Genomic DNA, 57671 nt, shown 5'->3' on the forward strand with positions numbered 1-57671 from the left:
AAGGCTGTTATAAAGAAGGCGCAAAATCAAAAACGTATTCAGTCACGATCCACTCAACAGAACATAGTAAACAAAAAACTTTTCAAGAAAGCGAGCTGTTCAAAGAAAAAGCAAAAGAGCGCTATAAAATTGAAGCGAAAAATAGTGAACTCAAACATAGACACGGGTATGATGTGGCATCTTCCTCGGGTCTTATTGGCATGCGAATGCAAGGGGCGATGGCCATATTCGCAGTTAATTTAAAACGAATTATGACATTATTAAAAGGGAAACAGTAACAAAAGTATAGAGAGAAAGGTCGCCTTTTTTGTTTTACATATGTTTTATGAGATGAAAAACGGAAGTTTTTCAGTGGCCTCCCCCCCGACAGAGAGGTGCTTTTTATATGCAGAAATTCTCTGAATCAGAAAAATTAGCTGCTGTTCAGCGTTATGTAGATGGAAACGAATCATGCAAAGCGATCGCCAATGCACTTGGTATGGATAAAAGTGATTTACTCCTTTTTATTAAACGATATGAATATCATGGAGTAAAAGCTTTTATAAAAAACTATACAACGTATTCTATGCAATATAAACTAGACGTACTTAATTATATGAGCGAACATAGGACGTCGATCCGAGAAACAACTGCGATTTTCAATCTTTCTACAACGAAGATGATTCGAACTTGGAAAAAACAGTTTGAATCTGGTGGAATCGAGGCCCTAGAACCAAAGGAAAAGGGGCACCCATCTATGAATAAAGAAACAAATAAACAAACGAAAAAATTATTACCAGCTGAAGGATCTATTGAGGCACTACAAGTCGAATTAGAGCGTTTACGTATGGAGAATGCGTACTTAAAAAAGTTGAATGCCTTAGTTCAAAACAAGGAAAAATCACCAAACAAGACAAAGCACAAGTAGTCTATGAACTAAGGACTGAATTCCCGGTGAAAGCACTCCTACAACTCGCGGATATTCCACGTAGCACGTACTATTACTGGGTGAAAAACGCCGGGCAACCAGACAAAGATGCGGACTTGAAAACTTTAATTCAATCGATTTATGATGAGCATGAAGGACGTTATGGATACCGCCGTATTCGAGATGAGCTCGGAAATCGAGGCCAACGAGTAAACCATAAAAAAGTGCAACGTATATATGAAGGAATTGGGTTTGAAATGCCTAGTGCGTATGAAGAAATATCGTTCGTACAAAGGTACAGTCGGCAAGATTGCACCAAACATCTTAGATCGAAATTTCAAGGCGGAAAAACCAAATAAAAAATGGGTAACAGATATTACAGAGTTTAAATTATTTGGTGAAAAGCTATACCTATCACCAATTTTAGATTTGTATAATGGTGAAATTATTACGTATACAATCGGTTCACGACCAACCTATTCACTTGTATCAGAGATGTTAGAACAATCGTTTGAGCGACTTTCAGAAGATGACGAGCTTCTTCTCCATTCAGATCAAGGTTGGCACTATCAAATGAAAAAATATAGAGATGCGCTAAAAGAGCGTGGTATTACGCAAAGTATGTCACGTAAAGGCAACTGTTATGACAACGCTGTCATTGAAAATTTCTTTGGTATTATGAAATCTGAATTTCTGTATTTGAAGGAATTTGAAAGTGTAGATCAATTTAAGAGAGAACTAGTGAAATATATAGATTACTACAATCACAAACGAATTAAGGCAAAATTAAAAGGCCTGAGCTAAGTAACAATACCGAGTTCAGACCTTAACCGCCGCATAACCAAATAACCCATCAAACTTTATGGGGTCACTTCATTTAAGTGGTGGGTAGTTGACATTGTATTGAGCACATAAAAAATTTCTTACTATATTTTACACGCTTTATATACTGGTCCATTTACATTTGACAAAATTAATATCATGAAGGAAAACTTTTTTACTAATCTAACTCCCATTGTGTAAACAAATTATTATAATAAGGTACTAAAGAACATATACATTAATTTTATACTTAACCTTGTTTAAACAGTTAGTAGCACTACAAGTGATTTAAATAAGAAACTAATGGCTGATAAGATAGATAATATGAGGAACAAGTATTTCAAAAACTTCATAAGATATGCACCTGGTTTAAAATCCTTCAGTACGTATATCATATTTTTGAAAACGAAGTAACTGAAAACAAGCGCGTTAAAATTAAATCCATAACCTAAGTAAATTAAAGTTTTAGTAGGTAAACCTATAAATCCACTTGCTCCCATCATAATAAATGAGAAAAGAAATGCTAATCCATATGGAATATAAGTTACCTTTGAATCTCTTAATCTCTTTTTCTGTATTAATAGTCTTATAAACATAACAATGAACCATAATTGTAAACCTAATTCTACTAATCTAATTACATATTCTCTCCAAAATGGTAACACGCTACTCCCCCCTTTCACTACTCTTTGTTTAAATTAATTTTCTTATTTTTCGTTTTTCTGCTATTTTTCACATTTTTAATAAACCATCTTACCCAAAGTACAATAAGTATGATATAACCAATTATAGCTGATGGATTTAATATGTACGTGTTTATGAATTCTGCTGTTCCGTCAAATCCTTCATTGGTAAATTCACCCCAGGTTACAAATTTCATCATTATCCACATACTTGTATTCATTATAAAACCACCAAGTAATAGAATATTATAATCGTCTCTTCCGTTATTCATATCAATGCACTACCCCTTTTATGAATGGCTATATAAGTCCATCATAAGCATCTCCGAGTGATACAAAATCACTCTGCAACCAATACCAATACTTCCCCTTATTATGTATAAATCTTTCAAGTAGATCTGCAAACGATGTTGCAATGGTTTGTGATTCCCCTACAATTCCATGACGATCAAAGAAGCTGTCATAACATTTCCCTAATCTATTTTGATGCAAATCAATTGTTACGTATTCTTCTTGTCTATCATTACATATAATATACCAATTTGAAGTTATATCATCTTCACACAGCTCACCTATTATTACCGGATTTGCTAAAATAAATTTTTGTGGAGAGACTATATAAACTGAATACTCCTCATTCTCAAACAAAACCATTCCTCCGCAAAGACTGTAAAATTCCTTTACATCTTCAGGTAGGATATGCTTCGTCTCGTCAATTATTGGTAATCCTGCAGGCTCAAGCACACGGCAATCAGATAAAGATTCTATTTGTGCAATGAGTTGACTGATTTTTTTCATTTCTATCACTCCTAAAGTGATATTGATTATATTCTTATTAGCGAATTTGAGTACATTTTTACAGCTACCTTCATCTCATTTATTTCTACTCAAATTCCTTTTGTACAATTTCAATTCACTTCATTGATTGCCAAATGATTTAACATAAAATCAATCTTTTCCGTATATAAATCCGGCATCTCACTCTTTATATTACATAAAATATCTTTCACTATTTGTTTCGTATACTCATCAACCTGTTGTAAAGCTTTAATATATGGAAAAATTAACTCTTCTGAATTTAAAAGCGTTCGATGAATTCTATCTGCCCAAAATTCTGCCTGAGGTGCCATATTTGGTATTCCACTCACTAACTGTATAAGTCCATCTTCTAATCCATTCCGGCTTGCAATATAAAAAATAGTTTCAATTACATAATCGTCTGCAGAAGGTTCTGCTACATCATCCTCAAATATTTTACAAAGCTCTGGGATCACCTCATTTCCTGCATGAAATGATAATTCATTTAACATTTCTTCAAATTTTTCAATATCATCACCTTTATTTTCCATAAAGCGCATCTTATATAAAATAGCAAGTTGTTCTTTATAATTCACAATGTACCTCCTGATTTTATCCCGCATTAACGGGCAGTAATACTCCCACCTCAAAATTCAGCGAAAGCAAAGAAGTTAGGCGGGAGATAAACTGCCCGTAAAAGCCCGATTGGTTCAACTAATAATCAGTGGGGGATGAAGAAAACCCCCACTGATTAAAGTTTCACTTTATCCGCAGCGTTATTTTCAACTATTTAATCTTGTTCTACTGAATCCTCAATTCATTTTCTATACTTTATTGATACTCACTAGTCACTAGGATACGGAACATGATTTAAACAATTATTGTGTAAAAAAAACAGCAGAGTTTTTAAAATCTCTGCTGTTTTCTATTATTTAACTTCTAACTTGAACAAATTTTTGATTGAATACACCATCGATTCCCTACAATTTTTCATCTTTTTTCCACAATATCCATATTATCATATTTAGAGTTAATTTATTGATAATAATATGAATATTTCTATCTTTTACTTTATAGTCTTTAATAAGAACCCTGTTACTCTCCCGATATGGTTAGTGGATTTTTTAAGCAAGAGTTTCTTGTATATAATCTATTCTTATTTAATCGGTTTTTCTGTTTTTAAAACAAATGAACTTAATGCAGGAACCTTAATCTTATTATCATGGAAAACATAAAGCACTTTATTTCCTGCATGTTCACCATCTACTAGTACTTTCCAAGGACCTTTTGATGGAAGAGTAATTTCCACCGCTTCTCTATTCGCATTGTGAGCTACAACAAAACATTCCGTTTTATCACCATTTGCTTTGCCATCTATTGTATAAGCTACAACATTTTTTGGCGCATCAATGAATGCTAGATGTTTTTTTATTTGTTCAGCAGATGTCATGCGAAAAGCTGGATGGTTGTTACGCAACTCTATTAAGCCTTTCATATAATCCACTTCTTTACCGAATGCCACACGGCGCCCCCAATCCATCTGGTTAATAGAATCAGGAGATTTGTAGCTATTATGATCACCATATTTTGTACGCATGAACTCTTGGCCTGCATGCAAGAAGGGAATCCCTTGCGATGTTAATATGATGGAAGAAGACAGCTTGTGCATTTGTTTACGTACTTCTTCACTGTCGCCAGGATTAGTCAACGCAAGCTTATCCCATAATGTATTGTTGTCGTGTGCTTCAACATATGTCAGAACCTGCTCAGGACCCTGATAAGTAGACACTTTTTTATCATAGTCCATACCAGCCGTAATTCCTTTTTTAATGCGTTCTTCCATGTTTTGTTTTCCGTTCACAAAACCATTATCCTTATCCTCAAATACACTGCCTTTCAACCCATCACGAATATCGTCATTAAAATGAGCGATTCCTTTCATTTTCTCCGCATTTTTTTGAGTTGCCTTCAACTCAGACGCAAGAGGGGTATTTAAATCCCACCCTTCTCCATGAATAATAATAGAAGGATCAATTTTATTAACGGCTTTACGTATCGCATTCATTGTTTCGACGTCATGAATACCCATCAAATCAAAGCGGAATCCATCTAAATTATACTCTTTTGCCCAATACGTGATGGAATCTACCATGAATTTCCTCATCATCTTTCGTTCAGAAGCCGTATCATTCCCTACGCCAGTTCCATTTGCAAGTGAACCATCCTCGTTGTAACGATAATAATAACCTGGAACTAACTTATGGAAATTGGATTCAGCCGCATTGTACATATGATTATATACCACGTCCATCACAACACGAAGATCATTATCATGAAGTGTTTGAATCATCTGCTTTAATTCAGTAATTCTAACAGTCGGCTCATAAGGATTAGTAGAATACGAGCCTTCTGGTACATTGTAATTTTTCGGATCATATCCCCAGTTATATTGTGGTTCATTTAACTTTTCTTCATTTACTGAAGCATAATCAAATATCGGTAAAAACTGAACGTGAGTGACACCAAGATCCTTAATATGATCAAGACCTGTTTTTACACCTTCAGGTCCTCTCGTTCCTTTTTCTGTTACACCAAGATATTTTCCTTTTTGTTTAATACCACTTTCAGGTTGAATGGAAAGATCACGTACTTGTAACTCATAAATAATCGCATCTTCCGGATTTTTAAATTTCGGCTTTTTGTTACCTTTCCAATTTTTAGGATTTACTTCTTTTAAATCAATGACTGCACCTTTATCACCGTTAACAGAAGCAGCACGCACATATGGATCAACGGCCTCAGTCCATTTATCACCAATCTTCACCTTATATGTATAAAAAAGGCCTTTTTGATCACCTTTAAGCTTTGCCGTCCAAGTTCCTTTTTCACCTTGTCCCATGTTTATTTCAGTACCTTTTTCATCACTCCATTTTTTGTAAGCGACCAACTTTGCCTCACTCGCAGTAGGAGCCCACAAACGGAACTTTGTTTCCCATGGCGTATATACATTACCTAAATCATTACCATCATAATAAAATAAATGATCAAATTCCTCGCTACGAATTACTTTACCAATTTCAGTATTAGCTTCAATGGAATTTCCCATTTTGATTTTGTATGTTTTTTTTAAATCAAGATTCTTTTCTGTAATGATTTTGACCTTATTGGTCATATCTCCATTATTTGTATCATAAAGACTAACTTTCTCTATGTTAACGCCCTCAATTTCAATTTTTTGCTCCTTACTATTGAATGGAACATTGGTAGTTATAGTAATTTCATTGAAACTATCAATAGTGGCCTTCTGAATAGAAAGTTCAGAAGAAGGTTTAGAATTGTATACTTTATCATCGCCAGAAAGAACCCATACTTCAGCACGGCCATCCTTAATACTTTCAATCCAACGATCACCACCATCTTTTTCCCATTCATTCGTACGAACTATAAATCCTACACGATTATGGTTACCATCAATCTTTACCTTAGCATACTTACCAAACTCATCTTCCCCAGTAAATTCATAGGACCTGCCACTCGCACTTTCAGCCCACATCCAAAGATTCCAATCTTTTGTATTTCCAGACTTCTCCTTATAATGAATGATAATTTCAGTTGTTTTCGTATTTGAATCTGCTTTCGCAATCTGAAAAGAAAAACTAGATAATAGCATCACAATTACAGTAAGCAATAACATCGTCTTGTTTATTAATTTTTTTGTAATTTGCACTCCATTCATCCTTTCTTAAAATATTACGAACAATTGATTATGTTCATTTCAAAACTATGTGTTACTAACTAAGTAACACTGCTTAAGTTAATCTAAAAATCTCTTTTATAACACCCCCATATTGAATGTATTCGTATTTATTTCAATGATCTTTTAATAAGAAAATCAAACATGAAAAGAAATAACGAAAATTTACGAAAACGTTTGCATTAAACCTCAAAAAAAAGATTTACTTATTCCTTGCTATATCTCTAAATATCAAAAGATCATAGAAAACCTTTTTAGGAAACCGTTTGTTATCGCTTTCAATTTTATAGTACTTTCTATAAAGGGGTCAATATATTATTAATTAACTGTTTTTATTCTGTGTACATATTTCAAATTTTGTTAACATTTAAAGTTGCAGATCATTGAAGAGAGAAATCATGGATATATTCTGACTTTGAAACTTCATTGTAGCTTCAACGACTAATACAATTACTACTCTTATTGCTAAGTTAGACTTTTTTCGGAGTGATTGCTCACTCCGATTTTTCTTTTCGTTATGATCCAGTTTCGATACGATTTCAAGTATGATTTTTGAAAATTTACTACATCATAGTTCAATCCAATAACGCTGAACAATTTCGCCGGTATTAGGGGAAATTACTTCATTTTCTAAGATACCTCCAACTCTTTGAATGGTTTTGGCAGAGCCGATATTTGCCTTGTCACAAGTTATCAACACTTTCTCTAATCCTAATTTTTCCGCTTCCAATAAGGAAAGCCGAAGTTGTTCAGCAGCGTAACCCTTTCGACGTTCGTCGGGGTGCACACTATAACCGATATGTCCGCTCTCCACCAGTAATTCTGGTGTTAATCGATGGCGGATGTTGATGAAACCGACTAAATCCCCCTTTTCAATGCTCAAAAACTGAGTGGATGGAACTCGATTTGGTGGTAAATCTTCTCCTTTTTCTTGAATTTTGACTTTTTCAAGCCATTCGTCAATGGTATCAAAATGTTGTAAGGAACAACTACCATACGGTTGTTCTCTTGATATTAGGAATGCCTCTCGATAAGCCATGATTTGTTCGCTATGCTGGTGTGCTGGTTTCACTAATTTCATTGTCATCACCTTTCTCCTATATCATTTTTTACATTACAGTGTCCTACTCATTTCTCCCCACTAAGTAGCTTTCTTTCATTAGTGAATGTTAAAAGATTTTTTTATTTGTACGATCTATCAATCATGCAATTTATTTAAAAACGCAGTGAAAGTACTCGCTACATAAAACACATTTTCTCTTGCTACTTCCTCTGCCTCTTCTACTGTAATTCCTTCACTTCTCATCAACTCTTCTTTTTCCCATGCACCTTCATACTCCCAGAAAACAACTATTGGATTCTCTTCGTGATTTTTATAATCAAAACAAATTAAGTTTCCTGCAGGGTCAAAAGCAAATGGAATTAATCCAATTGGTAAGATATCATTGAAGTCATTATATACATCTACAATATACTCACCACTATTTTCATCAAAAGATAATAACGTTCCAAATACTCTTTCTATTCCTTGGACGTCAAAAAGTTCTGGTTCTACATTTGCTCCATTATTTTTCGATACACATTCAACATACTCATGAGGAAAATCAACACCTAATTCTTTTCCAACTTTCTTTACATATTCTTCACTTACAGCTTCGTCAGCAAATTGCCATTCTATTTTATTCATTTCCTTTTATACCCTAATAAGGTAAAACATTACTATTATGTATCTCTAAAATAACTAATTTCATTACATTATTTTCATTTTCAAATTCTTTATTAATTCAACAAGTGAATTAGCAAGCGGTTCATTTTCTTCTGTTTCAAAATTCTCTATGAATACCTGCCTCGTTTCATTATCAACCGTAATAGCCCTATTTTCAGGAGGGATGAATCCCACTCGAAACCGTTCAGCAGTACTCTTCTAATCTTTTATCCTAAATCTATTTTTCGGGTAAGACATATTCTAAGTATTCCTCATCCCATACAAGCATGTGATCATCTACATTCACGTGCCACTCAGCATCTAAAATGACAGAACGAATTTGTGAAAGCAATGCATTCCAATGTTGAAACCCCTCCCATAGTGCATCATCTCTGTTGGCGGGTAACCTAGTTGAACCTGCGAAGATTTCATCGTCTTCCATTAGATTCTCTTGATTATATACAGTAAACCCTTCCCAGTCATATCCTTCACCCGTATTATGATATTTCTCAATTTCTTTATCGACGGAATATTCCAAAATCAATTTATCAATAGCTTCCTGTTCAACGGTAGTAAGCTTTTGTTTACGGTTTGCAGAATAATAAATAGAAACACTCATTTTATAACCTCACTTAATTCGTATTATTTGAGATAACTGTAAATCCCTATTTAAATTTCTCCAACACTTATGATACTTTTACTATTCTTTCTTTACATTCATCACAATTTTCATATACTTGCTTAGTATCAAGTATATGAAAATTGAAATATACAACTTAATAAAAAAATTAGTAATTAAGGGTTCTTCAACCCATTAATAAACTCCTTGAAACTGTCAGCAACTTTATACGTATTTTTTTCTTCGCTAGATTGCGGGAAATAAAAAGAGTGATCCCAATAATATATGCCATATTTATCAGCATCTGTAATGAGTACAATTAATCCTGAACCCGGATCGTCTCCTATTATTAAACTATTTGGTAACATATCTTCCTCAAATTCTTCACAGCATACACTTAAATCAAAAGGTCTCTTTACATCTATACCATACAAAACATCTAAAGGAATCTCCTGATTTAGCTCTTTAACAAAAAATTTACTATATCTAACTTTCGAAGTTCCTCCGTTATATTCACTTAAAAACTTTTTATAATCTTCTGGAAATGGAAATCCTAAGAATTCTTCTATTTCCTCAATCGATTCCTCTGTTGCTTTACCAAAAGCATTTAAATTCGTATATTCCCCCCTATTTAATAACTTCTTAGCTACTGACATTCTGCCCATATGTCGAAACCTTCTGTGCATGTCTTTATTGATATCTTGAATTGTTGCTACATTTGGATGATGGGGCTATCTGTAACTTCCCTTTAGAAATACAATTCTTTCTACTCTAGCAATCATTGACATAGTTCCATCGTTAAACATTATCCCAAAGAAACCTTTATTGGTGAGGGGGTATATAAAATTTTGGATATCACGCATAATAAGTTTAGTTACGCCCCATACTAATTCCCCACTGTTTAAATTTAGGAGTTCGTGATACAAGATAACAGAGTGTCACCTACTATGGATAGGGAGAAAATAATATACTCCTTATCAAAAAAAGACCGCCCAATAATAGACAGTATAGTTGAATAAGCGTTCCTATTAAGTTATTTCTTTACTCTCAAACTGGAAATTAGTTCATCTAAGCTATTTGCAATTCCTTCAAACGAACCCCTTTCAAAATCCTCCAATTCAATCTTTCCATCTGTGTTGTCTAGAACAACTATTAAGCCATTCCCCTCTACTCCTATAGGAATTTTATCAATCCTATTATCATGATTATCTTTATAACCTTCTAGGGTACTTTTAAAAGAATCTAATTCAATATTTGGCAATACAGCTTCTAATTTAATATAATGATTATCAATAAAACCATCTAAATCAGCAAACCAGTAAGAATTAAAATAGTCATTAATCGAGGTATGTAGTTTAATATTTAATCTTTCTTCAATGCCCAGCAAATGATGCTTAGTATTTTTTTCAACAGGTTTCCACAAAATCTCCTCTTCATCATCCATTTCACCTTGATAAATGAACGATCCAACATCTTCATTGTATGATGTTTTAAACAGAAAATCTAACCCTTTGTCAAAGTATTCTTTTCTTAAATCAAAATATTTGTTCATAGCATCTTTCATTATCAATGAAATCACCTTCACTTTTCTATTTCTACTGGTTTAATAATAGGGTGCGCATATTGTGTGAAATCTGAAAATCAATGTCTTTAATTTTAATGCTACACAACTTAGTTACATCCTTACAATAGATTTCAAGAAGAAAGCGTCCATATGACAAACGAGAAATGTAGTGAAGAGTTTTTAAAAATGGTGGCTGAATTATATCGTCCAGGACAATCTGTAAAACAATTAAATACGCGATGTTTAACGTATCCACCTTTTGCTATAGCTCTAAGCGCTGAGGGACAATCTAACCTTCCATATAATTTACTCGGTCGATACCCACCAAAAATACCCGGTGTATCACTTTGATATGGATGCATATCGGCACCCAACAGGGTGAATGTCTTTTTTCTATTTTCAGCACTTTTCTCATTATCTTTATACATGTAATCACTTCCTATTTTTTACGGCTCAAACCCAGCCTGGCTCACATAAACGTGATTTTCCGGAAAGATTTCAATAAATCGGTTATATACTTTTTTAATTACATGTGGTCCATACCATTCTTCTAAACCAAGTTGGGCATATTTTTTCTCAATACCAAGTTTTCTTGTGCGTTTTCCACCACTGCCATCGCCCATGAAATAGTCATCAATACATATCCGATCGACGAATGGCTTCAATTTCACAGGAAAATATTCCCCACTCGGTAAGATGGGGGCTATAGCAGCTTGGGTCGGTATTCCCGTAGCTGCTAATTTTTCCAATGTCTTAAAGCGCGCCTGGATTGGGGGTGCCTTTGGAGTAAAATGTTTACGTATCGTTTCCGAATCTGTCTCAATTGTCATACTTACTCGAACTTTATCTTTAAAATGTTGCAGCAAATCGATATCTCGACTTACAAGTGGGCTTCTAGTCTGTACGAATAGGAAGTCAGGGGGATCTTCTACCATAACTTCTAGTAAAGATCGCGTCACTTTTTCCTTATGCTCTATTGGTTGATACGGGTCTGTACTTGATGACATAAAAATGGTTACATTCCCTTTGGCTTTGGCACGATGAAGCTCCTTTTTTAATAAATTCGCAGCTCCGTTTTTAACATCGACCCAATTTCCCCATTCCCCTTCTCGAAAAAGAGATACAGGCATTTCGCGTACATAACAATAGGAACACCCAAATGAACAGCCTGTATAAGGATTTAGTGAATGAGTATATCCAGAAAGAAAGCCAGTCCCTTTATTCAGAATGGTTTTCGGACTTTTATAGAATAATTCACTTTTCATGACGGAACCTCCATTCATTGTACGGTAATAATTACTCATTGCTAGATGAAGCTCGCTTTTCCAGATCCAGGAGCAGTGTCTTCATTTCTAATCCGCCCCTATAGCCAGTTAATGAGCCATTCTTTCCTATTACACGATGGCACGGTACAGTAATTAATACCGGATTAGCCCCAATAGCCGCGCCTACAGCACGAACAGCTGCTGGTTTATTTATATCATTTGCAATGTCGGAATAGGATTTCGTCTGTCCATAAGTAATTTCACAAAGTGCATTCCAGACTGCTAGCTGAAATTGCGTACCTACGTACTCAAATGGAACAGTAAAGGTTTTCCGCTTTCCTTCTAGATACTGAGTGATTTCAACGACATAGGGTTCAAGCTTTTCATCATCTTCAACAAGAGGACTTCCTGGAAAGCGTTTCTTAGCCCATTCGAACAATTCCTCGAATGGTTTGTTCTGTGAACCTACAAACACAAGCCCCTTTGAAGTTGAAGCAATATAAAAATTCCAATCCTTAAACTTTAGTAAAGACCAATAAAGGGTTGGTTTATTCTTTTTTTCCATTGTACTTTTCCTCCATTTTACTCATTTGACGAAATTGTGTTGGTGTCTGTCTAGTTTTCTTTTTAAATAAAGTAATAAAATAAGGCGCGTTAGCCATACCCACACATATGCCGATATCTCCAATCGCTTTATTTGTCTGAATCAAATACTTTTTAGCCGCGTGTACTCTAACTTGTTGTATATACTCAACCGGCGTAATGCCTTTAATCTTTTTAAATGTTCGATGCATATGATACGTACTCCCATGACAAATATCCGCTAACGATTCTAAAGTTAATTTTTCTGTGAAATTTTTATCAATGTATTCAGTAATTAAATCAACCCACTCGCTATCAGGCAGATTTTCATTAGTGGGCTTGCAACGTTTACAAGGGCGAAAATTTGCGCGGAGAGCTTGTTCTGCGTTTGGAAAAATGCATACATTTTCTTTTTTCGGAACGCGAGATTTACAGGATGGTTTACAGAATATCCCTGTCGACTTTACAGCGTAGAAAAATTGATTATTGTACGCTGCATCATTATTTATAATTGCTTGCCACTTTTCATCTGTTATCATTTCTACATCATTAGAAATTCTATGATCATGGCTCTCTTTATGTCCATTATTGATACTATCCGGCATTTATCTCACCTCTCCTTATAATATACTCCCCATAAATTCAGAATGTACAATTCTAGGAATGGAATAGCAAGATATTGAAGTTTAATTTTTATTTAGAATTGTGAAAAATGATTCCAAGACCGTATCGTTCTCCGGAAGTAACCGTGCTTACTCCGTGACGAACCGTATTTTTGTAATATCCTTTTCTACCTAGAACAGGTCTATGGTTAGTAGGAAAGATCAGTGCACTGCCTTGTTCTAAAGTAATTACATGTCCCCTACTCTGAGCACGAGGAATTTGTTCCACTAATAGAGATTCTCCACCGCGAAAGTCTTTATCTCGTTGATTTAATACAAATACTACTTGAAACGGGAAAAATATGTCGCCATATAAATCTTGATGCAAACAATTAAACCCGCCTGTTTCATACTTTAATATTAAAGGTGTCGGTCTAGTTTGTTCATATTCTTCACAGGTGTTCAAAAAATCTTGAAGATGATCTGGAAACTGTTCTGTTTTCTTTAAATAACCCAACCATCGATTGGCTATTTTGGCCAATTCTAGATAAAAGGACTCTCTTAAACTTTGGATGATTTCAGGTAATGGATAGGAAAAATATTTGTACTTCCCATTTCCAAAGCGATATCTCGTCATATTGATTGTCGTTCTGTATGACTCTTCCTCACAATACAATTCTATGAAGAATTCACATTCCTCTTTTGTTAAAATCGCTGGAAGCTTTGCAAATCCTTGCTCATCTAATTCATCTTGAATTGAATCCCAATTTAAGTTCTCGACACGTGTTTTTATATCTTGGACCATTTTTATCCACTCCTATTTAGCATTCTTGATAACTAACACTATAACCTCATAAATAGAAAAAAATAAGGTATTTAGAATGTAATAGCAAGATAACAAAATTAGTAAAGATTATTATGTGATAAAGTAAAATTTCAATCAGTGTAAGTTTTCTTATAATTATTTTGTAAATAGTACAGAAAATCTTAATAAGATGAGGAGAGTGAAAAAGTGACATGGCATGAAGTCAATGATGTTATTGTAATTACATTACCTGAAAATTTCGACATGAATGCTAACCTAGGCTATCTAACAAGGGAAAAAAATGAATGCATGTATGAAATAGAGAACGATATAATTACAAAAGTTATAGCCATTGGGGAAATTCGGTCCTTAGTACAGGTAAGCGTAATCAATAATAAACAAATGGTTGTTCAATTCCTAAATGATTCTAGACCTATTGAAAAGTGGAAACGGGAAGAGATTGTAAAATATATTCATGAATGGTTTGATCTTGATAACGATTTAACGCCATTTTATGAAATGGCAAAAGCAGACCCATTACTTAAAATGCCTGCCCGAAAATTCTATGGATTGCGAGTTGTCGGCATTCCCGATTTATTTGAAGCTTTATGTTGGGGAGTTTTAGGGCAACAAATTAACTTAGCCTTCGCGTACTCCTTAAAGAAGCAATTTGTAGAAGGATTTGGCGATTCCATCGAATGGAATGGTAAAAAGTATTGGGTGTTCCCACCGTACGAACGAATTGCACAATTAACACCTACCGACCTAGCAGATATTAAAATGACGGTAAAAAAAAGTGAATATATCATCGGAATTGCCAGATTAATGGAAAGTGGAGAATTATCGAGGGAAAAATTAATGAAAATGAACTTTAAAGATGCTGAAAAAAACTTAATTAAAATACGAGGAATCGGTCCTTGGACAGCCAATTATGTTCTAATGCGCTGCCTCAGGTTCCAGACAGCTTTTCCAATCGATGATGTGGGTCTTATTAATTCGATAAAAATATTACGTAATATGAATCGAAAGCCTACGAAAGATGAAATCTTAGAAATATCGTTTCCATGGAAAAACTGGGAATCATACGCTACCTTTTATTTATGGCGTGTCCTTTACTGAATAATTACAACTCAAACCGGAATGTACTCAATAAAAAGAGAATGAACTTTAAAACCTAATCCCTTCATTAATTAATCCTATATAAATATACAAGCACCTTGTTTAGGGACGACAAGTATAAGACAAACTTTTTAAAAGGTGCTGTTTGCCTTCTTTAATAGGGATTGGCTTTAACTCCTAGATTGGGGAGACCCTAGCCTATCTGGAAGACTTTGCTCTTCCAGATTATGGACCGATTGCGGAAGAAACGCTAATATTATGAAGATATGTTCTTTTAAATTAACTTGTTTAATAACATTTCACTCCTCTAGTTAGTTGATTCACTTTCTTTAAATCACCCACACTACATTGTTTCATCGTAATATCATTACTTCTAAATATATCAACTAATCTATTTAGGTATTTCATTATTTACCTCCTATTACTCGAACAACTTTTATATTAGAGAAATCTTTTTGAAATTGATCTACCAAGTCTATACAATTATCACAGTAAACTCGCTCAGAAACAATTTCTATTTCGTCCTAAATATTTGAAGTATCCTCATACTTAAATCTTAAATATTCAGCATTTTTTTATTCTGTATGGTTAATATAATTAGAAATAGGTCCAATGTAATGATAAGCTTCTGGTTGAGATGATTTAAAGTTTCCTTTACTAAACCATTACATTATTAATAAAGAAATCCATGAAAAATCAACCCCGAAAACAAATAATCATAATATTTAAATTAAATTTGTTGTCAAAGCGGATTTTTAATCAAATTTCTATTCAATTCTAGTTTCTATTAGTATTTACTTTTTGCATGTCAACTTTATACTACTAAATGACCGTAAAAATACTTTTCTCCAACTTTCCATTCTCTTTTTGTTAATACATCAATATATGACATCAATTCTCTATATTTTTGATCATCTATTCCCATACCATACTGAACAGGACATTTGAGCCCACTCCAAATGGATAAAATAGACGGGATTGTAATCACATCAAACGCGGTTTTTTCTCTTAAAGAAATCATTACCTTCGGAATTAATTCCTTTACCAAATTCCCTGGAAATGACAAATCATTATGATAGTAATATTTAGTGATATCATTATTTTTAATGGACTCCGAATATATTTCTCCAAATTCTTCTACTGATAATTTATAATAGTCATCGCTAACTCCAAGCATTAATGTCAGTGTATTTCTGATTGCCTTCTCAACAAAAGTATCCTCCCATTCTTCTAATACAGCGAGAAGGTATGGAATCACATTATATGAAAGAGTGTCTCCTGCACTTGCTACAAAAGTATGAACACCATCTTCAGAAGCATTTGAAAGAAATTTCAATTTATTAGTGTCTAATAGGTCATCGTGAGTAGCTATCGAGCAAAAAAGTCTTGTACATAAATTGAGAATAACCTCATCTTGGGTACTATTCATTAGTTGTACTAGCAATTCCTTTACAGAAAAATCTCCTAATTTTAACAATTCATTAAGAATGCAAAAGCATTCTTCCTCTGTTGTAGCATTCTGAAGCTGAAATTTAAGAGTTTGAATTGTATCCTTGGGAATTTCTCCATACCAAATATCTTTTACCATATTTTCTAAATTCATAATCTCTCTCCTTATTGGGCATGTATTTATCAGTAACCGAGGAACTCACAAAATGGTAATCTACATTAGCGTTCCTTAACCACTTTCTACTTAACATGCCCACTGTTTGCATTCGCTTTTTAGCTTGTTCTTTTTAAATTTTCTTTCTTCCCCCTTAGAATCTAGCAAAATAACATTTCAAAAACCATTCATTTTTTAATTGATATAAATTCTATTGGAATAGAATCTGAAAGCCATACCTTTTCATTTCCTAGATAAAATTTAATTCCCTTTTTTTGAGCTTCTTCTGTATCAATTATTAAGATAACAGGACAGGGGTTTTTCGTTTACCAACTAACTTAGCTGTTTCTATATCTTCTGAAAGATGAACATATTGCCTAGACATTGGTAATAAACCAAATTCGTTAATGGCATCCATAAATTTTGGTGAAGTCCCATGATATAGTTTTCTTGGGGGTATAGCTTTCTTTTTAATAATCTTCATTGGAACAGAATGACCATATAAAGCTCTAATTTTTCCATTTGATAATTCGTGCCGCTTTTTTTCTGATATTAAAATCATTTGTTCTATGTCTTCTTGCGTAATATTTTCCCATTCTTTTGATTGATGCAATGCAGTTAATAACTGATCAACTGGCACCCATCCTTCGTCATCTAATTCTAATTCATACTTCCACGGAGCATGACGAAGCGCATAAGAAATTTCTTTGCTCATTTCCTGGTAATTCATACATTTCCCTCCCACCAAAACCTCTACTTATTCAGCTACAAATGCATCCATTTTGCTATTTTCAAAGAAGATTGCAAAATGATATAAATCCCTAAAATCTAGTTCTTCTGGATTCAAATCTCCAATCTTATCTACTCATTCAGAAATTTCAATCCTTCAACTTAAAAACCTTTAAAAACAATAACCTCCCTAAGATAATGTACTTATCAATTATTCATATAAATTTTCAATCTCAGTAAACCAAAAACATCCCATTTCTCAATAAACTCCTCTGGTGAAATCATTTTTTCACCTTTCTGTTTTGTAAGTATTGTTGTTCTTTATGTAAAAAGTCATTAAAAAAACTGATTAATCTTACTATATGTTCTTCTTCGGAGTATAGCAATGGGTTATAGCCGTCTTTAGGAGGCATATAATTAATAAACCTTTCCATATCTTCCGGATAGTCAAAGTCAGCATATACTTCAACAATTTTATTTAATAATTCTTTAGGTTCATCTTGATACATTTCTTTTAAATGCTTCAGAATACTAAACCTCCATTTTCTTTTTTCACATTTCCATAAACCAGAATCCTTTAATAAGTCTTCATCATTTATCTCTTTCAATATGTTCTCTAGTATTCTCTCATATTCAATGTCATTTTTTCCCCAAGCAAGTTCTATAATGAACTGATTATTACATTCTTGATGAGTAGACAAAAATTCCACAGCATAATTAGTTATGTCACTATTTTTAATTATACTAAGTTCTAGGCCTACATATATTGTTTTCCAGTCATATTTTATTTTGCTTTGCTTTAAAATATCTATAGCATAATCCATTATATTCACCTTTAATCTTTTGGATTTTGATTAGAAGAACCTATAATCATGTTTCACATAAGAACTAATAACTAGTACTACTTTTCTTCAAATTTACCCTTTAGATATTCAGCAATTTCTGTTTGTCCAAATTCTCTAGCATATTCATAGGCATCCATATTGTTAATCCTTTCACCAGTATATCTAATTGAAATATCTATACCCTTTTCAACTAGAAATTCGACTATTTCTTTATGTCCGCCATAAATCGCTCCAAATAATGGATTTCTTTTTGCTAGGCTCACATCTAATTCTGTGCCAACTTCTATTAGATATTTTACTATTCCAAAATGCCCTGCTCCTGCTGCCAAATTTAATGCAGAAGCATCAAATGTACCACCTCTAGCATCAATATCTATACCTTTTTCAATTAGATACTTAACTATTTCAAGATGTCCTTTCTTTGCTGCTACATGCAACCACGTACCAAACGAAGTCATAGTATTCAATATTTCTGTATCATTTCCTATTAATTGTTTTACCTCATTAATATCACCAAGTTTGATTGCATTCCTTATTGCTTTGTTTATACTTTTTTTATCCAAAACAAATCCACCTTAATTTTAAATTATCTTCTACTAGCTAATCCCCTAATTCTTCAAGAACTTCAACAGCCTTTACTTGAGTTACAACGCTTTCTAAAGAAGCAAAGTCACGTTGCCCTGTTACAGCATTTGGTGCCCAGACAAGATTTTATTTAGCTATTAGTAGCTCACGATCACTAATTAATTTTCTAAAATACTTACCAAAATCAATTTTAATTAACGCCTCATTATATTCTCAAGTAATACCTAAACCAGACATCTTTTTACTAGGCTCAAAAAGCTCGTCTACACTGAATTTATTATTTTGAATAGCATTTTTAAGCTTGTTTATCTTAGTGGAATTGGTATTAACTTCCTCAACTATATCATTAAAATTCTCGCTAACAAGGTTACTCATACCCTTATAATACCTTTTTCACCTTTCATTCTAAAATGCAAAAAACACTCGTTGTTTTTAATACAATCAAGTGCTTTAAGTTCATACATGTTCTAGTCTTTATGTACATTTTCGATTCTATCATTACACATTTTTCCTTCTCGAATTCAGTGTGCGATACGTAAAACATCATCATAATTTTCCTCGTATAAGACCTTTTATATTGGAAAAGTCTTTAAACATGATTTTATATAATTATCATTAAAGTAGGATAAATGTATATCTATATAACGAAAAAATGCTATTCTTTTTGTATATTTCTACAAAAAGAATAGCGTATTTTTTATTGTTTAAATACAAATTTATTTCATCTTAATAGCGATGATGTGCTATCCCATCAATATTTAATGTATTTAGAAACCTAAAAGGAACCATACAGATTTTTTTGAAGGGTTTCTTCCTTCACATAGTCTTTGCTAACAGAAAAAAATATACTTTGTTTAAGAAAACATCATTCATTTTACTACTCAGTAAGCTTGTTCATAAATAAGGCTGTCCACAGTCCAGAGACACCAAATACTTTGTTCGATTGTTTTATCTCTTTCATTCTACGTATTTCTACTTCAGAAAAGTCTCTAAAGATTGCTCTAAGTTTTTCATCTGTAAAACCTAATCCACCTTTAAGACTTTGTAGTTTGTATACTTCCCAATCTGTTATGTCCGCCCCACCTAATTCTCCGCCTTGAACAAAACAAGTGATCGCAAAATAACCGCCTGGTCTTAAAGCCTTTTTTACCAAATTTACGTAACTCATTCTTCTATGTGGAGCAATATGATGAAAACATCCTGAATCATACACAATATCGTATGTACCTTCTTCAATTTGTAAATCAAAGATATTGTTATAAATAAAATTCACATTTACATTTTTTTCTTTTGCTCGTTCTGTTGCCCATTGAATGGATTCCTGTGATAAATCTACTGCATCAACTAAGCATCCGTTTTCAGCAAAGTAAATTGCATTCCTGCCTGGACCACACCCAAGTTCAAGAACTTTTCCTGTATTAAATAATTTTTTTTCAAAATAACTAACTAAGTTCTCATCCGGTTTATTGGTGAAAAAGGGAATCTCTTTTTCACGATTAGAATAAAAATTATCCCAAAATTGGGCTGGTTCACGCAATAATGAGTCTAACATACTCAATAAATCTTCATAACTACTAATTGTTTCTTTCACATTAACCCCTTCTTTCCACTTAAATCTTACATTCTAATTGTACTAATAATTAGAATAATTCGTGTTTCACCGGGGTTAAAAACACTTTAAATTCAAATAAGTAAAAACTCTCTACGCATTCTTATTTATGCTAATTTAACACGCATAAAGGTACCTAATTTTCGTTTTATATTGCTTTAAAAGTATTTATCTTACTCTTTGTCAAAATCCAATCAAACAATTGGAAACACCCTTAGAATTAGAATTTAATTTTGTTTTTTCAGAATCATCATTACAATCGTTACGATAATGTTACAAATGGAATAGCTATACATTCTCATTAAATAAAAATATTTCTTTGACATTTTATATAAAAATATGCTTTGAGTTGAGAGATGTGCGGCGCTATCCCTTGTAATAATCAGACTTTGTCAAACCATAAACAACAGTATCTTCATAAACTCCCCAGTACAAACAGCTCTGTTTAAATGTTCCTTCATGTTTCAATCCTAATATAATGAAGGGATTTTCTATTCCATCAAGACAATTAATGACATTAAATAAACAGGCTTTAGAAGCATTAAAAATTTTTTTATATAATATGTATCGCCTATATCATTCAGAAATTATACTGAATCCCACACTATTTCAACGTAACAATTTCATTGTTTCGTCGAGACATGGTGAGTTTGTTTCTTAGTTAATTTCTGCATTTTATATAATTCGCCAATCATATAAAGTAAAGAGGACTAGTGATTTATGGATATAACCATAGTTAAAAGTAATAAAAATTGGAACTCCTTATTAAAACTTTCATAGTGAATAAGAAGAAAGGAGTAAGTTTATCAATGATTGTAGTAAAGAATGGAACATTGCAAGTACCTGGAGCAAGCATCTGCTATGAAGTACGCGGAAATGGCCCTGTACTTCTTTTCATTCATGGCGGTGGTGGTGACGCTGACAAATTCTTTAATGTCGCTGACCATCTTGCTGATCGGTATACAGTTGTTACTTACGACCGCCGGGGCCATTCCCGCAGCAATCTCACCAATCGAACTGAAGATTACTCCGTGGAAACACACAGTAACGACGCTCATCGCCTCATAGCCAAATTGACCGATGAACCGGCGTACGTATTCGGAAGCAGTTCCGGTGCTGTCATCGGACTTAATCTATGCATACACCATCCGGAGCAAGTAAAGCTACTGATCCCTCATGAACCAGTCTTATTGCAGCTTTTATTCAGTGAAGAACAGATCCAAGCCAGAAAATTTATGGAAGACCTTAAGAAGAATCATCGAAGTGAGGTCGTAAAGTTATTATCAAATTTAGGAGTAGACACTAACAATACCGAGCACTCAAAGGATATGCAAACAGAGCAGGTTTTGAGTAATTCAACATATTTCGTTAAGTATGAAATCCCTGGAATACTTAATCATTCGCTTGATATAGATGCTTTAAAGACTGCATTAAAATCATCATCAATACAGGTGCTTCCAGCTGGCGGAAGTGCCTCACGGGATTTTTTCGCTTATCGCTGCGCAGTCGCATTAACGGAACAACTTGGAACAGAGATCGTGGAGTTTCCTGGACATCATGGGGGCTATAACACAAGTCATCATAAAGAGTTTGCTGAGAAATTACACGAGATTTGTTCTTCACGTTTATAAGGACAAATAAAAACTAGCACATTTCATTTTGCTAGTTTTTATTTATTTCAGAGCTACGATTCATCCAAGTCATCCCCAAACATTAAATTATCGATTTCTTCTATGTCCTTTGCAATGCCTTCTATTGTCTCAATTAAATTCCTTACCATTTCAAGTGTAATCACTTCTTCATCTTCATAAATTTTTATACTTGCTCCCATTGAAAGTAACTCCTCAGCAGATTTTACTAAAGATTTCAATTGATCTACATCATTATAATCACTTTCAATTACAGGCTTTTCCGTTTCCATATCTTGTTTTATTTCACTTATCGATTTAGATGTTTTCTTTCTTAACAAAGGAAGATATTTATTAAAATTCGAATCATTAAGGACTACTAAATTAACCGTGCCCAACTCTACCATTCCCCCCATAATGAAAATGCTATTATCTCTTTAATTGGATTTCCTGAATCTTAATACATCTTTTGTAGAAGTTTTTGCTCCTATAACTTTCCCTTTAACCTAATTTTGTAGCATATATTAATCCTGATTCAATCTGCAGATCTCCATTTGACATGACTCATCTAATTCCCTCTCTCTCAAAAAACATTTCCATTTATACGATTTTTTCTCTAATTCCTAGAAACGACTCAGTACACCTAAACTAGTAAGCACATCAGGTAAGCCTTCTTCCCCAATTCCTAACGTTATATATGTATGACAAGAACTTATATTTTTAGAGCTATATATTATACAGATTTTCATTTTTTATCCTCTTCAATTTCCTGTATAATACTCCAATCAACACCGTCTTCTAACTCATTCTCAAGTTCTTCTAGTAACTTAAACTCTTCTTGTTCAATACCCGCGTCATATCCATAAACCTCAAAATATCTTTTTTTATATTTCGTATACCAATAATATTTGCTATACATTATCTTATGTTTAGTTTCCTTAGCCATTAAATTTGCTACATTTCTACTTAAAAAATCATAGTAATCACAAAATCCCTTTAGCATCTCATCACTAGTTATCTTACTAATAACCTTAGTCTCTTTATCTAGTTCAATTAATTTTTTCAATTCAAATTCATTCATTATTTCCATCATGTTATTCCTTTCCGTTCTGGATCGTGTTTATTATCACTAATAACAAAAGGAAACCAATTGATTAAACGGAATTAAACTACATAATCCTTTTCCTACTTTATTATTTTTCTACTCTTTCATTTAGTCCTTTACCACCTATCATCAACAATTACAGTATATTGAGCAACACCGATGCATTCCAATTCGTTATTTTTATATGTAATCCTTGTTTTTCTAGCATCATATTCAAAATTATAAACTAGAATCACAGTATTAAATTCTTTTTTTAGATTAATGTTATCAAATTGTTCAGAAAATTGATCAGAAAATGAAAAACTCTGCAATAAATCTTGAATATTATTCACCGATGTTTGGCCAGTCCATTTCTTTTCAACTAAATCACGGTCGTAATAACCTAAGTCGAAATTTCGTTCGAATATTGAGGGTATGCTATCTCCATCTTCCGTATATTTAATATTTGTATAGTTTTCAAGCTCATCATTGCTCTCAAAATTCCCAATCCATACTGTTACTTTTTCATTCATCTTATACTCTCCTTTAATCCTTTTGCCAAGATGATTTTTCTGTTTTATAATCTATCTCCTTTATCAACATACTTACTATTTCTTATGAACCATAGTAGACTCTCATGCTGTACCATGAACTCCAGCTTTGCAAATGCTTTCTTCTACACTTTCTAAAAGTTCCTTTAAATAAAGTTTTATCCCTTCTCCACCTCAGACCGGGATAGAGTTAAGATTTAAAAACATTATATTACGTCTTTTGACTATTTTCCCTACAAAAAAGCACTTGTTGCCTATCATAGATAACCTCATGCATTTTCTGTTATGAGTTTTTGATCTAAATATGAATATTACTTAAAATCCATGCTCAAAATCTATATCATATAGATCAACCCATTCTATACATTTTGGTACTGACTTATTTGTGATAAACTCCTCTATTATACGATACGCCATTTCACGGTCCACATAACTACAGGTGGGTATCTTCATCGGTTCTCCTCCTACTAAATGTCCAACTGTTTCTATTTCACGATTTTTATTAAATGTTACTAAATAATCTGGATGTCGCATGATAAAAAAACCACACGGTTCATCATAAAATAGAACTAATCGGCCCTCACACCCTTCGATTTCAAAACACGAATCCCCACTACCTTGGTTCCAATAGCTCTCATCCTTATCAAATATTACATCCCTTATAAAACTTTCACTTGGATTTTCAACGGGTTCTCCAACTGTTCCATTATATATAATCATTATTAGCTCCCTTTAATTTATAACTTTTATTATTGGCTTTGTATTTCCACTAATAAAAACCTCTAACTCATCCGTACCTAATCTTTTCAATAAAGCTAGCAATCTCTCTCAACGTATCATGCGCATTTTCCGGTCAACATACATGATAACTTTTTTAGATAAAGTGAAACTTTAATCAGTGGGGGTTTTCTTCATCCCCCACTGATTATCAGCCCTCACCAATCGGGCTTTTACGGGCAGTTTATCTCCCGCCTAACTTCTTTGCTTCCGCTGAATTTTGAGGCGGGAGTATTACTGCCCGTTAATGCGGGATAAACTTCCTTGTTTTTCAACCACTCTTAAACTCTTTACTTTTATCAGAAACTTTCTCATTACCATTAATGGGTCACTCGTTAGCGTTTATGATAAATCTTTATTTTGCTTTTTAAACAAAATAACTTCGCCCTCTAAGGTATTCTACTATCCAAGGAATAGGAGGGCATAATTGATAAAAAATCTTGACTAAGCGATGAGTACTCGATTAGCATCCGAATAATTATTCTGAAAACTTATCTACTAAAAATGTATAAAAGTTTTTATATTCTCTTAGTCCCCCTTCTTCATCTTGCTCCCAGTCAATAATCGGACACTCATTTTCGACTAATCGTGAAGTATCAAGACAATACACACCAGCCCCATAGTTCTGTATTACAACGAATCCCATTGGTAAACCGTATTCTCTCCATTCTTCAGTTTCTCTTACACAAGCTGGAACCTCATGGAGTCCACCTCCGAAAATCTCCATCCCGGCAACTCCTCCAGTTCCATATTCCCTCAAAAACCACTTGTAACTTTCTGGTAAATCCACATTAAGTTCTTTCTCAATATTTTCGATTTGACTATCTTTTAAGGCTCCAACAAAAAACTTTTTTGGGGCATTTTTTATTAATTCAATAACTTCCCCTTTACTCACTGGTACCATCCCCCATATATATCAGGATTCTTAAGAAAAAGCCCATTCATAAGAATCAGCTTTTATTTATTCTCAGGTAAATAGACAATCGTGCTTCCTTATGGATACTTACCCTTCCAGCCACAAGGCCAATCACCAAGTTTATAAATTTTAAAGATTCTTTCTTTTTGTTTTTTATTCTTTCTTCACTTGGTATTTCTACTATGTCAAGGTATTATCGTTAAATCACCTTTCCTGTATACTAGTATGAAACAAATAATCCATAAAATTATAACCATGGAATCATGATTCAACTACTTTTCTCATTATCCCAAATGACTTAACAACTAACTTCCTTAAGTATAAAATTAACTTTGTCGGAGTATTGTTTTGGATGTTTATCACTTATTTCTTTCAAAATCATAATTACTTCTGCTTTCTTGGAAGGTGTAACATTTCTTAAGGCATTTATATATGGAACAAATAAATCTTCTGTATCTAAAACATTTTTATACAACCTTTTAGCACAATATCTAGCCTGTGGTAAAACGCGGCTTATTCCTTTAATTAATTCACTTAACCCCTCTTCAATTCTATTTTGTTCCATAATATAAAAAATGGTTTCAATCAAATCACCAATCATTGAAGGTTCATCTATCTCATCATGAAATACACTACACAGATCAATAATGACTTTAGTGTCAGCAGTTTGTGCTATTTCATTTAGAGTTTCCTCAAATACTTCTATACTATCATCTTCATGCTCAAAAAAACGTATCCTTTTTAAAGTTACTATCATATTCCCTAGAGACATTCTTTCCCCTCCACCCTATTTTTCTTACTAGATAAGACCATTATACAAAGTATTTCATACTCCCTATTTATTTGTTAAACTATATAAATTTTCCTATGTTTTATTTAATTTTAATTCGTATACTCTTACATCAAACCACAGTTTTATAAATCAAATCCTTCTTTAGTTCACATTCTCTCCATTCATAAATTGATGTTTTTAGTAACCCTTCCGTCCTTTACTCCATTTTGAAAAAAGATTGATTAAAATGGAGTCTTTGTTACGTTAAGTACGTTTCTTCACAATCTTAGTAGTCGTAATAATTCTAATCATATATTCCCCATTCAAACAAAAAGTAATGGCTATCAGATTGTCCGAATATATAATCATAAATATCCCCTTTTTGTACTTGTATTGTTTCAATATGATTTAACCTAATTAAAAGTTCTTTAACAACTGATTCTGGTGCATTCACATCAGCTAAACCTCTTTTAAATCTACTTATAAAACCATCTTTGTTTACTAACTCTATGCAAGCACATACTCTTGTATAATATGCATTAATCCAGATATCTTTTAGTGCTGTTATCCATTGTTCATCTGAAGGGTCTGGCTCATCACTAATATCCCATTCCTCTCCATCGAACAATTCCTTTTTAAATAGTGCGGAAAATGCCCCTTGAATGTTATTAAATTGACTTTTTCTAGCGAATATTAAGTCTACTTGCATTGCATATTCATCTTTAAATTCATACACATCAAATAATAAATTTGATAATCTTACGTTTGCAATTTGTCTGGCAAATAAATTGAGATCGTCAAACAACTCTTGAATTTCTTTATTCAGCATAATACCCCCTCTTCTTCCTAAAGTTCCGGTATTTTGATTATTGATGTTTAACTAAGCTTACGTGGTTGGTTCAATAAGAAAAACGAAATATAAGTAATTCCGGGTAAACTTTTTTCAATACGGGTTTTCTCATATTGATGAGATTTCCGTCCATTCTTCTGTAGGAGGTGGAACAGTTGGATTAGAATCTTTGTTATTTCTTTGGTTTTTGTTGTATAACTTGATACAACAGATGTAAATGATCTTACGTCGAGAAATTTATAAAAAACGTCATCCTTTCTAATCCAGTTTGTTTAGAAAGAATAACGTTTTTTTGTATGTAAGAGTATTAAAATCTCTTAAGTTGATAGGCATGTAAGGTGACGACTAATTAAAAAAATCTTTAAAAATAAAGACTCTGTTAAAGAATTATGTTGATAATCAAAAAATAAGAAAAGCGAGATTGAATCCTTTTACAGTAGTTATTAGTAACTGAACACTCATTTCGCTAATGGAATATCCGTATTAAAAAATTCCGTGTAGTCCTGTAAATGATAATCAGCTACATCACATTGACCTTGAAACATGCACGTTGCAATTCCTAATTCTTTTGCAGGTAATAAATCTAATTCTCTGTCTCCAATAACTAGATCGATTCCATGTTTTGTGTGCAAATGAATGTATGCTAATGAATTAGGTTTACGAGGGAAACCATCGTCAATCGTAACCATATCCACAAAGTATTTATCCCATCCATAGTATTTTAAGATTGCTAAAACTCCGTCCCTATGCTTGTGTGTCATAATTACATTTTTATTTGCAAATTTTAAGATTTCTTCTACACCATCAAATGGTTTCATATCTTTTGGAGATAATGTTTTCTTTAATCTTTTTATCTCTTCTTCTTGATTGCTGGAAATGTTATAGTAATTAATTGCATGCGAATACGAAATTTTTAGCTTTTCATAGATTCCCAGTTTATCTACTGCTTCTCCCAATACCAAAGAGAGTATGTTTGTATATGCAGGATACGTATCAAACAATGTTCCATCAAAATCCCATAAAATATTCAAGTAGACCACCCTTTTATAATTATATCAATTAAAGCACATGATTGTTGTAGTTTTATTCCAATATGATAGTCTATTTTCACAAAGAATTATCAAGCCATTAAGATTTCTCCCCAATTTTAGTCAAAATCACATTAGCTGCTTCTACTGCACCACCAGTATTCTGAAAGGTTTCTGACAGCTTCTGCGCATTTTCCTGATATGTTCGATTCGCCAACACCTCAGCTACCGCTGTTGCCAAATATTTTGGCTTCTTCCCTTTCAGTTTTAATCCTGCACCCAGTTCTGCAACCCGATCAGCCACTAATCTTTGTTCGCTATGTTGCGGAAATAAAACCATTGGAACTCCAAAATACAGGCTTTCATTCGCACTATTCATGCCGCAATGGGTAATAAATACATCTGCTGTCTGTAGTACCGATATCTGATCCACGACATTTTTCACTGTGAAATTTCCTGGTATGTTGCCAAGAGAAGAAATTTCAGTTTTTCCACCAACTGACATCACAACATTATAGTCCGTATTTGCAAATGCTTGGATAAGTTTTTGGTAAAAATCCTGGTTTTGATTAAGTATAGTTCCAAGGGAAACGTAGATTACTTTTCTATCTTTTTTATTATTCTGTACCGGCAAAGACTGCCTGATGGATGGTCCGACAAAAGCATATCGGTCAGAAAAGGTATCTGCCATCGGTTGGAATTCTTTCGAAGTATAAACAATGGTGCCTGTTTCATTATCATTTTGAACAATCGATACAAAATTCTCTATTTCATATCCATATGCCCTTAACAACTGAATTTTTTTGTTCATTCGTGGCAAGCCCACAATCATTTTCCATAGTTCCGTGAAACTCCGCTTCAACAATTTTGCTGTATACTGATTAAAAGCAAAGGAAGTAGTCGAACAAATATATGGGATTCCTAGTTTGTTGGCAAATAATTTTCCCCAAAAGCATAAAGAGTCGAATACAATGCAATCCGGCTGAATTTCCTTTAATTCCTTACATACCTTTCCATCCAAAGCAATGGTCGTATCGGCAACCATTTCAATCAATGCCGCAAAATCTTTGCCATTCTTACGATCCAATTCTTTTTGTGATAGCTGGGGCAAGAATTTATCACAAGCAATAAATGTAGCACCAGCGCCTTCTATTTTCTCTTGAAATTCTAGAAAAGAATAATACCAAACTTGATGGCCTCTATTTACTAACTCAGTTACCACCGGAATGGTCGGATTGGTATGACCATGTGCGGGCATCGAAAAAAATATGATTTTGCTCATTCTGTCTCATCTTCCCTCAGTTCAGCTTTTCGGATCATCTCTACAAATTCTATGAAATTCTCACTTTTTAAGAAAGCAATTCCTTTTGTCGCATCTTCTCCTAAAAGAACCAGCTTATCACCAGCTTGAATTTGATACATTTTGCGTGCTTCTTTTGGAATCACAATCTGCCCCCGATCTCCTACCTTCACAACACCAAAGAACTGCTTCCCCTTGGGACCGAGCTGACTTGCCTCTTCTTCACTCATATTACAAGATAATTAATCTAAAGTTATTTAAAAAATATCAGCCAGTATCTTGCATTTAAAAATATCGGGCAAGGCCTCCCCGTTTTCCCACTTTGCTACGGTCTGTCGCGATACATTTACCTTCTCAGCCAATTGTTCCTGACTCATTTTATTCTTTTTACGCAAAATACGAATATTCATACCAATCATGTTTTTCATCTCCTTATACGTTTAAATATATAAAAGGTATAAGGGAAAATCCACCAACAGTTTGCCATATTTTTTGTTAAAATTTGTGGCAATGTACACATACATTTGGTACAGCTTGCCAAGCGAAAAACTTAGAAAATGGACAGGTCACTTCTTCAAAAAAAGATCGTATGCACTTTATCTATAATTACCTACTCGCATTGTGGTTTATAGATATACGGAGGAGTAAAAACAGAAACGCCTACGTGATCGAGCTATTCGCGAAAAGAAAAAAGGGATTACATATACAGAGCTTACGAAAATTTTACCTTCTTACAGTTATTTATAAGAATTCGTCTCACTTTTTTCGTTTTGGGGAACAATTAATTTCTTAAGTTGATGGCGATGTATGGTGTGATCCCTATAAAACAAAAAGCGCACCATCTATTGTATTGGTGCGCCTTTTGTTTTATTTAATTCGTGAAGGGCTAATATGTTCTAGCCATAGAATCCCATCATATTGTTGGTTAGGAATCATGATTTCATCTATAAATCCCCAATACTGCCCGATAATAGGCATATACATCCAGGAGGTTTCAGGATGATTTTCCTCACCTTTTAAATTTACAAATACTTGCGGATGTTGTGCAGCTTTTAAAATTTCTTCGACACTATTGGCTTGATGCGTTTCCTTTACAAGCCAAAGCTTATGATTATCCGAACCTAAACTGCTACCACTATATGCAAATAAACCGACTGTGTACACTTGATTTTTCAAATACTGTGGTATCATGTCCATCATATTTGGGAATGGGAGTCGGAGTGGGGATATAGCTTGAATCATATTAGAATTTTGTTTTCTAATATGATAATTGTGTCCCCACACAATCATTTTTTTATTCTTAAATTGCATCTCGCTTAACCATGCTAAATTTTGTGCCATCCTTTGATCTCGAATGTAAAATGAGTAATCATCTGGATATTTTTCAGGTGGAATATTTTTCTGCTCTTTCACTTCATTTGGAATATATGTTTTAAGCGTATCGATTCGAATCTTGATTGACTTTTCTAGAAGATTTACATCATAGGATGCTTTAGGCGCTACTTGTTGCAATTCATTTTTATGTTGTTCGATAAACTCTTTTATGTTTTCGTATTTGTCCAAAAGGGATGCCTGCATTGCTTCAAATTCCTTATAAGAAGAGACAGAACGGTATTTCACGATTTCTCCTTCTGCTTCTAGAAATAATTTACCTATCTCAGGATCTAGTTTCCCAATCCATTCATTTGTAGATGTTGCAAATGTAGCAATAGCAGCATTCCCAGGTACTTGTATATCAAATCCCGTTAAAATAAGAGGTGTTCCTTTTTCTTTTTGTTCTTTTATGTATTGAAATAATTCTTCCACATCTTCTGTATGCCAAACTCCAAAAACAGCTTTTTTCATGGCTTGTTCAGCTGTTAAATTATCTATATTTTGATATACAGCATTCGCTTCCGCAAAGCCTGATTCAAATGCAATCACATCATAACCCATTTCTTCATGCAAATACTTAATGATACGAACCTTTGATTGATTCATTTCTGTTGAACCATGAGTAGACTCACCTAGTGAAACAATACGTTTGCCCTGTAAGGTTTGTTTCAAAAATGATAAATCTTCATTCGAACTAGCAGTTGGCTCTTGTAATTTAACTGCATGTTCACGAACCCATTTCTGCCATTTTTGTTGAGCCGCAGGTAGCTCTTCAGCAGATGCTACTGTCGAAAATGTTGTGAGTGCAAATAAAGTAGTTACGAATCCTTTTTTCCATTTTGAAAACACACATATCCCTCCTATTTTTTATAAACTTTATCAAATAAACCTAATTATTTATCATTAAATTGAAAAAATGGTAATAACTAGATTTATATGTTTATACTAGAGGGAGGGTTTTATAAAAATCAAGCAAAAAGTATAATAGTCCCATAAATTTTAAATATTACTGAAATAATTCTCCTTCCTCAAGGAATAAGAAAAGAGAAGCTATTTTTTTTCAGGATAATTCTGAATCCTTAAGTTGATGAGCATGTTTTATTACTTTTTTATGGAGTTTTTCTCGTAAGAGTCTTAAATTATTGAAGTTTTTTTGATTTAAGTTCCAAACATAATTAGAAATCTATACATATTAACTATCTTTGTTGAGAAATAAATTCATCACTTACTAATAAAAGGAAAATAATTGTACAATGGACTTGTACGTATTCTATTATAGGAGTGATGAAATAGGACATAGTATCTTGAAAGGTGAGTGCAAACAAGGAGGAAATCTGTATGCCCAAAACCATTGGCCTTATTTGTGGAAGTTTACGAGAAAATTCTTATAATCGAATCATTGCCCAATCATTGACAGATATGAGTAATACTGCTCAATTTCGCTGGATTGAAATAAACGCTCTTCCCTTGTTTAACGAAGATTTAGAAATTGGTGGTGCTCTAGAAACAATAACATCATTTAAATCTGCTATTCAGGATGTTGACGGTATCATTATCGTAAGTCCAGAGTACAATTCTGGAATTCCAGGCGCACTAAAAAATGCATTGGACTGGGCATCAAGACCTCGGGAATCCTCCGTTCTTAATAGAAAACCGGTTGGCTTAATTGGAGCAACTCCTGGGGGCTTAGGGACTGCCTTTGCTCAAATCCAAATCAGACAAATACTAGAAGCCATGCAAGCTCATGTTCTTCCATTTCAAAAAGTACTGATTTCGCAAGTACATGAAAAGATTGACTCCGATCAGAAAGTGCTTACTGACGAAAAAACAAAACAATATCTTCAGCATTATTTACAAAAATTTATTCATTGGATCGACCACACTCCTGTTCTAGATTAACTAAAAAATACCGCATTAAGTATTTTTTATGATGATTTTTCATTGTTAAAAATACTATTGACACTTTATAAATTTATAGATAAACCAATGTCAACAATCCATTTAATCATAAACGAATTGTAACAAACAAAGGAGTTTAACGTAAATTTCCCGATATATAAACTTTCTTCTATTACATGAATTAAAGGAGGATTATAAAATGTCTGATCTCTATTCTCGTCTTTCCCAAAATGATGCCGCCGTTCTTCTAGTAGATCATCAAACTGGTCTTATTTCCGGCCTAGTGCGTGACTATGGTGTTGATGAATTCAAAAATAATGTTTTGGCTCTTGCTAATATCGCTAAGTTTTTTGATTTACCAGTTATTTTAACAACAAGTTTTGAAGACGGACCTAATGGCCCACTAATGCAAGAATTGGTTGAGCTCTTTCCTGGCGCGCCAAAAATAGCTCGGCCTGGACAAATTAACGCATGGGACAATGAAGAATTTGTTAAAGCCATTGAAGCAACAGGTAAAAAACAACTAATTATCGCAGGAGTTGTTATTGATGTTTGTGTTGCGTTCCCAGCACTATCTGCTGTAAGCGCGGGGTATGAGGTGTTCGTTGTAACCGATGCATCAGGAACTTTTAATAAACAAGTTGCAGATGCTGCCCTTATGCGTATGGCTCATGGAGGGGTCCAATTAATGAACTGGTTTAGCGTTGCAGCAGAATTACAGCGTGACTGGCGAAATGACGTCGAAGGCTTTGGAGCCTTACTTGCTAAACATCTTCCTGGTTATCAAAATATCATCGGAAGCTATAGAGGAGCTCAAAGAGAGCTTAGCAAGTAAGATAACTTAATATGAATTTATAGACTCAATTTCTGAAAAACGCTTTAAAATCAAATCTCCAACATACTTAGACATATAGTATATTGGAGATTTATTCATTATATAGATTTGTTCTGTTTTTTAAAAAATAGAGGTCCTGCCGTATACCCATCAAGCTAATATTTTGATACATCCCCCATAACGAAACTTTACCTTTTTACAGCTATTCATGAGAATTAGGCTCATTTTTTCGTTTTAGGAAACAATTAATTTCTTAAGTTGATAGGTGCGGGGGCGGTACCCCTATATACAAAAACAGAGGGCAGATATGCATCCGCCTCTTGTGTCCAACCAATATTATTCTTGTTCGTCCATAATTTTCTCAAACGCAGCTGATACTTTTTCAAATTCCCCGTCACTCTCAATGTATGCGAATTCACCATCTTCTTCTACTTTTAAAAAGAAGATATCAATGTCTTCCTCTGTTTCCGTTTGAATGTCTTCTACAAAGCCAACAGCAATGTATTCTGCTCCTTCGACATTCATCGTTCCGAGCACTTCAACTTCCTGCTCTTCATTACTCTCATCGCTAAGGGTAAAGATTTCGCCTACTTCAATTTCCGACATATTCATTCTCCTCCTGTTATACTCTAAAAAATAGAACGTTCAAATCGTATACTTACTAGTATATCTTTCCATAAAAAATCAAATTAATGCTCAAAGAACAACAATTTCTTGCTGCTTCAGCGTAAGAATCCAACTAAAAGGATATCATCTGTGAATATGAATGAATACATTTTGAACTCTCGTCACATGCCCATCAACTTTAGAAATAGGTTGCCCTAAAACGAAAAAAATGAGTTGAACTCTCATAATTAACTGTAAAATAATAAAATTTTCGTTTTGGGGACATTTCAAAGCTTTAGCTTGATGGGCATGAGACCCCGCCAACAAAACGCGCAAAACATACGTTAAGATTCTTTCAACATAAAGATTGTTGATAACTTGTACGTGTCAGTAATACCATCTAGCTGTAGAGTGCCGAAAAAAAGTGAAGCAAACAAAAAATAACTCCAAAATCAACTTTTATTGTATATTTTGGAGTTACTTGACGTTTACTTTGCAACGAAAGAGAACCGCAACACTGCCTAAAACCTGGGCGCTTATCACATCCACAAACACAAAAAATTAAAGAGCAACATGAATACATTCCATATATAGGTCGTCAGCATCTGTATCTTTCACGCTAACTTTTATACTTGTATACTCAAAATCCCTTTGATTTGTTTTTGGATGGTAAAACATGTTTCTCTACTCTTTCATATAGAGTAAGCAATTGCTTGATAAAAGAAAATTTTGGTACTAACCAATACGAAAATAACGCTGAAGCACATCCTATTAAAGCCCCTATTGCAACATCAAAAGGATAATGAACCCCTACCCAAATACGAGAGATCGCTACACAAAATGCAAGTATAAGCCATAACCATCCAGTCTTTTTACGAACAAGCCAAAACGAAAAACAAATCGAAAAAAAGAGAATCGTATGGTCACTAGGAAATGAATTATCTACAGCATGGTCGACAAGTTTATTAACATCAGGCAATACTGCAAACGGTTGATAATTCAAATGAAATTTCCCTGCTATTTTTCCAATCACCTCAGCAATCACAAAAGCAACCATCGCTTGAATAACCATCATCCTACTTTTTCTGGACCCGGTAAACCAATAAGCTATAATAATTAAACCAAAAATATATACCATATATTCTGCCAAAAATACCATGGCTGAGTTTAGGAATGAATATTGTTTACCTAAATCATTAATTGCTCGAAAAATATCAATATTGAATTGAGAAAAAGACATTTTCAAATCCCTCCTTTATAGTAAGGTGTTTAACTGATTGCCATATACCTTCATTACATGAATAGTTTTGATTATTGTACTCATCTAAAAATACCAACCTTCTTGTACGCTTATAATTTTATTATGGGAAAAAAGGTTTAAATGGGACTTAACTACTTCTTAACTATGTGAATGTACTGTTTCTTCCTCTAACATGACGTTTTCACTTAAAAAATAAGCGGCATACGTACGTATATTTCGACTAACGTTTTTAAACGCGAGCTGAGAAAACGTCATCTTCTTTCTTCTTTTTCACTATAATAAAAAAAGAAAAAGGAAAACATCGAACTTTCTTACATACATTCGTGCATTCTTACAGTTTTGTCATTTTTCTCGTCATTTTGTAAATGTGTTCATCGCCTTGCCTTTCGCTATTTTCAAAAACTCTTGTAACTCTGGGTTTATATTCGTCTTTCGGTATGCAACGGCTAGTTTCGCAACAATTTTAGAATCACATATTTCTTTGTAGACAACTTCTGATTGATATAATTTATTTGCAGACACCTATCCGCTGTTAATTAAATAAGAAAAATTATATGTTTCTAATACATGTTTTTGATCGAGCTTTAATTTAAACCTACAAAGAATTAAGGAAAGTACCCAAAACGACCGTTTATGGGACTTTACTTATTTCTACCCAAATAGAGAAAAATACTATTCAAATTCAGTTTCAAAACTCATTACCAAAAATAAAAGCTCCTAACATATTAGTCATATATAATATGTTAGGGGCTTGATATTTTAAGTGTTTTTTGGAATTAGGTCTTGATAACGTATGCTAAGGAATAATAAAATTAAACAGACTTATTTTCGTTTTTCTTTATGTCAATACCTAATTGATCTACTTCAAAGCCTTTTCAATCCTATAAACGTATATTTACATTTTATTTTCCCGATATATAAGTAACCGCTATACAGAATACAACACGACCTGTACTTGCTTTCTCTCTTTATTTTAACCCTTGCACTTAGCAGGCGTTTCGTATTCGCTTCGTTATAGCTAACTCCTAAAATATAATCTACTGCTTTCTGTGCTTGACTGGCTGCTTTAACGATTACTGTTTTATCATCTCTTAAATTTCGTAACCAAAACTGTATATAAGCCGCTGAGTTATCAAATGTTATATCTACGAACCCTGCTAATCCAGTTAACATACTCGCTCCAATTTTTATCAAGACCTAAATAGCAAAAAATCATAAAAGATAAAGGGTGATACATATTAGTCATGTATAATATGTATCACCCTTTTTCACTTGCACAACTTTCATCATTGTCTTTTTTATTTGGCTATGTTAAATAGCGTTGTTAATACTTTCCGTTCTCTGTCGAAGAAACTTATGATAAACTTAAATTATCAATTTTTACCAAATTCGCATGTGTTATTAATGGATAGAGGGGGTTATGGGATGAAGGAAAATTTAAAGGTAGCATGGATACTTTCGTGGTTTGCCCTTTTAGGTCAGTTGGTATTTTTTATAGGAGTATCGTTACTCACTGAAGATTGGCGGTATGTAATGTGGAGTTTTATGGTCAGTATGATTGTAGGAGTTCCAAGTATAATTCGCACTTATAAGTCCCAAAAAATTGCTGATACAAAAAAGTAGAAGGTTCAGTTACACCTATCCTTCTATTATATCAGCTAAGGAGTTCCCTCACTGTTCAATATACAGAGTCTTTAATGGAATAAGAAAAGAAACTTCTGGAAAAATTAGAGTTGTTCGTTTAAAAAAATGTATTAGACTCAACATTATTACTACAACAGCTTTGCATCGCCTAAAGACCGGTAATCTATACAATAATAGTTTTAGATTAAGTACCGTCATACTTACCTTTAGCTATATAAAAAACAAAAGAAGTATTAGACTAGGAATTGTATTCTTGCAACGGGAACCTGTAAAAAACACTTCCCTCCAGTCTAATACTTTCTTTTAATAGTCTAAAACATTTTTTAAAGGGGTGCTGCCGCATCGCCATCAACTTAAGAAATTAATTGTTCCCCAAAACGAAATTATCCCTATATGCAATTTATCATTTAAAAACTACGCAAATTATCTCCTAAAGTTACAAGTATGAAAGAAAGATTTTCTCTTTTAACCAAAAACGGTCGTATACCTTCAAGTTTTCCAGCTGAACAAATGATGAGTTTTGGATATGGGACACCAATGAAGCGAGCTGGTCAGCCGTATGAACTTGTCCCAGCGTATGTATACTTAGCCAGTGATGATTCAAGTTATGTCACTGGTCAAATAATCCATGTCAATGGGGGAATGAGAATAAGCAGTTAAAGACGCCATAAAAGGATGATGGAAGCCGTTTCCTAATTGAACGAGCCGACCTCCCCTTAAACCGCCATAAGTATACTGCAGAGGAAAAATTCACCTTATGGGGCACACTTTCGGTGGTTTACCAAAGAGGGTCTCCCTTTTCAATGAGATTACGTTTTCAAACTGTAATCATTCCAACTCTTCTGCTTGACATTAAGATTTTTCATCATTCTTTATAGCTGACATATCTCCTTAATAAGGTATTATCTTCTCTACTCCTACATTGTTAATCAATAAATCATGAATTGATGGTGCTACAAATACAGTTTCGTCAACATCTAAATCATTAAAATCAACTATATATAATCCAAACCCATTTTTCCCATTAAAATATATTAACGTTCTACCACCTTCATCATCACCAATTGCAAGAGAGTTTGGAATATACTTTTGAATAAAATAAGCTTCATTCAATTCTACACAACCCGAAGCTCCCCAAATACGAATATACATTTCATTATCTATATTAATTTCTATATCTGAACCTACACGAATTATATCTATATATTCTATAGGTATATCTATTGTTGAAAATTCCTGAAGTTCCTTAATTTCTTCTTCTGTAGATGCAGCTCTACTAACATCAATCCTATACATGCTACTCATATTAGCCAATACATTCATTAAAAATCAATCTTCCCCTTTCACTTCAATTATCCTACTAGCCTCACGGTCTTCCCCTGAACCACCATTCCCTTTTCTCATCGCAAGTGAAGCCTTAAGCTCCTTGATCTCATCATTTATTTTTCATCGTAATAATATTTTAAAAAATCCCCATTATTCCCTCTTTTAGCATATCCACTTATTTTTCCAGTTTCGAAATTATATTCTAACGTTTTAGTTTCATATTCAAATCTCATTACTATTGAAACTTTATTATTATCTTTCCATGAAATTTTATAACGATTTGAATGATTAGACTCTATATAGTTAGCTATACTTACTTTTGTTGTTTTTACTCCCCCTTCCTTTTCCTTAAAGTAAATTTTCACTTCTGTATTACCCGAAATATGTCCGTATGCGATTCCTCTAATGTCTAATTGATTCAATTAGTTTGGTGATGTATCTTTAAAGTTGTTTAGTTCTTATTGGCCTACGGTGCAGGTTAGTTGAAAATGCTTTTTTGATTGGAACATATATACAAAATTCATATTCATTTAAAAGTGGAATGAAAAGCAATACTAACCCAGCATAAATTGAAAAAATGTATATTCAAAGCAATTATTAATAGCATTAACAAGAAATTTGGTGGTGCATTTTGTTATGTATAAAAGTTTTATTATTTGTTTTAGGTATATCATAGCATTATAAGGTTCATGTAATATCGAAGTAAGATTCATATATTTTAAGCAATACATAAAATAACAATTTGGAGGAGATTTATATGATTAAAGGAGGGACTGAATACTTACGTGTTGCTGTAAAACAAAGTTAAGCTGCTTTAAAAAGTCGTACCGTTAATCGAAGAAAGTTTGACTGTTTATAAAAAAAGATGTAGTAGAACTTTTATTCCATTAAGATTAAGAATATTTATACGTGTTATTACTAGGATTAAGGAGAAAGTTAAAATGAGACTAGAGAGTGAGAGGATTTATTTAAGATCTCTTTGTGAGTTAGATGCACCCACTATATTAGAAATCACAATGGATGAAGAAATACGTTATATGACTGGAACCAAGCCTAATTTTTCATTAGAGCAAATTAAGACACATATAGACAATATAAATAATGATTCAAGTCGCTATGATTTCGCTATTTGTTTAAAAGGTACTGACGAAATGATCGGAGAGTTATCGGTTTTGGATATCGATGAGGAGAATCAAAGAGCAGGATTCAGAATATCGATGGCTTCCATTTCATTAACAGGAAAAGGATACGGAACTGAAGCGATCAAAAGAGTTCTAAGTTTTGTTTTTGAACAACTCAAATTAAATCGTTTACAGTTAGAAGTATTTAGTCATAATTTACGTGGAATTAGAGCGTATGAAAAGGTTGGGTTTGTAAAAGAAGGAACCTTACGCCAATCCTTATATTATAATGATGAGTACTCGGATGAAATTATTATGGCAATACTTAAAAGTGATTATAAAAATATGCAATTGTAATAGTCTTTTTTGTGAATGAATGTACTTAAACTATCTATCAGGTGCTTTAGTCGAATAAGAATTAAACAACTTTAAAGAGTCTTACTACAATAAAATGTAATAAGACTCTTATTTTTTCATGTCAAAATTAAATAACTTTGTTATCACTTTACCTCATAAGCTGTTTTATGTTTCATCATGCCATAGATACATTTGTATTATCTACCACACATTTATAAAAGCAGTTAGAACAACATAAGGCTGTATGACTTATGTTGAATTCTATTGACTCTTTCATATATCGGTCATAATCTTGAGGGAACATAACTACGAATATACGAAATACAAAATCACCATCAAATTCACGTCCGTTTTAATATTCTTTACCAACGTTTAATAGGAAAAGGTGAATTTCACTGTAGGTTTATGAATAATTCATCGTACTGATGACATATATCGGTTATATAAGTTAGAACATTCTTTCATACAATCCCAATATATATTTCTAATTTCCTCATTTGGACATAATTTTAGATAACCTTCATTTTCTAATATGGAAATAACAGGTCTCATCTCATAATAATATCCATAATTTTCTCCTTGTGTTAAAAGTTTTTTGTAGCCTTCCAATATTTTAATATAATTGTTATCTATCAAACGATAGTTACATTTTGCTAACTCTGAATAATAAAACCTATTAATTTCCCCTGACATATATGTAGAAAGAGATTTTTCGTCATTTCCGAAATAGGCAGAACTGGCTTGAGAATAGTAACAATATCTACCATCTCTATGTAACGTTTTAAATATTCGGAATTTATTCCATTTTTTTACTTCTTCATAACGAAATCCTAATGCGTTATAGTCATTTGAAATCATAACAGGTCTTTGCTTCAATACATAATCGAGAATAGCAACATTCAATTCACTTACATCAAGATGGGTAATCGAAGCCCAACAAATATAATTATTATCCATTCTCCCTATCATACACACTTCTTTATCAGGACTAACATAAATGTCAAAGGAAACTTCTTTATCATCTATTTTATAATTAGGTTTCATACAATTATTTCGATTAACTAAATTATATTCTTCCATATCCAATATCCAAACCTTCCTGAAAAACTTTTGACCCATCGAGATTTAACTCAGTAAATTCTTTTCAACCTAAAAATAATCTTTCAACTTCAATAATTTCTTGTTCATCTAAAGATTCATCTGAAAAAAGCCACTTTTTTAATCCCATAAAATCTCCTTTCTCCTAAACGTATTTTGGTAATACAACCTTTTAATTTAACAATACAACACGTTTCATCGGTAATAACAAACCATATGAATCCATTTTGATTTTTCGACATATAACTGTTAATCAACATTAGCGATTCTTAATACCTCTCCTAATTCACCTAACTGTTTTAAGTTTTTTATAGCCAACTCAACAGGAATGTCCTTCATCAACACAAATGGTAACTGTTTTGATCCCTTTAACAAATCAAATAACCCTCTTTTAATGTGAAATACCTCCTGTATCTTCTTTAAATCCACAACTCCTCCAATTGGTGAACGAATTAATATAAGATTGCAAAGCTTTTCTTTGTGCATTTCTTGCTTTTCATTCACAAATTCAACATCTATCGCTCCATCATTTATCCACTTTACAAAACTCTCGCTAACTGTGGTAGCAAAAGCTGGATTCATTACCGCAGAATCAACCTGTAATAATTCGGTTGTGTCCTCGTTTGCTTCCATTAATAAAAACTTTCCTCCGCCTTTACTTCCTACAGCAATATACCCTTCTGCATATTCACGTACCTCATATGTTGTATTTCTTTCATTAATTATATCAATACCAAATATAATCACACCCTCGTCAGTTACAAACCCATTCGTGTACTGTAGCAACTGTTTATAAGAGCTCGGTATTATTAACCCCATTCGTTCTTCAGTCTTTTCAATCTCAGCTTCATCAACCGCAGGAAATAATTCGAAAGTTGATAATTTTTGAAAGTCTACCATTTAAATCCTCCTAATCCAGTGAACTACCCGCCACTTAACACTGAACTGTACCCCTAATCATGGACTTTTTTAAGTGTCCACGATTCGGGTACAGTTCAAGGATGTCAAACAGAGAAACTTTTTATTTCAAAAAGGAAATCATAATTCCCTCTAATTTTTTTGATCTTCTGGTACTAAATGTTCAGGCTTCCCTACAGCACTTATCTTTTTATCAATAAATTACTCCCACCTAAAATTATATACATTTAGGTTAATGGTGATGTAGCACTACCTCAAAATACACCCTACTCATTTATTAAATATTATTGGCACATCATCAATACATCTCTTCCAAATCATATGATCATACCCATCCCCCCAATAATCCTTCAGCAAATAATCAGGCTCTCCAAATTTCTTCTTCCATACCTTCTGTGCATTTGTATATCCACTATCTAAACAAAATTCTTTAATTCCCCTGCTTAACAAAGTAAGAAACATTGCATTTAAAAGTAAATTTCCAATACCACGTCTTTGGTAATTAGGGTGTACAAACACAGTTCCTATCTCAGGTGAATCTTTTAATTCTTTATTCGTACAGTTGTTAATTAGTTCACTAGGTGGACCATATTCAATTGTACTGATAATTTTATTACAGTTTGTATCTACTGCTATCAAAAAGTATCGATTTTTCCCGTTGCTATTCATATCACATTTCAAATATTCTTTCTTAATTTCAATTTCATTTTCTATAGCATCAAGTAGTTCTGATAAACCTTCTCTAGCAAACGTATCTTTAATCGTTGTAACAAAAAATTGATTTATCTCTTCAATGTCCTCATTGCGCGGTCTCCTTATCTCAACAGTGCACACCGAAAATCACTCCCCATTCTTTGTTTCGCTTTTATTTCAAACTAACTCTTAATTCATTAAACCAGCGAGCACAAGCAATTGTTTCTTTAGCTACTCGTCCATGACTTTCAAAGTACCACCAAGATGAAAGAATACAATGCGATAGCCCCCACGATAGAATTCTTTCTTTGTCTAGTTGAAGTTCTTCTGCTAATTGTTGCACACGATTTGCTAATACCTTCTTAGGATTTGTTTTATTAAATAAGTGATTTCTTAAGTACGCAATTGTTTCATATTCCGCTTCACCGATAACACCTTTTGGATCAATTGCAACCCACCGATCCTCTCCCATACATAAAACGTTGTCATGATGCAAATCACCATGAAGCAAAAGCGGCTTAGAAATTGTTTTGATTAATTGTGGAAATAAGTCTTCTGCTTTTTCGACTAGATCTTTTGGTAAGGGCCCCGTTTCACCATCAAAATGTACTCGTAACCGCTGCAATCCATTTGCCCATTGTTCAATAGAAGGGAATGTATGCTGAGCAGGAACTGGTTTCCAAAGTTTTTTCATCGTTTTCCCTATAATATTCGTTGCTTTTTCTTCATTATCTATATGTGCAAGTGACATGCCAGGCTTTAAATATTCTAATAGAATAAATCCAAGCTCAAGATCTGAATCAAGTAATGTCACTGTTCCCTCTCCTTGAAAATAAAAGAGCGCTTCTATTTCGTTCTTCAAATCCTCACTCGGAACACCGAGTTTTAACACAACATCTTGTCCATTTTCTTTTTGTGCTAGACTAACATAGTTATAAGATAGATTGGAAAACGGCTGAATGATTTGTAGTGATAATTTTTCTTCAATCTCTTGAATCGTAATCGGAAATTTTTCGATCCATTGCTGTCCTCGTTCTCCGTGAACATCTTGTATAGTCGTTTTAAAAGATGAAGGTATGTATAACATTATTTATTCAACTCCTAAATTCTCTTTTAGATCAAAATATGCATCCTGTAGCCATGAATGAATAACTTTTAGGCTCTCCTTCTGCTCCCATAAAAATGAAATATAAGCAAAACTAGCGTGTTCTAATGATAATTCTAACGCTTCTTCATCTAATTCAAATCTTTTGGCGATTCTTTTTGCTTCATTTGCAACCCTTACAGAGTGCTCATATGTGTGAGGTTTATTATATTGTTCTAACAGTCGTTGAATGTCTAGCTCCCAATCTCCTGTTAATGAAATAGTATTGATCATTTGGTTCATTCTCTACTCCCCCTAAAAACACTTATAGTTTCTTATTTTTTATTCTAGAAATATAGAAAGAATCCTTTTCATTACGTTACATGAAATTTTTAAATACAAATTTTGTAAAGGTGTGTACACACTAACAAATGTACTTTTCTTTTTATTTACTACAAAAAATACAACTCTTATGTCATTTATTTTTACATTCTGTCCTTTAAACAAGAATCAGCAATTGATATGATGGAAAAATAAGGTGCCGTCAGAGAAATGCGAAATGTTGGCGGTACCCCTATTTAAAGTATCGTATACGTAGCTTTCACTGTATTTCAATAACAGCTAGGGGACGCTTCAATCGTTTGCAGTAAAGCAAGCGCAAATAATAATGAAGATAGTGACTCCTCTCCTCCGGATACACCGCTTCCGACCTTGCCGCCTCGGCCTTTTGTGCTAATATCCTCCATTTTGCCGCGATTATTTGTGTCCATATCCCACTCTACCTTACCCTCAAAGGGAAATTGTACCATTAAAAATAAAAAGTAAAAAAAAGACCAATGCACCCATTGGTCTTCCCTTACTTCCCTATTCACAAACAAGAATTTGCCGAGAAAAGTTTCCTTTTTTTGTTACGCAGCGGTCTGTAATTTCAAATCCAATTTCTTCGATCATGTGATCCATTGTTTCGCTTGTTACAACTACTACTTTTTTTGCAATACGGCGCGCATGTTTTAAAATCGAGAATTGATCTTCTGGTGTTGCGCACGTAAATAGATTGTACGGCATATCGATAATTGCTACATCGTAGTTTGTCTGAATGTCTTCGATAGGTCCTACCGTTACGTCTCCTTCAAAACCAAAATGCGCGATGTTTTCTCTTGATCCGATTACGACAAGCGGGTTAATATCACGGCCAACGATGTCAATGCCCATAGAGAGTGCTTCTACCACTACCGTTCCAATACCACAGCATGGATCGATCGCTTTGACTCCATCAGGATTTGGCACAGCGATATTCGCAACAGCTCTCGCTACACGTGTGCTTAGTGACGTAGAATAGCTGCGTGGTTTTTTCACGTGATGGAACCAAACAGCCTCGCTTTCCATATATGTTCCGAAGTACCAACGTCCGCCAATGATTACAATGCCAAATACACGCTCTGGATGATGCACATCGGCTTCACCTTCAATATGCATGCCGATATCTCGCTCAATAAGGCGGCGTTCTCCGTATTCTACTTTTTTCGATTTATCAAGATCATTAATTTTAACGAAGATGACTTTGAACGTGGATCCAGACAAATCAATCTGTTCGACCTGCTTCAAAATATCTGACAGTTCATCTCCTTCATACATTACGTCAATCCGTTCTTTAATAAACGGGCTTCGGCTCGGATCAATTTTGATTGTGCTTTTCAATATATTAGAGTGCGATTCCGTTCCAAAAAGTGAGCGCATCTCCATATAACATAAAGAACGTTCCTCTTCGCGAAATGCATACGTATATATATACGCCGGTGTTTGGCTATGATTATCCAATCTATTCCCATCCTTTATCATATCAAATTGTTCTTTCTCTCAAATAATATCCGTATCATTGTGCAATGTAATGTTGCAAGCGGTAAAAAAGGACTAATAAGCCGAGGCAAAGTTGTCTTATTTTATTAGTCCTTTTTATGAGCTTTTACTTCTTTAAAGAACACTTTGTCTACATTATATTTCGACTTTTGTTTATTAGCGATATATGTTTCATAAATTTCTCTTTCCATCGCGTTTTCTACAAGACAAACATCAATTTTGATTACTTCATCTCTATGGTCTTTGATTACTGATACAGTATCTTCAAAATGTTTTTTTATTCTTGGTCTTAACTTTCTTGCCTTACCAACAAACATTAGTTCATTCTTGTTGTTATAAAACATAAAGATTCCACCTTTATCTCTAGGAATTAGGTGAAAATCAGTAAACCCATACATATTACTTAGTTCCGGATCTTTCTGTTTCGTAATTGTAATATCGGGTCTAGGCGCTTTAATTGTAATCACGATTGCTCACGTCCTCTTTCTATATAAAGTAAAATGATATCACAGGCTTCAAGTAAAATCTATTGTAGCTTCCCTCTTCATTGTTGGCAGGACCCCTTATAAATCATTGGGGTATGTGAAATTATTATATTGATAATAAAAAAGCTTCCTGTATGGCCATGCCCATCAACTTAAGAATTCAGAATTACCCCAAAACGATAAAAATGAACGGTCTTGTAATAAAAAACAAATCCGTAATACTAGGAGATTCCTTTTCAATGGCTATATTGAGAAATATGTGTATAAAACAGTATTTAAATTTAAGTATGATACGATTATAGCAAGGGTTTTGAGAACATAAAAAAGGAGTACCTCCCAAAATTCTTGTATAATGGTAGTTACGACACAAACCAAACCAAGAAAAGAGGTTGGCTCCCTATGTCTATTATACGACAAGAAAGGCTGTGAAGTTATTTGAGAGGTTATAAAGCAATGCTATTTGATTTAGATGATACCTTACTTAATAGGGATAAGGCAGTAGATAAAATGTTTTTAATTATTTTAGAGAAATGTTATGGAGATGTTAAACATTCAGCGAAAAACAAAATGCTGCAAAAATTCAAAGAATACGATAAAAGAAGCTATGGCGATAGTAATAAAATAATAGTTTTGGAATCATTTTTTGATGAGTTTCCACCAAACTATAGATTGCCACGCAATTACCTTCAAGATTTTTGGAATAGTAATTTCCCTCGTTGTTTTTCTATAAACCAAAATACTATAAATATCGTAAATGCTATAAAGATGCATGTTAAAGTTGCCATTATAACAAACGGATCAACTCAGAGACAAACAGCTAAAATAATTAACACTCATTTAAATAGTTGTTTTGATATAATAATTATTTCTGAAGAAGTGGGATTTAGTAAACCTGACAAACGCATATTTGAATTAGCATTAAATAAGCTTAATGTGCAACCAGAATCTGCATTATTCGTTGGAGATGACATAGAAAAGGATATTGGTGGTTGTCAAAATGCAAATATAAAGGGCATATGGTTCAACCCTCATATGATCAAGAATGATACCGAAATAAAACCATATGCTGAGATCAATTCTTTTGATAGATTATTAAGTTATTTTACATAATAAGTAGAATCAGACGTTGTTCTATTTCACAATATTTTTATAATGAGTAAAAATATTTCGGGTCTAATTGCAAATGTTTGAATTTGCAATTAGACCCGAAATGGATAAAATAGTTTCATGGTGGATTGGGTTTCAACATGATTTCCAAGTATCAGTGGGTAAAATGGGGAAATATTTCAAACAGTATCTTCCTGATGATACTCCAAAATGAACAAAAGCTTAAATATATGTTAGGATGTGTTTTTATTCAATGGTTTTACAGTCTATCGATTATGAAATATTCCAGTGGATCAGCTCGAATGTTTATAAATACCCTTTACTAGATAAAATGATGATTTTTTTCGCTGAGTATGCTCAGTACATTTTAATCGTTACATTATTCGTTTTATGGATTACAAATAAAGAAAATAGAGTGACTGTATTTCAATCTTTATTTGCCTGTTCCTTAGCATTTACTATTAATCGAGTGATTGAATTGTTTTTCTATCGCGATCGACCATTCGTCTCGCATCATATCAACCAATTAGTTGATCACGCTGCAAATTCTTCTTTCCCGAGTGATCATGCTACAGCTGCTTTAGTAATTACAGTAACAATTTGGCTATGTAGTAAAGGAAAATCATTTATGTGGATCATTTTTGGAATGTGTATTGCTTTTTCAAGAATTTGGGTTGGTGTTCATTATCCTTTTGATGTATTGGCAGGGATAATTCTAGGATTATGTACCGCATTACTTGTCCATTATCGAATCATGAAATTGAATCTTATGAACAAAATAACGAAATATCACTTATTCCAAAAATAGAAGCAGTTAAAATATTTCAAATAGACACAATCATAATAGTTGACAAAATAATTTATTTGCGCTATAATTTACTTTTTCGTTTTTAAATTATATAATAGGATTCTCCTGGCCAGGGGAATCCTATTTTTTTGCCCTAAAATGAAGGAGTGTGTTTGCATGAAAAAAAGTGAATCAAGTTTAACTTCATTAATTTCAGCTTTTGGCAGAGCTTATCATAGTCAATTTGATACTCCTAAAATCTTTAATGACTATATAGCTAAAGATTTAATCTCACAAAAAGAATTTAATGACATCAAAGAGAATATGGTTCAAGGCATACATTTCTTCAATGAAAATATCGCGCAAAAGTTTAAGGGGAATGCAGAAGAAATATTAAAATGGATTACACAGGTCCAACTTTCTCCAACACCCTTGGCACGTGCTGCGTATTGTGAAAAAGTATTACTTCATGAAATTATGTTAGGGTTAAAACAATATGTCATACTTGGCGCCGGGTTAGATACTTTTAGTTTCCGACACCCAGAATTAGAAAACAACGTAGAAATATTTGAAATTGACCACCCTGCTACACAGGAATTGAAAAAGAAAAGATTGGATGAGGCTAATTTTAAAATTCCATGTAATCTTCATTTTGTTTCTATGGACTTCACCAAAAAGTTTTCCTATCAAAATCTAATAAATGAAGAGTTCGATAACAAAAAAACTTTTTTTAGTCTTTTAGGTGTTACTTATTATTTAACTAAAGAGGAAATTTCAAGTTTAATAGATCATCTATTCACCAAGGTCCCACCAGGAAGTTCCATAGTTTTTGATTACGCTGACGAAAACTTGTTTAAAGAAAAAGGTATCTCTAATAGAGTTGAAAACATGGTAAAAATGGCTTCAGCAAGCGGAGAACCAATGAAATCATGTTTTTCTTATTTTGAAATTGAGAAAATGTTAGAAAAATCAGGTCTATTGATTTATGAACATGTATCACCGGCTCAAATTAATAAACTTTATTTTGAAAATCGAAACGATTACCTATCAGCTTTTGAAACCATTCATTATCTTCATGCTGTAAAAAGATAAAAAAATTCCAAACCAGATCGAAGGAAAAACAGGATAGACGCCTGGTAACCCTTCGATCTTTTTTATAAAGGAAATAGGAGAAAAGCGAGGGATGAAACTGGATAATTCATTCCTCTGAACATATGATTTCGGACTAACTTTTTTCTATATGAACAATATGTGAAAGCGCTCACAAAATCGTTATATTATGTTAGAATAATGATGAAATAAATCCAGAAATGTTAGAGGAGGAAGGCAAAATGAAGTTACATGGTATCAAAAAAGCATGTGTAGCAGCCGCCGTTACTACCTTAATAGTTGGAGGATTTGCTATTCCCGCAAGCGCTTGTACATCGGTTTTTGCAGGAAAAAAAGCAACCGCAGATGATTCGGTCATGGTTGCACGAAATGAGGACGTATCTAGTGCATGGTCGAAACATGTCAAAGTATTCCCTCGTAAAACACATAAATCAGGGGAAAAACTAAAATTTGTAACTGGACTAACAGTAGATCAACCAAAGGTATCCTATAAGTATATTGCAATACCAGACTGGGATCCTTCAAAAGGGCCTTTTGAAGAAGCAGGGATAAATGAATACGGAGTAGCTATTTCTGCTACAAATAGTGCTTATGCAAATAAAAAAGCAGAAGCATCTGACCCATTTGTGAAAAAAGGTGTTAGCGAATCAGTTATTCCAACCTTGATTTTACCACGTGCTAAAACAGCCCGTGAAGGTGCTGAATTACTCGGACAGTACATTGAAAAGTATGGTTCTGCTGAAGCAAATGGCGTTGCGATCGCAGATAAGAATGAAATTTGGTACTTTGAGGTTGGAACAGGACATCAATGGGTAGCAGAAAGAGTACCTGATAATGCTTATTTAATTGTTGCGAACGGATTAAGAATCGATAATGTGAATCTTTCCGACACGAAAAACTTTATGGGCTCTAAAACATTAATTTCTCATGCAGTTGAAAAAGGCTTAATACCAAACAATGACAAAGATAATAATCAAAAATTTGATTTTGCTGGAACTTACGGTGATATTGGTCAAAAATACAATACACGTAGAGAATGGTGGGGACAAAAGACATTTACTCCATCTATAAACCAAGATGCTGAATTAACACGTTATCCATTATTTATGATTCCGGATCAGAAAATTACGCCAAAACAAGTGATGAAATTCTTGGGCTCTCATTATGAAGGTACTTCATATGATCCTTCTACAAGTACAGGTAAAGATGAGCGTGCTGTTGGTGTAGATCGCACAGTGGAATCCCATGTTATTCAGCTAAGATCTAATATGCCTGCTGATATTGCCAATGTTATGTGGCTTAGCCTAGCAAACCCGGAATATAGTGTTTATTTACCATTCTATCAAGGAATATATGACACACCAACTGCTTTTAAACATGGTAATGACAAATATGATGATCAATCAGCTTACTGGGCTTTTCGTGCACCAGCTGCTTTAGCTGCAACAAACCCAGACACACTTGGGGTAGGTTTGAAAAACTATTGGGGTAAATACGAGGATCAGTTATTTACAAAACAAAGTTCGGTTGAAAACAAGGCTTCGGAGCTTTATAAGGAAGACAAACAAAAAGCAATTAAGTATTTAAATAAATATAGTAATGACACGGCTACAGATGCATTTATAAAAGCAAAACAATTAAGAAATGAATTAATTACGGATATTGCAAAAAAATCAAAAGACGTCTTCAATCCGGATCTATAATCTATAAGAAATGAAGAAACTTCGGGGTCAGTCCTCACAGCTTTTAAATTGCGGGGCTGCCCCTTTTTGATTGATTAATTCAGTCAATTATATAATAAGTCTATTTCCAATATTCACCAATGGACTATCTCCCATCTTAGAAAGACGCTTAGAATGAGAAGTTTTCATAAAGATTTACACTTCATGTAGCAGTGAATGTTTATAATGTTTTTCCACTCTATTTAAAGTAATATCCCGCTCTTTGTCCCATACCGAATGCCACTCAAATGTTCCCGGTTCAAAAAATAACGGAAACCTTTTTTTAAACCAATCTTGCATCGGTAAATTTAATGCATCCTTTATATCCACCCATACTAACTCTCCTTCGGGCGGCTCTTCAAGTAGCTTCCCTTCAAAAGATGTTGCCAAATAATTAAATACCATATATCGTAACTTTGTGTTTGGCTCACAAAATTCGGTGATTCCTTTAAAGATAATATCTTTTACGATTAAACCTGTTTCTTCACGTACTTCTCGGATCGCTCCGTCTACAATACTTTCTGGAAAGTCGACTTTCCCACCAGGAGCAATGTACCCAGGAAAACTTAAACGATCTGGACGATTCATAAGTAAAACTTTGTCCCCATCTTGTACCATACACATCGTTAACATTTTACATTCAAAATTACTCATCAAACATTTCCTCCCTTTTGTAGATTCGTTGTTGAAAATATATTTTAAAATATTTCTTTTTTTCTTGCTAAATACAACGCAACAAACTGTGGTTTTTCAATTTTCCCACCATGATTTTCAATTACGTTATGAATACTATAAAACAATTTCTCTTTTACCTCTTTTGAAAGCAAACGATGGGCAGATTGCGTATGTAATAATGCAATGTATTCATCACTCGTATAGGTATCAGTCCAATTATAAGTTTTTACAACTAAATCTTGGAACAAATCATGCTGCATTGTAAGAGTTTTTCTTTCTTCAATTAATTCTTCTGGAGTTGGTAATTGATTTGGATGTAAATGCGGTGCATACTCTTCATAGCAATCGCCAATCTCTCGAAAAATATCAGTATTTGGTTGTATATGATATGTCCAAAAGAAGGCCATTGTCCCATGTTTGCGCAGTAAATTCGCTACTTTCGGATAGCCAATTTCAGGCTTAATAAAATGAAACGCTGTTGCTGAAACAGCAAGTGAGTATAAATCATCCTGCTGATTCCAAGTTTCAAAATTCCCTTGATACACGTGTATACCATTCTCATTTTGAAATTTAGAAGCTGTAAATTGAGCTAATCGTTCTCCTAGCTCAATACAATCAATCTGCTTATATCCAAATCCAACGAGTCCTTCCGTTGCTTTACCCGTACCGCAACCAATTTCAAGAATTTGATCTTCCTTTTCAATATTTGCATACGTGAACAAATCTTGAAAAAGTTCCTTTGGATATGTCGGTCTTATTTTCTCGTATTCTTCGGCAATATCATCAAAAGTATATTTTCTTTCCTCAAAATTTACATCCATTCTTTTCTTCCACCTCTTCTATAAAAATTTCTACTTCACTTATAATTTCATCTACAATAATTGAAATATCTTTCTTTTCTTGTTTCGCTTGTACTAGCTTATTTGACTCATGCCATTTTCGACCTATAGCCATACCAATCGGACAATCTTGCTCCCATGTTTGTAGTAATCGGTCGACAGCATGTCCTCTTCGCAATACAAAATCTGTCTTCAAAACAAATTGTACGATTTCAAGTTCTTTATGCGGACCTGAAACCTTCATATTTTTCCCTTGTAAATAAGCATTTCCGGCTTTCAAATTGGTTGCTCCGACCAGCTTATCTCTCGCAGCATAGTGAATATTTGTGATTCCAGACATGACAATAGCACCAAAACATAAAGGGCACGGTTCCATCGTAGAATACAGTTCATATTCCTTGCGCGTTGCGTTTGTTTCTAAATTATTTATTTTTAATATTGCATTAATTTCTGCATGAGCAATTTTGTTATTACATATTTCATTTGGCAGCGCTTCCGTCTCGTAAACTGTATTTCTACCTTTTGAAATGATATTCCCACTTTCATCTACAATTACAGCACCAATGGGAAATGAACCGTTACAATACGATAACCAAGCTTGGTTGAAACATTCTTTCCATGGTTCAGATAATGTATTCCACATATCAGATTGTGCTCTCCCTTTATAAATTTTTAATTGAGGTTTAAAGAAGAGAAATGACTTGCTTATACAAATCGTCTTTCTCCTCTTCAGGTATTCCTTCTATTAATCTTGCTGCCATAATAGGTAAAAACCATGATTCTATGTCTTTCCACGTACCTTTTGATAAAGTTAAATACTCATTTACGTACTCCTCACAAAATGCATGGCGCAGCGCTATAATACCTTGTTTCACTGATTCTGGTATACTTGCCGGTAGATAGGCATGTTTTAAAATAATAACCGTACGTGCTACATCGGCAAATGGATTACCGAAGCCTGCTGTCATCCAATCGATCACAACTGGTCCCCGCTCTGAGATTAAAATATTATCAGGATGAAAATCCATATGACACACTGCTTGATTCGTTGGTAATGCTTCCATATAAGTTGCGATGTTTTCTTTTTGCTCTGACGTAAAACGATCACAATGATTTATATGCGAAATTAAAGTTTCACGAATATCCGAAAATGCATTAGATTTCTGGCTATGAATTTGAAAATGAAACTCAGCAAACCTTTTTGCTTCTTTCTTTACATTCATCGGATTTTTAGCTAATTGCTCGGTTAAAGTCACGCCATCAATTTTCTCATAAATAATCCCCGTTCTATCTTGATAAGAGATCTTATCCCCTACTTTAGGCGCGGGTAATCCAAGGTTTTGGACTTCTTTACTTGCAAAAAATTCCTTTTCAATAAGCGATTCCTGAATGTGGTTATGAAATAGTTTTACAATTTCTTTGTCATTCCATAAATAAATCTCTGCAGTAATTCCTGCCCCCATTTTTTCTTTCATTGATTCGTCCTACTTTCATTAATTTGTTATACATCTTCTATTTATTTCCTTTTCGCGGACTACTTTTCCTTCTTTATTCGACAAAATTCACACAATAAAGGCGGATGTCTTGTTAGAAATCCACCTTTTTCTGATTCTATTACTTTTTATATAAATTCATTTTAATCTTTCAACATATAAATCACTGCTATGCAGAAGAAAATATGGCAACAACTATTGTTTGAAAATTTGCGTGTGGTAGAAAAAATCCCAAACCGGTTCTACGCACAGCCAGATGCTCTTGCCCATCTAAAAGAAAAGAAGTTTTTATGTCTATTACATATTATACTTTTGCACTTTCCTTCCCCTTCTCAACATAACTCATATCCCCAACGGATTCGATTGTATACTTCCCATCTTTATAGATAATTTTAGTTACACTTGCATTTTCTAGTCCAAGTATTATTTTACTACTATCAATCATGTCTACTAATGATGTGATTGTAATTCCATGAGAAACTACTAAAACGTTCCCTCCACCATTTTGGGCAGTCTCTTCACTAATGTTATCAAGTTCTCTTTTTATTCGGGTAGAAAATGTTTTCCAATCTTCAGCTTGTTTTGTATCGTCTGCCTGTACAATGAAATTCACAATTTCTTCAATAGAGAACCTCATTAATTCTTCTGCTGATTTCACGTCAGCAGTAATCCCAATCATTTTTTGCATATTTTCATTCTTATCGCCTTCAAAAATCCCAAAATTTAATTCTCGCAAATCTTTCCTTTGTTGTAGATTTATCGTTGATTGTTCGTTACATTTTAATACCAAATTAGCAGTTTCAATAGCACGACCACTATCACTACTATATGCATCAACAAAATGAATATCTTTTAAGCCTTTCCCTAAATTTTTAGCTACCTCAACACCAGTTTCTACTAATGGAGAGTCTGCCCAGCCTTGCACACGCTCATTAGCATTTAACATTGTTTTACCATGTCTAGTAATATATAACGTAACTATATTATCTTTGTTTTCATTTAATGTACTACTGCCTTTTTCCATCACGTTCATGAATTTCTCTCCTTCAGAATATAATCTACCTAATTTAATTATCGGATTTAGTGAACACGTATAAATAAACCTAAGCTTCTTCTTTAATCGAGTTCTATATTGCTTGAGAAGTTTTATTATCAATACCGTCATGCTCTCACTTACGATTATATCATTCTTCGATATATTGAAATAGTGATAGGTTTGCTATTGCGTATATATTACTTCTCCTTTCAAGGATGATGAGATGATGAGATTGTTAACTTAAAATAAAGTGAAATTTCCATCCGTATTTTTTTCATCTCTCTTCCAAATCGGGCTATTTCTAGTTTACCGCCTTATAATCTAATATCTCTTGTGACATACTCGCAACAAGAGATATTAATCACTAAATTCCATATATCATATTGATCTTCAAATGATTGTCCTTATCACTGAAAAAACTCCAGATAAACAATAAAGAGTCCATCATACTAGATGAACTCTTTTTATACTGTCTTTCTCAATGATTTTAAATAACGTGTTGTAATTAAAATCATACCAATGGTAAATGCAACTATTGCTACCAAAAATATAGCAATAGATAATATACCTTGATCAACTAATTCTATAGACTTGAATGGTAAAGACCATAAATGTCCAAATCCCCACTTTTCTTCTGAAAAAAGAAATAAACCGATTAAAGACAGGATTATATTAACAAATGTAAAAGTGATAGATGTTTTTATAAATAAGAATAATAGGAGTTGCACTATTATAAGAGGAAATGTCGCAACAACAGAAATTAAAAATACTTTAATCATAAATTCTAAAGGAAATGGATCTGTAAAATCAAAATACATTCCTGATACATACAAGCTCATTAAAACTATTAAGTGTATTGCAGAAAATAATAACACACTAGATACAAATTTCGATAAAACAATTTTAAAATTAGTATTTGGAGATAGATGCATTATTTTCCAATTGGTTTTGTTTTCAAACTGACACAAGAAGGCTGTTACCATCCCTGAAATGACAGGGAGAAAAAAACCAACATAGAAAAAAGATATAAACATCCATACGCCCATCCATGAATTATCCAAACCGTGGTTATACTCTCCTACCACGAATTTAGTATACATAATCATTGAATATATAATCGGACAAAGTGCTAAGATGAAAAATGTAATTTGTTGAGGGTGTTTTCTTATTTTTATCCAATCGGAATAAATTAAATTTATCATTTGAGATCTCCTTTGTTAGTTTTTATTATTCATTTTAATAAATAAGATGTATCCAATTCCTAAAATAAGAATAGTAATAGGAATTCCTGCTAGCATGTACCATTTATCGTATGACCATAATGTATTAAAAACATCTAGATTATTCACATAATTGATTGGAAAATATAATATTTGATATGAAATAGGAAACCACCAAAGCTTAGTTGAGCTTAATATATCGCCGAAAAGATACGAAACTAGAGCTAGTGCAACAATCACTGATTGATTCGATAAATTAATGGATATAATGAACGCCAAAGCGCAAAATGGAATGCTAATAAGAAATGGATATAACGTAAAAACAAACACATGCTGCATTGAAACCATATCTAAAGAAATACCTAAACATGGAAGTAACAACACTGTACAAATCATATGTATTACGGTTGTAATAATAAGAGCAACCATAACAACAAGGAATTTATTTACATACACACTAAATTTCTGTACTGGATACGTAAATGTTCTTTTCCACGTAGAATTTTTATATTCGACATTGTTTACACTAGCTATAATAAACACAATAAAAAAGTTTAAGATGTATTTTAAAAGTTGCAAATTTATACCGAATATAGTTTCTAATTTAATAGTATGAGAATGACTATAGTAATTTAATCCAACAAATTCACCTAATGCAAGTATAATAGGTCCTAAGATAACCAAAAACCCAAAATGACTTTTTCTATATTTTATATACTCAGTGGCTAATACATTTCTCATACACTTACAGCACCTTGTTCTACAATATCTAAATATGCTTCCTCTAAATTCTGCTTTTTAGTTTGGAAAGATTGAATAAAAATTTGATTCGTTACTAATAGTTGTTGAATATTATTCAGTGATTTTTCATCATAATATTCAATACTAAAGATGTTGTTATTTACATTGAATGTGTAATTGGATTGTTTAAGTAATTTATCAGTAAGAGTTATATTATTAACACTAACTTCAACAATATTTAATGATTGTTTATTTTGTAGAGAAGATAATAAACCTTGGTACTTTATTTCTCCATGATGAATAATCCCGATATGATCAGCCATTTGTTCCACTTCACTTAAAATATGACTTGAAAGGATTATAGTAGAATTAAACATTTTGGGCGCTTTTTTTATTAATTCTTTCACTTCATAAACTCCCTGTGGATCTAAGCCATTAGTAGGCTCATCTAATATTAATAATTCAGGGTTATTTATGAACGCAGCAGCTAATCCTAAACGTTGTTTCATACCAAGAGAATATTTTTTAAAAGCACGATTTCGATCCTCATATAGTTTAAATAAATTCAAAAGTTCTTTTATATGTTCTTTATCATGAACATTTTTCAGTTTAGAAGCAATTAATAAGTTTTCGTATCCGGATAAATGCTCGTAAAAGGTTGGAGCTTCAATTAATGAACCTGTTTTAGATAAGATTTCTATTCTATTCTTTTGTATATCCATTCCCAATATTTCTACAGTTCCCTCATCAGATTCTATTAATCCTAAAATGATTTTAAAAAATGTAGATTTACCAGCTCCATTCGGGCCTAATAATCCAAATATTTCACCCTTTTTTATATTTAAATCAATGCCTTTTAAAACATGTTTGTCTTTATATTTT

64 protein-coding genes and 6 pseudogenes (1 of these 70 running past the window's edge) are annotated in these 57671 nt (G+C 33.2%); 15 read left to right on the forward strand and 55 right to left on the reverse strand.

Annotated elements, in window-relative coordinates:
- Nucleotides 1-278, forward strand: a 278-nt coding sequence (locus BR72_RS03015; protein WP_035429985.1) for a transposase, incomplete at its 5' end; no start/stop codon positions are given.
- 107 nt (nucleotides 279-385) lie between these two features.
- Nucleotides 386-1711, forward strand: a pseudogene (locus BR72_RS25185) (IS3 family transposase).
- A 278-nt stretch (nucleotides 1712-1989) separates the two neighbouring features.
- Here the strand turns inward: BR72_RS25185 and BR72_RS03030 are convergent.
- The 10 genes from BR72_RS03030 to BR72_RS03080 form a co-directional block, all read right to left on the reverse strand.
- Entirely contained in the window at nucleotides 1990-2394 is a 405-nt protein-coding gene (locus tag BR72_RS03030) for a hypothetical protein (RefSeq protein WP_035429990.1), read from the reverse strand.
- 17 nt (nucleotides 2395-2411) lie between these two features.
- A complete protein-coding gene (locus BR72_RS03035) occupies nucleotides 2412-2684 on the reverse strand; it encodes a hypothetical protein (protein WP_035429992.1) in 273 nt (90 codons plus the stop codon).
- A 28-nt stretch (nucleotides 2685-2712) separates the two neighbouring features.
- The gene (locus BR72_RS03040) at nucleotides 2713-3210 is read right to left on the reverse strand and encodes an SMI1/KNR4 family protein (protein ID WP_035429994.1); all 498 of its coding nucleotides are present in this window, start codon (nucleotides 3208-3210) and stop codon (nucleotides 2713-2715) included.
- Nucleotides 3211-3320: 110 nt separating this feature from the next.
- Complete coding sequence (locus tag BR72_RS03045) at nucleotides 3321-3806, reverse strand: Imm30 family immunity protein (RefSeq protein ID WP_035429996.1); 486 nt, start codon at nucleotides 3804-3806, stop codon at nucleotides 3321-3323.
- A 560-nt stretch (nucleotides 3807-4366) separates the two neighbouring features.
- Complete coding sequence (gene pulA / locus BR72_RS03050; protein WP_035429998.1) at nucleotides 4367-6937, reverse strand: type I pullulanase; 2571 nt, start codon at nucleotides 6935-6937, stop codon at nucleotides 4367-4369.
- Nucleotides 6938-7532: 595 nt separating this feature from the next.
- Nucleotides 7533-8045, reverse strand: coding sequence for a GNAT family N-acetyltransferase (locus BR72_RS03055; protein WP_331280384.1), 513 nt, complete (start codon nucleotides 8043-8045; stop codon nucleotides 7533-7535).
- Nucleotides 8046-8162: 117 nt separating this feature from the next.
- The gene (locus BR72_RS03060; RefSeq protein WP_035430002.1) at nucleotides 8163-8651 is read right to left on the reverse strand and encodes an SMI1/KNR4 family protein; all 489 of its coding nucleotides are present in this window, start codon (nucleotides 8649-8651) and stop codon (nucleotides 8163-8165) included.
- 256 nt (nucleotides 8652-8907) lie between these two features.
- Nucleotides 8908-9288 (reverse strand): C2 domain-containing protein, encoded by a 381-nt coding sequence (locus BR72_RS03065; protein WP_051957204.1) that lies wholly within the window; start codon nucleotides 9286-9288, stop codon nucleotides 8908-8910.
- 176 nt (nucleotides 9289-9464) lie between these two features.
- Nucleotides 9465-9944 (reverse strand): SMI1/KNR4 family protein, encoded by a 480-nt coding sequence (locus BR72_RS03070; RefSeq protein ID WP_051957213.1) that lies wholly within the window; start codon nucleotides 9942-9944, stop codon nucleotides 9465-9467.
- Between the two features lie 377 nt (nucleotides 9945-10321).
- Nucleotides 10322-10840 carry a SecY-interacting protein Syd gene (locus BR72_RS03080; protein ID WP_197059919.1) on the reverse strand — a complete coding sequence of 173 codons (519 nt, stop codon included), beginning with the start codon at nucleotides 10838-10840 and terminating at the stop codon, nucleotides 10322-10324.
- 162 nt (nucleotides 10841-11002) lie between these two features.
- Between BR72_RS03080 and BR72_RS27415 the strand changes: the two genes are divergently transcribed.
- Complete coding sequence (locus BR72_RS27415) at nucleotides 11003-11203, forward strand: hypothetical protein (protein WP_156107890.1); 201 nt, start codon at nucleotides 11003-11005, stop codon at nucleotides 11201-11203.
- 95 nt (nucleotides 11204-11298) lie between these two features.
- Here BR72_RS27415 and BR72_RS03090 read toward each other — a convergent pair whose 3' ends face one another.
- From BR72_RS03090 to BR72_RS03105, 4 genes are all read right to left on the reverse strand, one after another.
- A complete protein-coding gene (locus tag BR72_RS03090) occupies nucleotides 11299-12117 on the reverse strand; it encodes an SPL family radical SAM protein (protein WP_035430009.1) in 819 nt (272 codons plus the stop codon).
- A gap of 31 nt (nucleotides 12118-12148) precedes the next feature.
- Complete coding sequence (gene adaB / locus BR72_RS03095) at nucleotides 12149-12682, reverse strand: methylated-DNA--[protein]-cysteine S-methyltransferase (RefSeq protein ID WP_035430012.1); 534 nt, start codon at nucleotides 12680-12682, stop codon at nucleotides 12149-12151.
- On the reverse strand, nucleotides 12666-13304 hold the full coding sequence (locus BR72_RS03100) for a bifunctional transcriptional activator/DNA repair enzyme AdaA (protein WP_035430014.1): 639 nt from the start codon (nucleotides 13302-13304) through the stop codon (nucleotides 12666-12668). The genes adaB and BR72_RS03100 overlap by 17 nt, the downstream gene beginning before the upstream one ends.
- A gap of 88 nt (nucleotides 13305-13392) precedes the next feature.
- Nucleotides 13393-14106: a 2OG-Fe(II) oxygenase gene (locus tag BR72_RS03105; protein ID WP_035430016.1), complete on the reverse strand. Its 714-nt coding sequence runs from the start codon at nucleotides 14104-14106 to the stop codon at nucleotides 13393-13395.
- Between the two features lie 207 nt (nucleotides 14107-14313).
- Here BR72_RS03105 and alkA point away from each other — a divergent pair, with 207 nt between their 5' ends.
- Entirely contained in the window at nucleotides 14314-15225 is a 912-nt protein-coding gene (gene alkA / locus BR72_RS03110; RefSeq protein ID WP_035430019.1) for a DNA-3-methyladenine glycosidase II, read from the forward strand.
- Between the two features lie 814 nt (nucleotides 15226-16039).
- Here the strand turns inward: alkA and imm47 are convergent.
- From imm47 to BR72_RS03140, 5 genes and pseudogenes are all read right to left on the reverse strand, one after another.
- Nucleotides 16040-16828 (reverse strand): Imm47 family immunity protein, encoded by a 789-nt coding sequence (imm47, locus tag BR72_RS03115; RefSeq protein WP_035430022.1) that lies wholly within the window; start codon nucleotides 16826-16828, stop codon nucleotides 16040-16042.
- Nucleotides 16829-17016: 188 nt separating this feature from the next.
- Nucleotides 17017-17558 (reverse strand): annotated as a pseudogene (locus BR72_RS03120) (RNA 2'-phosphotransferase).
- A 280-nt stretch (nucleotides 17559-17838) separates the two neighbouring features.
- On the reverse strand, nucleotides 17839-18381 hold the full coding sequence (locus BR72_RS03125; protein WP_035430024.1) for a DUF2247 family protein: 543 nt from the start codon (nucleotides 18379-18381) through the stop codon (nucleotides 17839-17841).
- 77 nt (nucleotides 18382-18458) lie between these two features.
- Nucleotides 18459-18965 carry an ankyrin repeat domain-containing protein gene (locus BR72_RS03130; protein WP_035430026.1) on the reverse strand — a complete coding sequence of 169 codons (507 nt, stop codon included), beginning with the start codon at nucleotides 18963-18965 and terminating at the stop codon, nucleotides 18459-18461.
- Nucleotides 18966-19864: 899 nt separating this feature from the next.
- Nucleotides 19865-20578, reverse strand: coding sequence for a class I SAM-dependent methyltransferase (locus BR72_RS03140; RefSeq protein WP_035430029.1), 714 nt, complete (start codon nucleotides 20576-20578; stop codon nucleotides 19865-19867).
- A gap of 827 nt (nucleotides 20579-21405) precedes the next feature.
- On the opposite strand from BR72_RS03140, the gene BR72_RS03145 reads away from it, so the two are divergent.
- Nucleotides 21406-22227 carry an alpha/beta fold hydrolase gene (locus BR72_RS03145; RefSeq protein WP_035430031.1) on the forward strand — a complete coding sequence of 274 codons (822 nt, stop codon included), beginning with the start codon at nucleotides 21406-21408 and terminating at the stop codon, nucleotides 22225-22227.
- Between the two features lie 53 nt (nucleotides 22228-22280).
- Here BR72_RS03145 and BR72_RS03150 read toward each other — a convergent pair whose 3' ends face one another.
- The 14 genes and pseudogenes from BR72_RS03150 to BR72_RS03200 all read right to left on the reverse strand — a co-directional run bounded on the left by BR72_RS03150 (nucleotide 22281) and on the right by BR72_RS03200 (nucleotide 31725).
- Nucleotides 22281-22631, reverse strand: coding sequence for a hypothetical protein (locus tag BR72_RS03150; protein WP_035430032.1), 351 nt, complete (start codon nucleotides 22629-22631; stop codon nucleotides 22281-22283).
- A gap of 338 nt (nucleotides 22632-22969) precedes the next feature.
- Nucleotides 22970-23317, reverse strand: coding sequence for a hypothetical protein (locus tag BR72_RS03155; protein WP_231559661.1), 348 nt, complete (start codon nucleotides 23315-23317; stop codon nucleotides 22970-22972).
- Between the two features lie 128 nt (nucleotides 23318-23445).
- A complete protein-coding gene (locus BR72_RS03160; RefSeq protein ID WP_035430035.1) occupies nucleotides 23446-23841 on the reverse strand; it encodes an immunity 22 family protein in 396 nt (131 codons plus the stop codon).
- A gap of 333 nt (nucleotides 23842-24174) precedes the next feature.
- A complete protein-coding gene (locus BR72_RS03165; protein ID WP_035430037.1) occupies nucleotides 24175-24579 on the reverse strand; it encodes an Imm1 family immunity protein in 405 nt (134 codons plus the stop codon).
- A 535-nt stretch (nucleotides 24580-25114) separates the two neighbouring features.
- A complete protein-coding gene (locus tag BR72_RS03170) occupies nucleotides 25115-25531 on the reverse strand; it encodes an SMI1/KNR4 family protein (RefSeq protein ID WP_035430039.1) in 417 nt (138 codons plus the stop codon).
- Nucleotides 25532-25629: 98 nt separating this feature from the next.
- Nucleotides 25630-25695 (reverse strand): annotated as a pseudogene (locus BR72_RS26940) (cytoplasmic protein); the annotation flags it as partial.
- A 155-nt stretch (nucleotides 25696-25850) separates the two neighbouring features.
- The gene (locus tag BR72_RS03175; protein WP_035430041.1) at nucleotides 25851-26324 is read right to left on the reverse strand and encodes an Imm30 family immunity protein; all 474 of its coding nucleotides are present in this window, start codon (nucleotides 26322-26324) and stop codon (nucleotides 25851-25853) included.
- Nucleotides 26325-26628: 304 nt separating this feature from the next.
- On the reverse strand, nucleotides 26629-27153 hold the full coding sequence (locus BR72_RS03180) for a hypothetical protein (RefSeq protein WP_035430043.1): 525 nt from the start codon (nucleotides 27151-27153) through the stop codon (nucleotides 26629-26631).
- 47 nt (nucleotides 27154-27200) lie between these two features.
- A pseudogene (locus BR72_RS27555) lies at nucleotides 27201-27397 on the reverse strand (IS4 family transposase); the annotation flags it as partial.
- Between the two features lie 235 nt (nucleotides 27398-27632).
- A complete protein-coding gene (locus tag BR72_RS03185) occupies nucleotides 27633-28205 on the reverse strand; it encodes an HAD-IA family hydrolase (RefSeq protein ID WP_035430045.1) in 573 nt (190 codons plus the stop codon).
- Nucleotides 28206-28302: 97 nt separating this feature from the next.
- Nucleotides 28303-29484: a macrolide family glycosyltransferase gene (locus tag BR72_RS03190; RefSeq protein ID WP_035430047.1), complete on the reverse strand. Its 1182-nt coding sequence runs from the start codon at nucleotides 29482-29484 to the stop codon at nucleotides 28303-28305.
- Entirely contained in the window at nucleotides 29481-29732 is a 252-nt protein-coding gene (locus BR72_RS26945; protein ID WP_035430049.1) for an AbrB/MazE/SpoVT family DNA-binding domain-containing protein, read from the reverse strand. Before BR72_RS26945 ends, BR72_RS03190 begins: the two co-directional genes overlap by 4 nt.
- A gap of 27 nt (nucleotides 29733-29759) precedes the next feature.
- Nucleotides 29760-29921: a helix-turn-helix transcriptional regulator gene (locus BR72_RS26950; protein WP_231559663.1), complete on the reverse strand. Its 162-nt coding sequence runs from the start codon at nucleotides 29919-29921 to the stop codon at nucleotides 29760-29762.
- A gap of 448 nt (nucleotides 29922-30369) precedes the next feature.
- Nucleotides 30370-31725, reverse strand: coding sequence for an erythromycin esterase family protein (locus BR72_RS03200; protein ID WP_035430051.1), 1356 nt, complete (start codon nucleotides 31723-31725; stop codon nucleotides 30370-30372).
- Nucleotides 31726-32214: 489 nt separating this feature from the next.
- Here BR72_RS03200 and BR72_RS03205 point away from each other — a divergent pair, with 489 nt between their 5' ends.
- Together BR72_RS03205 and ycaC are read left to right on the forward strand one after the other, a co-directional pair.
- Entirely contained in the window at nucleotides 32215-32775 is a 561-nt protein-coding gene (locus tag BR72_RS03205) for an NADPH-dependent FMN reductase (RefSeq protein ID WP_035430052.1), read from the forward strand.
- Between the two features lie 199 nt (nucleotides 32776-32974).
- Entirely contained in the window at nucleotides 32975-33610 is a 636-nt protein-coding gene (ycaC, locus tag BR72_RS03210) for an isochorismate family cysteine hydrolase YcaC (protein WP_035430053.1), read from the forward strand.
- Nucleotides 33611-33946: 336 nt separating this feature from the next.
- Here the strand turns inward: ycaC and BR72_RS03215 are convergent, their stop codons facing one another.
- The 4 genes from BR72_RS03215 to BR72_RS26635 all read right to left on the reverse strand — a co-directional run bounded on the left by BR72_RS03215 (nucleotide 33947) and on the right by BR72_RS26635 (nucleotide 36671).
- Nucleotides 33947-34222 (reverse strand): DUF1292 domain-containing protein, encoded by a 276-nt coding sequence (locus BR72_RS03215; RefSeq protein ID WP_177206891.1) that lies wholly within the window; start codon nucleotides 34220-34222, stop codon nucleotides 33947-33949.
- Between the two features lie 634 nt (nucleotides 34223-34856).
- The gene (locus BR72_RS03220; RefSeq protein ID WP_035430057.1) at nucleotides 34857-35456 is read right to left on the reverse strand and encodes an undecaprenyl-diphosphatase; all 600 of its coding nucleotides are present in this window, start codon (nucleotides 35454-35456) and stop codon (nucleotides 34857-34859) included.
- 375 nt (nucleotides 35457-35831) lie between these two features.
- Complete coding sequence (locus BR72_RS27420; RefSeq protein ID WP_035430058.1) at nucleotides 35832-35999, reverse strand: type 2 periplasmic-binding domain-containing protein; 168 nt, start codon at nucleotides 35997-35999, stop codon at nucleotides 35832-35834.
- 342 nt (nucleotides 36000-36341) lie between these two features.
- Nucleotides 36342-36671, reverse strand: a complete 330-nt coding sequence (locus BR72_RS26635) for a zincin-like metallopeptidase domain-containing protein (RefSeq protein WP_331280383.1) — start codon at nucleotides 36669-36671, stop codon at nucleotides 36342-36344.
- 231 nt (nucleotides 36672-36902) lie between these two features.
- Between BR72_RS26635 and BR72_RS03235 the strand changes: the two genes are divergently transcribed.
- Nucleotides 36903-37100, forward strand: a complete 198-nt coding sequence (locus BR72_RS03235) for a hypothetical protein (protein ID WP_035430060.1) — start codon at nucleotides 36903-36905, stop codon at nucleotides 37098-37100.
- 504 nt (nucleotides 37101-37604) lie between these two features.
- Nucleotides 37605-37781, forward strand: a pseudogene (locus BR72_RS25210) (SDR family oxidoreductase); the annotation flags it as partial.
- A gap of 231 nt (nucleotides 37782-38012) precedes the next feature.
- On the opposite strand, the gene BR72_RS03240 reads toward BR72_RS25210, so the two are convergent.
- A complete protein-coding gene (locus tag BR72_RS03240; protein ID WP_035430061.1) occupies nucleotides 38013-38444 on the reverse strand; it encodes an SMI1/KNR4 family protein in 432 nt (143 codons plus the stop codon).
- 116 nt (nucleotides 38445-38560) lie between these two features.
- A complete protein-coding gene (locus BR72_RS03245) occupies nucleotides 38561-38869 on the reverse strand; it encodes a hypothetical protein (protein WP_090995989.1) in 309 nt (102 codons plus the stop codon).
- Nucleotides 38870-39388: 519 nt separating this feature from the next.
- On the opposite strand from BR72_RS03245, the gene BR72_RS03250 reads away from it, so the two are divergent.
- Nucleotides 39389-39925, forward strand: coding sequence for a GNAT family N-acetyltransferase (locus tag BR72_RS03250; protein WP_035430064.1), 537 nt, complete (start codon nucleotides 39389-39391; stop codon nucleotides 39923-39925).
- Nucleotides 39926-40339: 414 nt separating this feature from the next.
- Here the strand turns inward: BR72_RS03250 and BR72_RS03255 are convergent, their stop codons facing one another.
- The 8 genes and pseudogenes from BR72_RS03255 to BR72_RS03290 form a co-directional block, all read right to left on the reverse strand.
- Nucleotides 40340-41011: a hypothetical protein gene (locus BR72_RS03255; protein ID WP_197059918.1), complete on the reverse strand. Its 672-nt coding sequence runs from the start codon at nucleotides 41009-41011 to the stop codon at nucleotides 40340-40342.
- 261 nt (nucleotides 41012-41272) lie between these two features.
- Nucleotides 41273-41923: an SMI1/KNR4 family protein gene (locus BR72_RS03260; RefSeq protein ID WP_035430066.1), complete on the reverse strand. Its 651-nt coding sequence runs from the start codon at nucleotides 41921-41923 to the stop codon at nucleotides 41273-41275.
- Between the two features lie 288 nt (nucleotides 41924-42211).
- Nucleotides 42212-42775, reverse strand: coding sequence for a GNAT family N-acetyltransferase (locus BR72_RS03265; protein ID WP_035430068.1), 564 nt, complete (start codon nucleotides 42773-42775; stop codon nucleotides 42212-42214).
- 31 nt (nucleotides 42776-42806) lie between these two features.
- Nucleotides 42807-43721, reverse strand: a complete 915-nt coding sequence (locus BR72_RS03270) for an aminoglycoside phosphotransferase family protein (protein ID WP_035430071.1) — start codon at nucleotides 43719-43721, stop codon at nucleotides 42807-42809.
- A 3-nt stretch (nucleotides 43722-43724) separates the two neighbouring features.
- A complete protein-coding gene (locus BR72_RS03275) occupies nucleotides 43725-44021 on the reverse strand; it encodes a hypothetical protein (protein ID WP_035430073.1) in 297 nt (98 codons plus the stop codon).
- 320 nt (nucleotides 44022-44341) lie between these two features.
- A pseudogene (locus tag BR72_RS03280) lies at nucleotides 44342-44539 on the reverse strand (hypothetical protein); the annotation flags it as partial.
- A 43-nt stretch (nucleotides 44540-44582) separates the two neighbouring features.
- The gene (locus tag BR72_RS03285) at nucleotides 44583-45536 is read right to left on the reverse strand and encodes a TRM11 family SAM-dependent methyltransferase (RefSeq protein ID WP_035430079.1); all 954 of its coding nucleotides are present in this window, start codon (nucleotides 45534-45536) and stop codon (nucleotides 44583-44585) included.
- Nucleotides 45537-45661: 125 nt separating this feature from the next.
- Nucleotides 45662-46042: a nucleotide excision repair endonuclease gene (locus BR72_RS03290; protein WP_035430082.1), complete on the reverse strand. Its 381-nt coding sequence runs from the start codon at nucleotides 46040-46042 to the stop codon at nucleotides 45662-45664.
- A gap of 471 nt (nucleotides 46043-46513) precedes the next feature.
- Between BR72_RS03290 and BR72_RS03295 the strand changes: the two genes are divergently transcribed.
- The 5 genes from BR72_RS03295 (at nucleotide 46514) to BR72_RS03310 (ending at nucleotide 50767) form a co-directional block, all read left to right on the forward strand.
- The gene (locus BR72_RS03295; RefSeq protein ID WP_035430084.1) at nucleotides 46514-47170 is read left to right on the forward strand and encodes an HAD family hydrolase; all 657 of its coding nucleotides are present in this window, start codon (nucleotides 46514-46516) and stop codon (nucleotides 47168-47170) included.
- A gap of 73 nt (nucleotides 47171-47243) precedes the next feature.
- A complete protein-coding gene (locus BR72_RS25215) occupies nucleotides 47244-47381 on the forward strand; it encodes an aminoglycoside 6-adenylyltransferase (RefSeq protein ID WP_081904766.1) in 138 nt (45 codons plus the stop codon).
- Between the two features lie 39 nt (nucleotides 47382-47420).
- Nucleotides 47421-47975, forward strand: a complete 555-nt coding sequence (locus BR72_RS03300) for an undecaprenyl-diphosphatase (RefSeq protein ID WP_035430086.1) — start codon at nucleotides 47421-47423, stop codon at nucleotides 47973-47975.
- Between the two features lie 156 nt (nucleotides 47976-48131).
- Nucleotides 48132-49046, forward strand: coding sequence for a class I SAM-dependent methyltransferase (locus BR72_RS03305; protein ID WP_035430089.1), 915 nt, complete (start codon nucleotides 48132-48134; stop codon nucleotides 49044-49046).
- Between the two features lie 239 nt (nucleotides 49047-49285).
- On the forward strand, nucleotides 49286-50767 hold the full coding sequence (locus tag BR72_RS03310; RefSeq protein ID WP_035430092.1) for a C69 family dipeptidase: 1482 nt from the start codon (nucleotides 49286-49288) through the stop codon (nucleotides 50765-50767).
- Nucleotides 50768-50941: 174 nt separating this feature from the next.
- On the opposite strand, the gene BR72_RS03315 is transcribed toward BR72_RS03310, so the two are convergent.
- The 8 genes from BR72_RS03315 to BR72_RS03350 all read right to left on the reverse strand — a co-directional run.
- The gene (locus BR72_RS03315) at nucleotides 50942-51439 is read right to left on the reverse strand and encodes an 8-oxo-dGTP diphosphatase (RefSeq protein WP_035430094.1); all 498 of its coding nucleotides are present in this window, start codon (nucleotides 51437-51439) and stop codon (nucleotides 50942-50944) included.
- 44 nt (nucleotides 51440-51483) lie between these two features.
- The gene (locus BR72_RS03320; protein ID WP_035430095.1) at nucleotides 51484-52281 is read right to left on the reverse strand and encodes an rRNA adenine N-6-methyltransferase family protein; all 798 of its coding nucleotides are present in this window, start codon (nucleotides 52279-52281) and stop codon (nucleotides 51484-51486) included.
- Complete coding sequence (locus BR72_RS24855) at nucleotides 52265-52942, reverse strand: nucleoside deaminase (RefSeq protein WP_051957206.1); 678 nt, start codon at nucleotides 52940-52942, stop codon at nucleotides 52265-52267. Before BR72_RS24855 ends, BR72_RS03320 begins: the two co-directional genes overlap by 17 nt.
- A gap of 40 nt (nucleotides 52943-52982) precedes the next feature.
- Nucleotides 52983-53774 (reverse strand): phosphotransferase family protein, encoded by a 792-nt coding sequence (locus BR72_RS03330; RefSeq protein WP_035430098.1) that lies wholly within the window; start codon nucleotides 53772-53774, stop codon nucleotides 52983-52985.
- 322 nt (nucleotides 53775-54096) lie between these two features.
- Nucleotides 54097-54825 carry a histidine phosphatase family protein gene (locus BR72_RS03335; protein WP_442852829.1) on the reverse strand — a complete coding sequence of 243 codons (729 nt, stop codon included), beginning with the start codon at nucleotides 54823-54825 and terminating at the stop codon, nucleotides 54097-54099.
- A gap of 467 nt (nucleotides 54826-55292) precedes the next feature.
- Nucleotides 55293-56030: an ABC transporter permease gene (locus tag BR72_RS03340; RefSeq protein WP_035430100.1), complete on the reverse strand. Its 738-nt coding sequence runs from the start codon at nucleotides 56028-56030 to the stop codon at nucleotides 55293-55295.
- Between the two features lie 15 nt (nucleotides 56031-56045).
- Entirely contained in the window at nucleotides 56046-56789 is a 744-nt protein-coding gene (locus BR72_RS03345) for an ABC transporter permease (protein ID WP_035430103.1), read from the reverse strand.
- Nucleotides 56786-57671, reverse strand: partial view of an ABC transporter ATP-binding protein gene (locus BR72_RS03350; RefSeq protein ID WP_035430106.1) — the 3' portion only. The gene runs 38 nt beyond the window's last position; only the last 886 of its 924 coding nucleotides appear in the window; its start codon lies off the right edge, out of view; the stop codon is at nucleotides 56786-56788. The genes BR72_RS03345 and BR72_RS03350 overlap by 4 nt, the downstream gene beginning before the upstream one ends.

The organism is Bacillus sp. UNC322MFChir4.1 (genome assembly GCF_000746135.1).
Classification (GTDB): Bacteria; Bacillota; Bacilli; order Bacillales; family Bacillaceae_G; genus Bacillus_A.

Bases quoted from the DNA above. Each gene is read 5' to 3' on its own strand.
- BR72_RS03080 (WP_197059919.1), bottom strand. From the start codon at position 10,840: ATGAACAAATATTTTGATTTAAGAAAAGAATACTTTGACAAAGGGTTA.
- BR72_RS03190 (WP_035430047.1), bottom strand. From the start codon at position 29,484: ATGAGCAAAATCATATTTTTTTCGATGCCCGCACATGGTCATACCAAT.
- BR72_RS03180 (WP_035430043.1), bottom strand. From the start codon at position 27,153: ATGCTGAATAAAGAAATTCAAGAGTTGTTTGACGATCTCAATTTATTT.
- BR72_RS03055 (WP_331280384.1), bottom strand. From the start codon at position 8,045: ATGAAATTAGTGAAACCAGCACACCAGCATAGCGAACAAATCATGGCT.
- BR72_RS03160 (WP_035430035.1), bottom strand. From the start codon at position 23,841: ATGAATGAAAAAGTAACAGTATGGATTGGGAATTTTGAGAGCAATGAT.
- BR72_RS03315 (WP_035430094.1), bottom strand. From the start codon at position 51,439: ATGAGTAATTTTGAATGTAAAATGTTAACGATGTGTATGGTACAAGAT.
- BR72_RS03250 (WP_035430064.1), top strand. From the start codon at position 39,389: ATGAGACTAGAGAGTGAGAGGATTTATTTAAGATCTCTTTGTGAGTTA.
- BR72_RS03060 (WP_035430002.1), bottom strand. From the start codon at position 8,651: ATGAATAAAATAGAATGGCAATTTGCTGACGAAGCTGTAAGTGAAGAA.
- BR72_RS03150 (WP_035430032.1), bottom strand. From the start codon at position 22,631: ATGGTAGAGTTGGGCACGGTTAATTTAGTAGTCCTTAATGATTCGAAT.
- BR72_RS03175 (WP_035430041.1), bottom strand. From the start codon at position 26,324: ATGTCTCTAGGGAATATGATAGTAACTTTAAAAAGGATACGTTTTTTT.
- BR72_RS03310 (WP_035430092.1), top strand. From the start codon at position 49,286: ATGAAGTTACATGGTATCAAAAAAGCATGTGTAGCAGCCGCCGTTACT.
- BR72_RS03105 (WP_035430016.1), bottom strand. From the start codon at position 14,106: ATGGTCCAAGATATAAAAACACGTGTCGAGAACTTAAATTGGGATTCA.
- BR72_RS03070 (WP_051957213.1), bottom strand. From the start codon at position 9,944: ATGTCAGTAGCTAAGAAGTTATTAAATAGGGGGGAATATACGAATTTA.
- BR72_RS03100 (WP_035430014.1), bottom strand. From the start codon at position 13,304: ATGCCGGATAGTATCAATAATGGACATAAAGAGAGCCATGATCATAGA.
- BR72_RS03270 (WP_035430071.1), bottom strand. From the start codon at position 43,721: ATGTTATACATACCTTCATCTTTTAAAACGACTATACAAGATGTTCAC.
- BR72_RS03065 (WP_051957204.1), bottom strand. From the start codon at position 9,288: ATGAGTGTTTCTATTTATTATTCTGCAAACCGTAAACAAAAGCTTACT.
- BR72_RS25215 (WP_081904766.1), top strand. From the start codon at position 47,244: ATGTTTGAATTTGCAATTAGACCCGAAATGGATAAAATAGTTTCATGG.
- ycaC (WP_035430053.1), top strand. From the start codon at position 32,975: ATGTCTGATCTCTATTCTCGTCTTTCCCAAAATGATGCCGCCGTTCTT.
- BR72_RS27415 (WP_156107890.1), top strand. From the start codon at position 11,003: ATGACAAACGAGAAATGTAGTGAAGAGTTTTTAAAAATGGTGGCTGAA.
- BR72_RS26945 (WP_035430049.1), bottom strand. From the start codon at position 29,732: ATGAGTGAAGAAGAGGCAAGTCAGCTCGGTCCCAAGGGGAAGCAGTTC.
- BR72_RS03125 (WP_035430024.1), bottom strand. From the start codon at position 18,381: ATGGATTATGCTATAGATATTTTAAAGCAAAGCAAAATAAAATATGAC.
- BR72_RS03345 (WP_035430103.1), bottom strand. From the start codon at position 56,789: ATGAGAAATGTATTAGCCACTGAGTATATAAAATATAGAAAAAGTCAT.
- imm47 (WP_035430022.1), bottom strand. From the start codon at position 16,828: ATGAATTTAGAAAATATGGTAAAAGATATTTGGTATGGAGAAATTCCC.
- BR72_RS03155 (WP_231559661.1), bottom strand. From the start codon at position 23,317: ATGATGGAAATAATGAATGAATTTGAATTGAAAAAATTAATTGAACTA.
- BR72_RS03040 (WP_035429994.1), bottom strand. From the start codon at position 3,210: ATGAAAAAAATCAGTCAACTCATTGCACAAATAGAATCTTTATCTGAT.
- BR72_RS03035 (WP_035429992.1), bottom strand. From the start codon at position 2,684: ATGAATAACGGAAGAGACGATTATAATATTCTATTACTTGGTGGTTTT.
- BR72_RS03275 (WP_035430073.1), bottom strand. From the start codon at position 44,021: ATGAACCAAATGATCAATACTATTTCATTAACAGGAGATTGGGAGCTA.
- BR72_RS03215 (WP_177206891.1), bottom strand. From the start codon at position 34,222: ATGAATATGTCGGAAATTGAAGTAGGCGAAATCTTTACCCTTAGCGAT.
- BR72_RS03090 (WP_035430009.1), bottom strand. From the start codon at position 12,117: ATGAAAAGTGAATTATTCTATAAAAGTCCGAAAACCATTCTGAATAAA.
- BR72_RS03165 (WP_035430037.1), bottom strand. From the start codon at position 24,579: ATGATTATATATAATGGAACAGTTGGAGAACCCGTTGAAAATCCAAGT.
- BR72_RS26950 (WP_231559663.1), bottom strand. From the start codon at position 29,921: ATGATTGGTATGAATATTCGTATTTTGCGTAAAAAGAATAAAATGAGT.
- BR72_RS03295 (WP_035430084.1), top strand. From the start codon at position 46,514: ATGCTATTTGATTTAGATGATACCTTACTTAATAGGGATAAGGCAGTA.
- BR72_RS24855 (WP_051957206.1), bottom strand. From the start codon at position 52,942: ATGTGGAATACATTATCTGAACCATGGAAAGAATGTTTCAACCAAGCT.
- BR72_RS03330 (WP_035430098.1), bottom strand. From the start codon at position 53,774: ATGAAAGAAAAAATGGGGGCAGGAATTACTGCAGAGATTTATTTATGG.
- BR72_RS03240 (WP_035430061.1), bottom strand. From the start codon at position 38,444: ATGAATGTATTGGCTAATATGAGTAGCATGTATAGGATTGATGTTAGT.
- BR72_RS03205 (WP_035430052.1), top strand. From the start codon at position 32,215: ATGCCCAAAACCATTGGCCTTATTTGTGGAAGTTTACGAGAAAATTCT.
- BR72_RS03145 (WP_035430031.1), top strand. From the start codon at position 21,406: ATGATTGTAGTAAAGAATGGAACATTGCAAGTACCTGGAGCAAGCATC.
- BR72_RS03335 (WP_442852829.1), bottom strand. From the start codon at position 54,825: ATGAACGTGATGGAAAAAGGCAGTAGTACATTAAATGAAAACAAAGAT.
- adaB (WP_035430012.1), bottom strand. From the start codon at position 12,682: ATGGAAAAAAAGAATAAACCAACCCTTTATTGGTCTTTACTAAAGTTT.
- BR72_RS03260 (WP_035430066.1), bottom strand. From the start codon at position 41,923: ATGGTAGACTTTCAAAAATTATCAACTTTCGAATTATTTCCTGCGGTT.
- BR72_RS03300 (WP_035430086.1), top strand. From the start codon at position 47,421: ATGGTTTTACAGTCTATCGATTATGAAATATTCCAGTGGATCAGCTCG.
- BR72_RS03320 (WP_035430095.1), bottom strand. From the start codon at position 52,281: ATGGATGTAAATTTTGAGGAAAGAAAATATACTTTTGATGATATTGCC.
- BR72_RS03305 (WP_035430089.1), top strand. From the start codon at position 48,132: ATGAAAAAAAGTGAATCAAGTTTAACTTCATTAATTTCAGCTTTTGGC.
- BR72_RS03235 (WP_035430060.1), top strand. From the start codon at position 36,903: ATGAAGGAAAATTTAAAGGTAGCATGGATACTTTCGTGGTTTGCCCTT.
- BR72_RS03340 (WP_035430100.1), bottom strand. From the start codon at position 56,030: ATGATAAATTTAATTTATTCCGATTGGATAAAAATAAGAAAACACCCT.
- BR72_RS03220 (WP_035430057.1), bottom strand. From the start codon at position 35,456: ATGTCTTTTTCTCAATTCAATATTGATATTTTTCGAGCAATTAATGAT.